The sequence below is a fragment of the Colwellia psychrerythraea genome, from assembly GCF_000764185.1.
Classification (GTDB): domain Bacteria; phylum Pseudomonadota; class Gammaproteobacteria; order Enterobacterales; family Alteromonadaceae; genus Colwellia; species Colwellia psychrerythraea_B.
In genome coordinates this window covers 1-57,671 of record NZ_JQEC01000033.1, presented here as the reverse complement: position 1 = coordinate 57,671, position 57,671 = coordinate 1, and the positions used below count along the sequence as shown (strand labels likewise).

48 protein-coding genes (1 of these 48 running past the window's edge) are annotated in these 57,671 nt (G+C 38.3%); 21 read left to right on the top strand and 27 right to left on the bottom strand.

Annotation, left to right across the window (positions count from 1 at the left end):
• The 4 genes in view from rng to tldD are tightly spaced (at most 50 nt apart) and all read left to right on the top strand, a layout consistent with a single transcriptional unit that may run on beyond the window.
• Positions 1-102: the final stretch of a ribonuclease G gene (gene rng, locus GAB14E_RS10785; RefSeq protein WP_033082524.1), read on the top strand. The gene continues 1,356 nt to the left of window position 1, outside the view; only the last 102 of its 1,458 coding nucleotides appear in the window; the start codon falls outside the window, past its left edge; the stop codon is at positions 100-102.
• A 50-nt stretch (positions 103-152) separates the two neighbouring features.
• Complete coding sequence (locus GAB14E_RS10790) at positions 153-4,130, top strand: YhdP family protein (RefSeq protein WP_033082523.1); 3,978 nt, start codon at positions 153-155, stop codon at positions 4,128-4,130.
• A complete protein-coding gene (locus GAB14E_RS10795; RefSeq protein ID WP_033082522.1) occupies positions 4,123-4,959 on the top strand; it encodes a carbon-nitrogen hydrolase family protein in 837 nt (278 codons plus the stop codon). The genes GAB14E_RS10790 and GAB14E_RS10795 overlap by 8 nt, the downstream gene beginning before the upstream one ends.
• Before the next feature lie 46 nt (positions 4,960-5,005).
• The gene (tldD, locus tag GAB14E_RS10800) at positions 5,006-6,451 is read left to right on the top strand and encodes a metalloprotease TldD (RefSeq protein WP_033082521.1); all 1,446 of its coding nucleotides are present in this window, start codon (positions 5,006-5,008) and stop codon (positions 6,449-6,451) included.
• 111 nt (positions 6,452-6,562) lie between these two features.
• On the opposite strand, the gene yjgA is transcribed toward tldD, so the two are convergent.
• A complete protein-coding gene (gene yjgA / locus GAB14E_RS10805) occupies positions 6,563-7,087 on the bottom strand; it encodes a ribosome biogenesis factor YjgA (protein WP_033082558.1) in 525 nt (174 codons plus the stop codon).
• A 252-nt stretch (positions 7,088-7,339) separates the two neighbouring features.
• On the opposite strand from yjgA, the gene pmbA reads away from it, so the two are divergent.
• Complete coding sequence (gene pmbA, locus GAB14E_RS10810) at positions 7,340-8,701, top strand: metalloprotease PmbA (RefSeq protein WP_231562044.1); 1,362 nt, start codon at positions 7,340-7,342, stop codon at positions 8,699-8,701.
• A 305-nt stretch (positions 8,702-9,006) separates the two neighbouring features.
• Here pmbA and mgtE read toward each other — a convergent pair whose 3' ends face one another.
• The 12 genes from mgtE to GAB14E_RS10870 form a co-directional block, all read right to left on the bottom strand.
• Positions 9,007-10,365: a magnesium transporter gene (gene mgtE / locus GAB14E_RS10815; RefSeq protein ID WP_033082520.1), complete on the bottom strand. Its 1,359-nt coding sequence runs from the start codon at positions 10,363-10,365 to the stop codon at positions 9,007-9,009.
• A 259-nt stretch (positions 10,366-10,624) separates the two neighbouring features.
• Positions 10,625-10,900: an HPr family phosphocarrier protein gene (locus GAB14E_RS10820; protein ID WP_033082519.1), complete on the bottom strand. Its 276-nt coding sequence runs from the start codon at positions 10,898-10,900 to the stop codon at positions 10,625-10,627.
• Positions 10,901-10,915: 15 nt separating this feature from the next.
• Entirely contained in the window at positions 10,916-11,770 is an 855-nt protein-coding gene (gene rapZ / locus GAB14E_RS10825; protein WP_033082518.1) for an RNase adapter RapZ, read from the bottom strand.
• 43 nt (positions 11,771-11,813) lie between these two features.
• The gene (ptsN, locus tag GAB14E_RS10830) at positions 11,814-12,266 is read right to left on the bottom strand and encodes a PTS IIA-like nitrogen regulatory protein PtsN (protein ID WP_033082517.1); all 453 of its coding nucleotides are present in this window, start codon (positions 12,264-12,266) and stop codon (positions 11,814-11,816) included.
• A 107-nt stretch (positions 12,267-12,373) separates the two neighbouring features.
• The gene (hpf, locus tag GAB14E_RS10835; RefSeq protein ID WP_033082516.1) at positions 12,374-12,661 is read right to left on the bottom strand and encodes a ribosome hibernation promoting factor; all 288 of its coding nucleotides are present in this window, start codon (positions 12,659-12,661) and stop codon (positions 12,374-12,376) included.
• 26 nt (positions 12,662-12,687) lie between these two features.
• Complete coding sequence (locus tag GAB14E_RS10840; RefSeq protein WP_033082515.1) at positions 12,688-14,205, bottom strand: RNA polymerase factor sigma-54; 1,518 nt, start codon at positions 14,203-14,205, stop codon at positions 12,688-12,690.
• A gap of 133 nt (positions 14,206-14,338) precedes the next feature.
• The gene (lptB, locus tag GAB14E_RS10845) at positions 14,339-15,082 is read right to left on the bottom strand and encodes an LPS export ABC transporter ATP-binding protein (RefSeq protein WP_033082514.1); all 744 of its coding nucleotides are present in this window, start codon (positions 15,080-15,082) and stop codon (positions 14,339-14,341) included.
• Position 15,083: 1 nt separating this feature from the next.
• On the bottom strand, positions 15,084-15,722 hold the full coding sequence (lptA, locus tag GAB14E_RS10850; protein WP_052093711.1) for a lipopolysaccharide transport periplasmic protein LptA: 639 nt from the start codon (positions 15,720-15,722) through the stop codon (positions 15,084-15,086).
• Positions 15,715-16,278 (bottom strand): LPS export ABC transporter periplasmic protein LptC, encoded by a 564-nt coding sequence (lptC, locus tag GAB14E_RS10855; protein ID WP_033082513.1) that lies wholly within the window; start codon positions 16,276-16,278, stop codon positions 15,715-15,717. Before lptC ends, lptA begins: the two co-directional genes overlap by 8 nt.
• Positions 16,275-16,820, bottom strand: a complete 546-nt coding sequence (kdsC, locus tag GAB14E_RS10860; protein ID WP_033082512.1) for a 3-deoxy-manno-octulosonate-8-phosphatase KdsC — start codon at positions 16,818-16,820, stop codon at positions 16,275-16,277. Before kdsC ends, lptC begins: the two co-directional genes overlap by 4 nt.
• The gene (locus tag GAB14E_RS10865; protein WP_033082511.1) at positions 16,820-17,785 is read right to left on the bottom strand and encodes a KpsF/GutQ family sugar-phosphate isomerase; all 966 of its coding nucleotides are present in this window, start codon (positions 17,783-17,785) and stop codon (positions 16,820-16,822) included. The genes kdsC and GAB14E_RS10865 overlap by 1 nt, the downstream gene beginning before the upstream one ends.
• A gap of 25 nt (positions 17,786-17,810) precedes the next feature.
• Complete coding sequence (locus tag GAB14E_RS10870; protein WP_033082510.1) at positions 17,811-18,791, bottom strand: calcium/sodium antiporter; 981 nt, start codon at positions 18,789-18,791, stop codon at positions 17,811-17,813.
• 314 nt (positions 18,792-19,105) lie between these two features.
• On the opposite strand from GAB14E_RS10870, the gene mlaF reads away from it, so the two are divergent.
• The 7 genes from mlaF (at position 19,106) to murA (ending at position 24,086) form a co-directional block, all read left to right on the top strand.
• Positions 19,106-19,936, top strand: a complete 831-nt coding sequence (mlaF, locus tag GAB14E_RS10875; RefSeq protein WP_033082509.1) for a phospholipid ABC transporter ATP-binding protein MlaF — start codon at positions 19,106-19,108, stop codon at positions 19,934-19,936.
• 59 nt (positions 19,937-19,995) lie between these two features.
• Positions 19,996-20,754: a lipid asymmetry maintenance ABC transporter permease subunit MlaE gene (gene mlaE, locus GAB14E_RS10880; protein WP_414734062.1), complete on the top strand. Its 759-nt coding sequence runs from the start codon at positions 19,996-19,998 to the stop codon at positions 20,752-20,754.
• Between the two features lie 83 nt (positions 20,755-20,837).
• A complete protein-coding gene (mlaD, locus tag GAB14E_RS10885; protein ID WP_033082507.1) occupies positions 20,838-21,311 on the top strand; it encodes an outer membrane lipid asymmetry maintenance protein MlaD in 474 nt (157 codons plus the stop codon).
• Positions 21,304-22,104, top strand: a complete 801-nt coding sequence (locus tag GAB14E_RS10890; protein WP_033082506.1) for an MlaC/ttg2D family ABC transporter substrate-binding protein — start codon at positions 21,304-21,306, stop codon at positions 22,102-22,104. The genes mlaD and GAB14E_RS10890 overlap by 8 nt, the downstream gene beginning before the upstream one ends.
• A gap of 3 nt (positions 22,105-22,107) precedes the next feature.
• A complete protein-coding gene (locus GAB14E_RS10895) occupies positions 22,108-22,410 on the top strand; it encodes an STAS domain-containing protein (protein WP_033082505.1) in 303 nt (100 codons plus the stop codon).
• Between the two features lie 41 nt (positions 22,411-22,451).
• Entirely contained in the window at positions 22,452-22,712 is a 261-nt protein-coding gene (locus GAB14E_RS10900; RefSeq protein ID WP_033082504.1) for a BolA family protein, read from the top strand.
• Positions 22,713-22,823: 111 nt separating this feature from the next.
• Entirely contained in the window at positions 22,824-24,086 is a 1,263-nt protein-coding gene (gene murA / locus GAB14E_RS10905; RefSeq protein ID WP_033082503.1) for a UDP-N-acetylglucosamine 1-carboxyvinyltransferase, read from the top strand.
• 490 nt (positions 24,087-24,576) lie between these two features.
• Here the strand turns inward: murA and GAB14E_RS10910 are convergent, their stop codons facing one another.
• From GAB14E_RS10910 to GAB14E_RS10940, 7 genes are all read right to left on the bottom strand, one after another.
• Positions 24,577-24,783 carry a cold-shock protein gene (locus GAB14E_RS10910; protein WP_011045258.1) on the bottom strand — a complete coding sequence of 69 codons (207 nt, stop codon included), beginning with the start codon at positions 24,781-24,783 and terminating at the stop codon, positions 24,577-24,579.
• Positions 24,784-25,063: 280 nt separating this feature from the next.
• The gene (locus GAB14E_RS10915) at positions 25,064-27,082 is read right to left on the bottom strand and encodes a methyl-accepting chemotaxis protein (protein ID WP_033082502.1); all 2,019 of its coding nucleotides are present in this window, start codon (positions 27,080-27,082) and stop codon (positions 25,064-25,066) included.
• 187 nt (positions 27,083-27,269) lie between these two features.
• Positions 27,270-28,127 (bottom strand): symmetrical bis(5'-nucleosyl)-tetraphosphatase, encoded by an 858-nt coding sequence (locus tag GAB14E_RS10920; protein WP_033082501.1) that lies wholly within the window; start codon positions 28,125-28,127, stop codon positions 27,270-27,272.
• 3 nt (positions 28,128-28,130) lie between these two features.
• Positions 28,131-29,036: a 16S rRNA (adenine(1518)-N(6)/adenine(1519)-N(6))-dimethyltransferase RsmA gene (rsmA, locus tag GAB14E_RS10925; RefSeq protein ID WP_033082500.1), complete on the bottom strand. Its 906-nt coding sequence runs from the start codon at positions 29,034-29,036 to the stop codon at positions 28,131-28,133.
• A gap of 18 nt (positions 29,037-29,054) precedes the next feature.
• Entirely contained in the window at positions 29,055-30,035 is a 981-nt protein-coding gene (gene pdxA, locus GAB14E_RS10930; RefSeq protein ID WP_033082499.1) for a 4-hydroxythreonine-4-phosphate dehydrogenase PdxA, read from the bottom strand.
• Positions 30,035-31,336, bottom strand: coding sequence for a peptidylprolyl isomerase SurA (gene surA / locus GAB14E_RS10935; protein WP_033082498.1), 1,302 nt, complete (start codon positions 31,334-31,336; stop codon positions 30,035-30,037). Before surA ends, pdxA begins: the two co-directional genes overlap by 1 nt.
• Positions 31,337-31,447: 111 nt before the next feature.
• A complete protein-coding gene (locus GAB14E_RS10940; protein WP_033082497.1) occupies positions 31,448-33,760 on the bottom strand; it encodes an LPS-assembly protein LptD in 2,313 nt (770 codons plus the stop codon).
• A gap of 298 nt (positions 33,761-34,058) precedes the next feature.
• Between GAB14E_RS10940 and djlA the strand changes: the two genes are divergently transcribed.
• Complete coding sequence (djlA, locus tag GAB14E_RS10945; protein WP_033082496.1) at positions 34,059-34,877, top strand: co-chaperone DjlA; 819 nt, start codon at positions 34,059-34,061, stop codon at positions 34,875-34,877.
• Between the two features lie 134 nt (positions 34,878-35,011).
• Here djlA and GAB14E_RS10950 read toward each other — a convergent pair whose 3' ends face one another.
• From GAB14E_RS10950 to rapA, 3 genes are all read right to left on the bottom strand, one after another.
• Positions 35,012-35,938, bottom strand: coding sequence for a DUF3530 family protein (locus GAB14E_RS10950; protein ID WP_033082495.1), 927 nt, complete (start codon positions 35,936-35,938; stop codon positions 35,012-35,014).
• 85 nt (positions 35,939-36,023) lie between these two features.
• Positions 36,024-36,707 (bottom strand): pseudouridine synthase, encoded by a 684-nt coding sequence (locus GAB14E_RS10955; RefSeq protein ID WP_033082494.1) that lies wholly within the window; start codon positions 36,705-36,707, stop codon positions 36,024-36,026.
• A 94-nt stretch (positions 36,708-36,801) separates the two neighbouring features.
• Positions 36,802-39,729 (bottom strand): RNA polymerase-associated protein RapA, encoded by a 2,928-nt coding sequence (gene rapA / locus GAB14E_RS10960; protein WP_033082493.1) that lies wholly within the window; start codon positions 39,727-39,729, stop codon positions 36,802-36,804.
• Positions 39,730-40,257: 528 nt separating this feature from the next.
• Here rapA and GAB14E_RS10965 point away from each other — a divergent pair.
• Both GAB14E_RS10965 and GAB14E_RS10970 read left to right on the top strand, forming a co-directional pair.
• Positions 40,258-41,679: a PhoH family protein gene (locus tag GAB14E_RS10965; protein ID WP_052093709.1), complete on the top strand. Its 1,422-nt coding sequence runs from the start codon at positions 40,258-40,260 to the stop codon at positions 41,677-41,679.
• Positions 41,680-41,852: 173 nt separating this feature from the next.
• Positions 41,853-45,254 (top strand): hybrid sensor histidine kinase/response regulator, encoded by a 3,402-nt coding sequence (locus tag GAB14E_RS10970; RefSeq protein ID WP_033082492.1) that lies wholly within the window; start codon positions 41,853-41,855, stop codon positions 45,252-45,254.
• A 29-nt stretch (positions 45,255-45,283) separates the two neighbouring features.
• On the opposite strand, the gene argR is transcribed toward GAB14E_RS10970, so the two are convergent.
• On the bottom strand, positions 45,284-45,757 hold the full coding sequence (argR, locus tag GAB14E_RS10975; protein ID WP_033082554.1) for a transcriptional regulator ArgR: 474 nt from the start codon (positions 45,755-45,757) through the stop codon (positions 45,284-45,286).
• Positions 45,758-45,996: 239 nt separating this feature from the next.
• Between argR and mdh the strand changes: the two genes are divergently transcribed.
• Complete coding sequence (gene mdh / locus GAB14E_RS10980) at positions 45,997-46,932, top strand: malate dehydrogenase (RefSeq protein ID WP_033082491.1); 936 nt, start codon at positions 45,997-45,999, stop codon at positions 46,930-46,932.
• Positions 46,933-47,031: 99 nt separating this feature from the next.
• Here the strand turns inward: mdh and ispB are convergent, their stop codons facing one another.
• Positions 47,032-48,015, bottom strand: coding sequence for an octaprenyl diphosphate synthase (ispB, locus tag GAB14E_RS10985; RefSeq protein ID WP_033082490.1), 984 nt, complete (start codon positions 48,013-48,015; stop codon positions 47,032-47,034).
• A gap of 284 nt (positions 48,016-48,299) precedes the next feature.
• On the opposite strand from ispB, the gene rplU reads away from it, so the two are divergent.
• The 4 genes from rplU (at position 48,300) to folA (ending at position 50,836) form a co-directional block, all read left to right on the top strand.
• Positions 48,300-48,611: a 50S ribosomal protein L21 gene (rplU, locus tag GAB14E_RS10990; protein ID WP_033082489.1), complete on the top strand. Its 312-nt coding sequence runs from the start codon at positions 48,300-48,302 to the stop codon at positions 48,609-48,611.
• A 15-nt stretch (positions 48,612-48,626) separates the two neighbouring features.
• Entirely contained in the window at positions 48,627-48,884 is a 258-nt protein-coding gene (gene rpmA / locus GAB14E_RS10995; protein WP_011045240.1) for a 50S ribosomal protein L27, read from the top strand.
• Between the two features lie 151 nt (positions 48,885-49,035).
• The gene (cgtA, locus tag GAB14E_RS11000) at positions 49,036-50,199 is read left to right on the top strand and encodes an Obg family GTPase CgtA (RefSeq protein ID WP_033082488.1); all 1,164 of its coding nucleotides are present in this window, start codon (positions 49,036-49,038) and stop codon (positions 50,197-50,199) included.
• A gap of 112 nt (positions 50,200-50,311) precedes the next feature.
• Positions 50,312-50,836 (top strand): type 3 dihydrofolate reductase, encoded by a 525-nt coding sequence (folA, locus tag GAB14E_RS11005; protein WP_033082487.1) that lies wholly within the window; start codon positions 50,312-50,314, stop codon positions 50,834-50,836.
• Between the two features lie 204 nt (positions 50,837-51,040).
• On the opposite strand, the gene GAB14E_RS11010 is transcribed toward folA, so the two are convergent.
• Positions 51,041-53,554: a galactose oxidase-like domain-containing protein gene (locus GAB14E_RS11010; RefSeq protein WP_033082486.1), complete on the bottom strand. Its 2,514-nt coding sequence runs from the start codon at positions 53,552-53,554 to the stop codon at positions 51,041-51,043.
• A gap of 777 nt (positions 53,555-54,331) precedes the next feature.
• On the bottom strand, positions 54,332-56,518 hold the full coding sequence (locus tag GAB14E_RS25540) for a PPC domain-containing protein (RefSeq protein WP_033082485.1): 2,187 nt from the start codon (positions 56,516-56,518) through the stop codon (positions 54,332-54,334).
• Between the two features lie 490 nt (positions 56,519-57,008).
• Between GAB14E_RS25540 and GAB14E_RS11020 the strand changes: the two genes are divergently transcribed.
• A partial coding sequence (locus tag GAB14E_RS11020; protein WP_033082484.1) for an AraC family transcriptional regulator ligand-binding domain-containing protein occupies positions 57,009-57,671 on the top strand: 663 nt, incomplete at its 3' end.

Sequence of the window (57,671 nt, the reverse complement as noted above, 5' to 3'; positions counted from 1 at the left end):
TACCATAACTTAGCTGAAGTTGAAGTTTTTATTGGTAAGTTGATTAAAGTACAAGCCGAACCCATGTATAATCAGGAACAATTTGACGTTGTTATGATGTGATCGTATTTGAACGATTTCTTCATAATATATATAGGATATTCTAAGTTTTAATGAGCATTGTAAGCATTTCCAACCGTTGGCTTAATCGCCTTTATAAAACAGTGGCCATTTTGTTGGTGCTGTTTGCGGTATTAATTAGTGCTTTTCGCTTATTTCTACCCTTTGTTCACCATTATAAACTTCCCCTACAAAACTATTTGAACGAAAAGTCTCAAGCGAATATTTCTATTGGTAGCTTAAGCATGACGTGGCAAAGGTCAGGTCCTGTTTTACTTATTGGTGATGTACAAGTACTTGAGACTAAAAGCGCTGCCGTGTTTATTAAGCAACTTGAACTTCAAGTTGATTTTTGGGCAAGTATTTCAACTCAAAACCTTATCTCGAAAAACTTGATACTGTCAGGAGCAACTGTCAATGTTTCAGAAAAACTGTGGCTAGGTAGAGAAGATAAAACGACTGTAGTGGTACCAGTAGAGGATAGTGAAACTAATGATATTGAAATTATTAGTGATCTTTTTTTAAATCGTATCGAACGCTTCTCTATTCGCGATAGTAAAATTATTGTCCGCAATAAAGCGATTACTCGAAGTATTAAGTTGAATCAATTACGCTGGTTAAATACCGGTGAGCGTCATCAAGCACAAGGCAGCGTAGTACTTAATGGTTTAAGTTCTAATAATTTACAGTTGAAATTAGACTTACAAGGGCAGCGAGGTAGCACACTTACCGGGCAAGTGTATTTACAAGCAAACCATATAGATATAACGCCCTGGTTAGATAATGTCTTGGTCCTCGATGATGATAAAACTAAAACAGATATCAACTTTTCTGCCTGGTTGCGTGTTAATGATAGTGAAGTTAACCGCTTACAAATAGATTTGTCACAAAGCAGTATGAGCTGGTCATTTGACAACGAAACTAAAAAACAAAAACTTGCCTTAGGGAAAGGGCAGGTTCTACTGGTAAAGGGTAAGTCAGAGAGCAGTTTTAAACTGTTTAGCACACCGCTATCTTTACAGTTCAACGAGCAACCTTCGCAACAATTTACCGTAATGTTAGCTAACCAAGCGAATGACTTTTCTTTACACTTGTCTGAAATTGATGTGCCAATGTTAGCGCAACTGGCCCCGTTAATTGTAGCAAAAAAAGAAACACGTAATTTACTTGCTGAAATGACCTTAACTGGAAAAATTGAAAACCTGTACATTCGTAACGTTAATAGTGAGCTGCAAATTGTTACCGGTTTTTCCCACTTTAATAACAGCTTTAGTCACGGCATTCCTGGTCTAGAAAATGTCTCAGGAGACTTGAGTTTTGTCGATAACTACTTATCAGTGAACTTTAACGCGGAACAGGGCGAGTTAGATTTTGACAAGTTGTTTGTGCAAGCCTTTCCTTATCAAAGTCTATCAGGTCAGTTTAATGTTGGCTTTAATGACCAAGGTTGGGAATTAACGGTTGAAGAGTTAGATTTCCTTTCTCAAGAAATCAACTTATCAGCACAAGTTAGGGTCGAAGCACCACTTGATGGCGAAGTAAATCTAGCCTTGTTAGCTCATGTCTCTAATGGTAATGCCGGCCTAGTAGGGCGGTATTTACCCTTGCCTATTATGAGTGAAAATTTAGTTGAGTATTTAAATGCTGCAGTGGTAACAGGTCGAGTTGAAAATGCGCAGGTACTTATAAACGGCCCAATTAGTCGTTTCCCTTTTACTGATGGCAGTGGGATTTTTGTTGTTGATGCGGAACTAAGTAAATCTGAGTTTAAATTTGTGGAAAATTGGCCTGCCATCACTGATTTTATTGCTAATCTGAATTTCACTAATAACGCCATGATGATTACTGGTAGAGGTGGTGATTTAACCGGGTTAGATGTCACCGGGGTGCGCGCCGGTATTGCCGACTTAGCTAATGGGCAAATTTTAACAGTTGATGCTGAGATAAAAGCTACAGATCCTCAATATATTGGAGACTTGATGAACCAAAGTCCCTTCCAAGATAGTGTCGGTAGTGTTTTGGAACAACTAGGTATCAGAGGTGAGGTGAGCGGAGAATTTCATTTAAACTTGCCACTGAATAATAATGAGCAAGCATTGGCTAGTGGCATTATCGAGTTTGATAATAACCAAGTTGCCTTGCAAACACCTAAAATGAATTTTAGTGAGGTACAAGGTCAGTTAAGTTTTAGTAATGATAAAATTACAACTAAAGATTTATCGCTAATTTGGCAAGGATTACCTATGTCCCTTGATATCAGCGGCATGGATAAAGACGATTATTACGATACAGATATTAAACTTTCTGGCCTTTGGCAAGAATTTGATTGGTTGCATCACGTGCCGAAACAATTACGACGTTATACTCAAGGTGAATTATCTTGGCAAGGGGAGTTATCTTTGCATCAGCACCACCAAGGTGGCTTTTCATATAATGCTAATTTCTCTTCAGATTTAGTGAGTGCTCAGCTTAACTTACCTGCACCCTATTTTAATAAATTCCAAGAGCAGCAGCAATTATCTGTACAAGTAAATGGTCAGTTGAAGCAGTCAAGAATAACGCTCAACTATGGCGATGAGATGCAATTCACTGGGGTATTAGAGCACGATAGTACTGCATTTAGTCGCGCCAACTTAATGCTTGGTAAGGGAACTATGGCATTGCCAAGTGACGGCTTTCATATCACCACTAAACTTGAATATGCTGATTTTTCTATGTGGCAGCCATTAATCAGTGATATTTTAGATAGCGTTAATCAACCCAACACAAGTATAAAGGCAAGTGATGAGTTAGAAAAACCAACGCCTTTTTTAGCTAAGCCGAAACGAATTAGAGGCTCGATTGGTCAGTTACAAATATTAGGCCAGCAACTTAATAATGTTTCTTTTAACTTGTTAGATAAACCAAATTGGTGGTTATTACAACTTAATGCGGCAGAAACACGCAGTCAAATAAAGATTTTTCCAGATTGGTTAGCTCAAGGCTTAGAGATTAATGCTGAGTTTTTAAGATTGGCTAGTGTTGAAGGTAAAACCGAAGATGGAACTGGATTACTTTCGACAGTTCCGCCACCAAACAAGCAGCCAGATAAAGCCGAAAACGATATCATTTTTGCTAATATACCGCCGTTAAAATTTCATTGTGATAGTTGTACTTTTGACACATTAGCGCTTGGTGTGGTTGATGTAAATATTAAGCGTGCTGATGATCAAACAATAGAATTTAGCAATTTCACTGCCAAGCGCGGGAAAACACAATTAACGCTAGCAGGTGAGTGGCTTCATAATGAGCAAGAATCAATAACCTCACTAACGGGCAACTTGTCTGTGGATGATGTTGAAACTGAATTGAAGGCTGCAGGTTATGACTCAATCATTAGAGACAGTGGCGCTAAAGTTGATGTAAACCTCAACTGGGCTGGAGGACTACATGATTTTGATCTAAGCAATACTAACGGCACTATTACTGGTCGTCTTGATGATGGCTATTTAGCGGATGTAAGTGATACAGCACGTATTTTTTCTATACTGAGTTTGCAATCCTTAGTGCGTAAGTTAACCCTTGATTTTCGTGACATTTTTAGCGATGGTATGTTTTACAGTAGTATCAAAGGCGATTATCAACTAACCCAGGGTCTTTTGACTACTGATAATACCGAAATGAACGGTACCGCAGGTAATTTGTTTATGACGGGGCACACCAACTTAGTCACTGGTGAGCTTGCCTATGACATGTCTTACAAGCCAGATCTAACTTCAAGTTTGCCTGTCTTAGCTTGGATTGCTACCTCTTTGAACCCAGTAACGTTTCTTGCTGGAGTTGCCATAGACCAAGTCGTTAGGTCGCAAGTGGTTTCTGAGTTTAAATTTGAGTTAACTGGCACGGTCGATGAACCTGTCTTCAAAGAAGTTGAGCGTAAAAGTAAGAGTATTAGTATAGAAAGTGCGGTACCGACTGAAGGTGCAAAACAAGATGAGTCAAAGTTAGATAAACTACCAGTAGTTAAAAATAATGAGGTAATTGATGGTTAAATTGACTGCGATCCAATTATCATCAGCGGCAAGTGTCGAGACTAATCTTGCAAAAATAGCTGAATTACTTACTAAAATTACAGAAGATAAAATAGCGGCTACCACAAAGAAACCCCAGCACTTAGTGGTATTGCCAGAGTGTTGCTTATATTTTGGCGGTAAAGATAGCGAACAACTGAGTTTGGCAAAAAAATCAGCTAAGACTAATGCGCTTTGTCAGGCTCTTGCAAATTTAGCCAAAAAATTTAAAGTATATTTAGTTGCTGGTACTATCCCCATTTTAACCCCGTCAGGTGAAAAATTTACTAACAGTAGCTGTATTTTTAATCCAAATGGTGAGTTAATAGGGCAATATGATAAAATTCATTTATTTGATGTTAATGTCAATGATAGTACTAACAGTTATTGTGAGTCACATTATACCCAAGCAGGTGAAAATATAGCGGTTGTTAATACTGCATTTGCTAACATAGGTTTATCGGTGTGTTTTGATTTACGTTTTCCCAATTTATTTCAACAATTGACAACATTGGGTGCAGAGATAATTACCGTACCAAGTGCTTTTACTAAAGTAACAGGCAAAGCACATTGGCAAACGTTATTACAAGCCAGAGCTATTGAAAATCAAGTGTATATTATTGCCGCAGGGCAAGAAGGTGTTCATGAAAATGGCCGTGAAACTTGGGGCCACTCAATGATCATCAATCCGTGGGGTGAAATCGAAAAAAGTATAGAAATTGGTGAAGGCTATATTAGTGTTGATTATCAAAAACAAGCCGTAACACGCATACGTCAAAGCATGCCTTTGCACTCGCCGCTGAGTAATTAATTACAGCAATTATAATTAAAGAACATAGAAGTAGAGCTCATACCCAATGAATAGTGTTGAAAAATCCTTATTAAGTGATAGTCATATTGATGATGAACTATTATCAAAAACCCTAAAAAGTATGATGGGGCGACAAGTTGATTACGCTGATTTATATTTCCAAGCAAGTCAGCATGAGAGCTGGGTTCTAGAAGATGGTATTGTTAAAGAAGGCTCTTATAACATTGAGCGTGGCGTTGGCGTAAGGGCAATATCAGGCGAAAAAACTGGCTTTGCTTATTCTGACGAAATTTCTCCTGAAGCGCTGCAACAAGCTGCAGATGCGGCAAAAGGTATTGCCGCTAGTGGCACAGGTGCAACAGTTAAAGCCTTTAGTCGTCAATCACCTATTCAGGTTTATCAATCGGTTGAACCACTTGGCAGTTTAACGCAAGAGCAAAAAATTGATTTGTTGCATCAGGTTGAAGCACATGCGCGTCAAGTTGATAGTCGGGTTAAACAGGTTATAGCCAGTTTATCAGGTGTATATGAAACTATTTTAGTCAGTGCCAGCGATGGTACTTATGGCACTGATATTCGTCCATTAGTGCGATTAAACTGTTCGGTATTAGTGGAAGAAAATGGTAAGCGTGAACGCGCAAGCGCTGGCGGTGGAGCCCGTACTGATTATAGTTACTTCTTTGAAGTTGAACCTGGGGCTGATAAAGCGCGCTATTTAGCTTATGCAGAAGAGTCGGTGCGACAAGCGTTAGTCAACTTAGTTGCCATTGAAGCGCCAGCAGGCACGTTTCCTGTAGTATTAGGAGCCGGTTGGCCGGGTGTATTATTACATGAAGCTGTAGGACATGGTTTAGAGGGTGACTTTAACCGTAAAGGCTCTTCAGCTTTTTCTGGTAAAGTTGGTCAGCAAGTTACGTCTGAGCTTTGTACTATTGTTGATGATGGTACATTACCTAATCGTCGAGGTTCGATATCAATTGATGATGAAGGTACTCCTGGTCAATATAATGTATTAATCGAAAAAGGTATTTTAAAAGGTTATATGCAAGATAAGCATAATGCCGGTTTAATGGGTGTAAACCCTACAGGTAATGGTAGACGTGAATCTTACGCTCATTTGCCTATGCCACGAATGACTAATACTTATATGTTAGCAGGAGAGTCTAGTCCTGAAGATATTATTAAGTCAGTGAAAAAAGGCATTTATGCACCAAACTTTGCCGGTGGTCAGGTAGATATCACATCTGGTAAGTTTGTTTTCACCAGCTCAGAGGCATATTTAATTGAAAATGGTGAAATAACGTCACCGGTTAAAGGCGCAACCTTAATAGGTAATGGACCTGAAGCAATGAAACGAATCAGTATGGTGGGTAATGACTTGAAACTAGATGCTGGCGTTGGTGTTTGTGGCAAAGATGGTCAAAGTATACCGGTAGGTGTAGGTCAACCAACACTGAAAGTTGATGAGATGACTATTGGTGGTACTCAGTAGCGAATATTAATAATTTAGCTTTGCTAGACTAACAAGCACTAAAATTTTTAGTGCTTGTTAGTCTTATACTTTTTTAACTACTTCGTTTATCCGTACTTTCAAGTGTATTCGTTAAGCATTTTCTTTAAGGTAGTTGAATAGATTTTTATAATGTTTGCCTAATTTCTCGGCCTTTTTCTCTTTCGCAGCATGGCGAATTAACTGTTTAATTTTCTGACGTTCGATTTGTGGAAACTCACTAATTAATGCTTCCACTGCATCTTTACCCTGCTCGATTAATTCATCTCTAATACTTTCTAAGCGAACAAATTTTGCTGTTTCTTGCTGATGTTTATTGGCCATTACTTCAATAGCGTGATTAATTGGCTCAAGGTCAGTCTCTAATAGAATCTTAGCTGTATGACGAATGTGGCGACGTAAAGCTTCGTGTTTGTTAGTGATCTTATCAGCTAAAATCATGGCATCTTTTAAGTCATCACTTAAGGGTAAACGACTACGTTGATGTTTAGACATTTCTATTAAGCTTTGGGCAAAATCTTGTAGATCATGCATTTCACGCTTTATTTCAGTTTTACTTTTTAATTCTTCTTCCAATTCTTCTGATGATTCGTCGATATCTTTGGCTGACTGGGGCATAATAATGTCTAATACCATGTTAAAATAAATAATAATTAGCCTTATTATATCACTAAATTAATTGACGCTGTGGATCTTTCGCGGTCAAGTTTTGTTCGAGGCAAGATGCATTATTCGCGGTAAGCGTTGTGTAGCTTAGTTATGCTATGCAACTACAATAAAATAACCTCAATAGTTCAATAGCACCTTAATACTAAGTTGCTGTTTAAGCTCTGTTACTCCTTAAAAAGAAAAGAGAAAGTAGAAACCAATATGACCCTAGCCTCTAAATCGCATGACCCAATGAATATTCAACTCAGCGAAGTTAAAGCGCGTGTTGCCACTGTACTCGAACTAGCCAAATCTCTTGGTGCAGATGGCGCTGAAGTGGCAATGAGCCGTCAACAAGGTTTAAGTGTCGGTACTCGCATGGGTGAAGTAGAAAATGTTGAGTTTACCAATGATGGTGCTTTAGGTATTACGGTTTACCGTGAAGGCCGAAAAGGCAGTGCTTCAACGGCTGACTTATCAGAGCAAGCACTGACTAAAACAGTAACGGCAGCGGTTAATATTGCTAAATATACCTCAGTAGATGATTGCTCTGGCCTAGCTGATAAGTCACTGTTGGCCATGCAACCACTTGATTTAGACTTATACCACCCTCAAGCAATAAGTACTGAGCAAGCGATTGAACTAGCAAAAGAATGTGAAGAAAGTGCATTAGGGGTTGACCCACGTATTAGCAATTCAGATGGTGCTAATTTCGATACCTTCTCTGGTTTTAAAGTCTATGGAAATAGTCATGGCCAGTTAGTAGGCTATCCAAGCACTCGTCATAGTTTAAGCTGTGTGATGATCGCCAGTGAAGATGAGCAAATGGAGCGTGATTATGCATATACAGTTAGTAGAGAGTTTTCTTTGCTCGATAGCGCTAAAGATATTGGTCTACAAGCCTCTAAAGAGGTGTTATCTCGTTTAAAACCACAAACAATACCTACAGGTAAAGTACCAGTATTATTTAGAGCTGATATTGCTAATACAATTTGGGGACATTTTATTGCTGCGATTAGCGGTGGTAATTTATATCGTAAATCATCTTTTTTACTTGATGCAATTGGTAATGATGTTTTTCCTAAGTTTTTAAATATTAGTGAAAGACCCCATATTGCAAAAGCATTAGCCAGTAGCGCTTTTGATAGCGAAGGCGTTTTAACAAAAGATCGTGAAATTATTACCGAAGGTGTTTTGCAGACTTATCTATTGACCAGTTACTCAGCACGTAAACTAGGTCTTACTACTACAGGCCATGCTGGTGGTATTCATAACTGGTTGGTAGATGCACAAGGTCATGATGGCAGTTTTGATGCTATGTTAAAGACCTTAGGCACGGGTTTGCTTGTCACTGAACTCATGGGTCAAGGAGTTAATGTGCTCAATGGCGATTACTCTCGCGGTGCGGCAGGATTTTGGGTCGAAAATGGTGAAATTGCCTACCCTGTAAGTGAAATAACCATAGCTGGAAATTTAGACAAAATGTTTAAAGGCATTGTTGCCGTTGGCTCTGATGTAGATATGCGCGGTAGTATCCGTACTGGCTCTATTTTGATTGATGAGATGCAAGTTGCCGGGCACTAGAAAGTAAGTCGGTTAGATAAACTACATACAAAAAAGCGCTATAAATGGTTTCATTGGTAGCGCTTTTTTGTAATGCTCTAACTAACCTGAACTCTGGATAAGCAGCACTTGCTCAATATTCCCCTTTATCCGATTCTCAGCGTTAAAACGTAGAGAAAGAACCTGTTATTCATAAACATTTTGCCTTGATAGTCGAATAAATTGAAACATTGATAGAGTATATCGCTACTTAATCTTGTTGCTAACAAGCTAAGTATTTGTTTTTACTTAAATATCAAGTGCTCATTATGCAGGGTTCAGGTTAACTATGTTAAAAGTAGGGTTGCGGTTCCGAGGAAAGCAAATATGCCCACTACATCAGTCACTGTAGTGATAATCACGCTACCCGCCAGCGCAGGGTCAATATTAAGACGTTTTAATAGCAATGGAATACTTACCCCCGCAAGCCCTGCGGCAGTCATATTCATTAACATAGCAAAGGCAATTACACCGCCGAGCATCAAGTCTTGTTTCCAAATAGCGACTACTGTAGCAATCAATGTCGCCCAAATAATACCATTTAAAAAGCCTATTGCTACTTCCTTACTCAACAGTGCACGAGCGTTACTGTCACCGACATGGCCTAACGCCATACCACGAATTACCAGTGTTAAGGTTTGATTACCAGCAACACCACCCATACTTGGTACTAAAGAATTTAGTACAGCTAAAATGGCTAATTGTTGAAAGACCCCTTCAAACATACTGGTGACAGCAACAGCCATTAATGCAGTGATAAGATTAACCCCAAGCCATAATGAGCGTTGTTTGGTACTTTTAATTACCGGAGCAAAGGTATCTGCCTCATCATCTAAGCCCGCCATACTCATCATGGAATGTTCGGCATTCTCACGGATAATATCAATAACATCATCAATAGTAATACGGCCAAGTAAATGACCAGCGTCATCGACAACGGGGGCTGAGAACCAATCATGACGCTCAAAGAGTTGCGCAACATCTTGCTCGTCCATATCTGCTTGCACCGCTTCAACTTCGGCATTAATTAAACTAGAAACGATAACTTCAGTTTTAGCAGTAACTATGGCAGCAAGTGACACTGCACCAATAAATTTATTATTACGGTCAACCACATAAAAGGAGTCAGTAGCATCAGGAAGATCACCCTTGAGACGTAAATAGCGTAAAACCACATCAACACTTACGTCAGGTCGTAAGGTGATGGTATCGGTATTCATTATGCCACCAGCAGTATCTTCCTCATAAGATAATGCTGCTTCAACTCGACTACGGTCTTGTGAGTCCATCGAGTTGAGTACTTGGTTAAAAATACTATCAGGTAGGGCACGTAAAACTTCAGCTAAATCATCAATGTCCATGCCTTCAGCAACAGCCGCGAGCTTTTCAGGCCGCATGCTTTTAATAATGCCTTTGCGGACTTCTTCATTAAGCTCTTCAAGCACCTCACCATGAAAGTCAGGATCAATGAGTTGCCACAATACAGGACGACTCTTTGACGTTGAAGACTCTAAAATTAAGGCTAAATCATAAGCAGGCATATGCTGTAGTAATTTTCGTACATAGACGAACATACCACTGCCAAGCGCTTCGTTGACTTGTTGTAACCTTTGTTGGTTATATTCTTGCTCTGATAATTCTGGCATAGCGACTCTGCTTCTTTAGTGTTTATTACACAGAAAACCCTCTAAAGAATGCATCGCTGGGAGAATGGCGAAACGGAGGGCTAATAAATGATAAAAAGAAAAACAGCTTTCATAAAAAACAGCTGAAAGTCAGTATAAGTTTATCGTAACTTAGTTGTTTTAGCAGCTTTTTTATCTTATGGCAGAGCTTTTATACAGTACTTATGACAAACAGATTAATGCTTGCTAAGCGGTTAATAAATAAGTCAGGTTGGGCTAGTTATTCCGCTTCATCAAACTTATCAGAAATCAGTTGGCATATTTCTGTTAAAGCCAATTGAGCATCTTGGCCTTGTGCGGTGATATTAACTGTTTTTCCCTGACCACCGGCTAATAACATTAGTGCCATAATACTACTTGCATCGGCTTCTTTACCTGCTAATTCAAGCATGATTTTTGCCGAAAATTTCTGGCTGAGTTGCGCTAGTTTAGTCGCTGCACGGGCGTGCAAGCCTAGCTTATTACAAATGGTCACTTGTTGAGTTACGACAGTCATTATTGTGTTCGTTTACTAAGTTGATTTAACATTGATATCTCTATGATGTGTTTGAATATCTTCACGTTCTTTGCGGAAATTTTTTGCCAACATTTCAGCGATATAGACCGATCTATGTTTACCACCGGTACAACCTATAGCTATGGTGACATAACTGCGATTATTTCGCTCTAAATGGGGTAACCATGTCATCATAAAGCTGTTAATTTGCCAAATAAACTTAGTAACAATAGCTTGGCTCGCTAAGAAGTCTCTTACTTCTTGATCGACGCCAGTTTTACCCTTCAGGGATTTTTCCCAAAAAGGGTTAGGCAAAAACCTTGCATCAAAAACATAATCGGCATCAACAGGGATACCATGTTTAAAGCCAAATGATTCAAATACTAATACCATAGCACCAGTTTTCTTACCTAAAATTCGCTCCCTAACTAAATCGGCCAGTTGATGAGGAGTAAGCTGACTGGTATTGATATACAAATCAGCGTTAGTTGATATGGGTTCTAATAACGACTTCTCTAGCGCAATTGCTTGTTCAAGGGCCATATTCTTTTTAATCAGCGGATGTAAGCGACGAGTTTCGCTAAAACGCCTGATTAAATCATTATCATCAGCATCAAGAAATAAAGTATTAACGTCTACCGCTTTAGGCAAATACGCAATAATTTCTGGAATATCCTGAGGATCTTCAGGTAAATTTCGAACATCTAGACTTACTGCAACGTTTTCGTAATCATTAATGACAGTATGCGTTAACGCCGGTAAGAGGTTAATGGGAATATTATCTACACAGTAATAGCCAAGATCTTCTAATACGCGTAGCGCAACTGACTTGCCCGAGCCTGAGCGGCCACTGACTATGATTAGTTTCATTTATTATATTCCGGATGCTTTGCTAACAGGCGACTATGTATTACTAGTTTGCTTGCTGAATTAAGTTATAGAGTGCCTGATTATCAGTGCATTTACGAACCTGCTTGATCATTTTCTTGTCACTGAACAATTTAGCAATACTTTGCAGTGTATTTAAATGTTCTTGGCAACTATTTTCTGGGACAAATAAGGCAATAAAAATATCTACATCTCTATTATCTATGGCATCAAAATCAATTGCATGTTTTGTGGTGATTAATACCGCAACTGCTTTATTTGTATTGGGCAATCGTCCATGAGGAATAGCAATGCCGTTACCTATGCCAGTACTGCCCATTTTCTCTCTATCCAGTAAGCTATCTAAAAGGTCATCTTGCTCTATATCACCGACATGGGTGGCAGCAAGTTGACAAATTTTTTCTAGGATACGCTTTTTACTGCTTACTGCTACATCACAACTGGTACAGTTTGTTGTTAATATTTCTGATAATTGCATAATACTGTTAATGGTTATTAGGCGCCGTATTGCTAAGTCATGTAGCTCAGGGCGCCAGATGTTATCGACTTTAATTACTTTAAAGTGTTTACAGAAAGTAACTCAATTTAATGATGAGAAACTTTAGCTTTGTGTTTAAGGATTTGTCGGTCAAGCTTGTCAACTAAGGTATCAATAGAGGCATACATGTCGGCGTTGATTGCCGAGGCAAATACTTCACCACCCTTCACGTGCACATTCGCTTCTGCTTTTTGGTTGAGTTTTTCAACAGTTAAGACTACATGAACGTTATTAATGTGATCAAAATGTCGCTCTAGCTTTGAAAATTTGCTATCAACATATTCGCGTAATGAACTTGTTACTTCTACATGGTGACCAGAAAGATTAATTTGCATAAGCACGATCCTTTTATTGTAGTGTTTTAAAGTAAACTCTTACGTTGGTTTGACGGTGGTATTGCTAATGACTCTCGGTATTTAGCAATTGTCCGTCTTGCCACTTTAATTCCCTGCTCGGCTAGTAAATCAGCCATTTTACTATCACTTAACGGTTTAGCAGGAGTTTCCGCCAAGATAAGCTTTTTAATTAATGAGCGAATTGCCGTAGACGAACACTCACCACCATTTTCTGTACTGACATGGCTAGAGAAGAAGTACTTCAATTCGAAGATTCCTCTGGGGGTGTGCATATACTTTTGCGTGGTAACCCGCGATATGGTCGACTCATGCATATCAACGGCTTCGGCAATGTCGTTCAATACCATAGGTCGCATTGCTTCAGCGCCATGCTCTAAAAAGCCTTGTTGACGCTGTACAATACAGTTGGATACTTTCAATAGGGTGTCATTGCGAGAATCTAAACTTTTAATAAACCATTTAGCCTCTTGCAAATTGGCTCTAATAAATTGACCATCGTTAGTTGAAGATTTCATTGTTTTAGACATTGCCGCGTATTGCTGGTTTATCGACAATTTTGGTGCCGTATCAGAATTTAGTTCAACCACCCAGCGACCATTTTTCTTTTCTACAGTAACATCGGGAATGACGTACTGATCATCACCTTTGACCACTGCATCACCAGGGCGTGGGTTTAAACTTTGAATTAAGCGCATTACTTCACGAAGCTGATCTTCTTTTAGTTTAGTTTTACGCATTAACTGACGATAATCTCGGTTACCTAGTAAATCAATATGTTCACTGATAATTAATTTACTTTCTTTTAAATAAGGGGTGTCGAGACTAAATTGATTCAACTGAATAAGTAAGCAGTCGGGAATTGAGCGGGCGGCAACACCAATAGGATCAAACATATTAATACGTTTTAAAACAGCTTCTACTTCATCAAGTTCGAGGCCATCAGTGCCAACACTTTCTAAAATATCTTCTGGAGATACTGTTAAATATCCAGCATCATCAACCGCTTCAATAATAGCAATGGCGATGGTTTTATCGGTATCGCTAAAGGGGGTTAATTCCATTTGCCATAATAAATGTCCTTGGATAGAGTCTGTAGTTTCACCTTGATAGGTATAATCATCTGCTGGGCTACTTACTGCGCCAGTATTGGAAACGCCAGCACTGTAACTATCTTCCCAAGTGGTATCTATATTAAGCTCTTCAGGAATATCACTTTTTTCCATGGCCTCAGTAGTACTGATTTCATCAATACTCGCTTTTTGTTCTTCACTGCCATCAGTAACAGGCTGATCAGCTGTTGTGTCAGTGACACTGGCTGAAAAAGCTTCCTCTAGGTTATTTTGTTCGTTGCTAGTTTCATCTTGTGCTTTTTCATCCAACTCAAGTAATGGGTTGCTCTCTAATACTTCTTGAATTTCTTGTTGTAGCTCTAACGTGGATAATTGCAGCAATTTAATCGCTTGCTGCAACTGCGGAGTCATGGTTAAGTGTTGTCCAATACGGAGCTGTAGTGTAGGGCGCATCTAGAGTATATGGTATCCTATTTATTATTCTTTGAAGTCACTGTTAACATATTGAGTAACTACTTCACTATTAAATTGTTCTGACTAAGCTTATTAAGTTATAGCTTAACTTACACCTAAACTTATAGAGTAACTATAGCGTGAATTGTTCACCTAGGTATACGTCTCTGACTTTTTGATTAGCAAGAATTTGATCTGCGTTACCTTGAGCAATAATTTCACCGTGACTAACGATGTAAGCATGCTCACAGACGTCTAACGTTTCTCTTACATTATGATCAGTGATTAATATACCTATGCCGCGTTGCTTTAATTGTAAGATGATTTTTTTAATGTCGCCAACCGAAATAGGATCTACACCGGCAAAAGGTTCATCTAATAAAATAAATTGCGGATCTGCTGCTAATGCTCGGGCAATTTCTACCCGCCGCCTTTCGCCACCAGATAAGCTCATACCAGTATTATCTTTGATATGACAAATATTAAACTCTTCTAGCAGATGTTCAAGCTTTTCAGCACGCTGTGCTTCATTAAGTTCTTTACGGGTTTGCAATATCGCCATGATATTGTCGGTAACTGTAAGCTTTCTGAAAATGGAAGCCTCTTGCGGCAAGTATCCTATACCGCTGCGAGCTCTTTCATGCATAGGGGCTAGTGTTAAATCTTGGCCATTAAGCTTAATCGAACCATTGTCATTAGGTACCAAGCCAACAATCATATAAAAGGACGTTGTTTTACCGGCGCCATTTGGTCCTAATAAACCAACTATTTGTCCTGCATTTACTTGTAAACTAACATTTTTTACTACTTGTCTACTTTTATAAGACTTTGATAAACCCTCAGCAGTTAATGTGTTTACTGGGGGGGGGGTATCCATATTAGTTACCACTGCCATTACCCTTTTGTTCAGTTTCTTTTTCTATTACTTTTTCTTCTTTAGATTTTTCGTGAGTTTCTTTTTGTTTTTTTAGAATCGTTGGTTGTAAAACGGTAGTAACAGACTGGTTGTCGGCGCTTTGAGCTTCTAATCTTTCGCTTAAAGTATTGTAAGTAATTTCATTGCCACTGACCTCACTGCCTGCTTGTTTGACTAAGGCATTGCCTGATATCTTAATGGTATTCGAATTTGGAATATAAGTTATTTCATTGGCTTGTAATTTAATTAAGCTACCGTCTTCTAGCTGCTGTTGAAATATTGCCGGCTTACCCTTGGCTAAGTAGGTATCATTTTTTTCACCACTTTCCTTATCGACAAGACTAAAAACTTTTACTATATCTGCGGTAATTGAGATAGAACCTTGACGAATACTGACATTATCTAAGTAACTAGCGATTTTATTTTTAAGGTCGGCAGATTGTCGTTGCGATTTAATGGTAATTTCTTGCTCTAAATCTTTTTTAGCCGCTTGAGCGGGATTAAAAATTACCAGGCTACAAGCTAGTGCTAATACTTTGAAAGTATTATGTGTGAAGATATTACCCTTGAAGGCAATACGGCTTAAATTAGTTTTAATCATTTTTTTTATAAATAGTGCGTTCATGCTGAGTTAGGGTCATTTGTTTAGTGTTTAAATCGATAATTAAGCCTGAGCCGTACATGGTGAAGTCTTTGCCGATCACGACTACAGCTTGCTCTGAACTAATTATGTTGGTTTTTAAATCTAATGCGATCGTTTTACAATGAATCTCTTTTATTAAACTGTCTACTTCAGTCGCTTTAATCTGTACTTGATTTTTCAGTTCGACTCGGTTGTCTTTATACAGTGTTGCTTCCTGCGCACTGATTTTCCAGGGTTGACCTTGTTTTTGCGGATACAGGGTATAATTTGGTGACTCAAAGAAGCTGACCTCTAAATCAGCATAGTGTTCCATGCGGTCGGCTTCAATAGTATGCGATAATAGCCCCGAGTCACTATAAATTTTACTTTGTAATTGCTCTGCAATAAAGTCAGGTCGTTGTTCGTCAACTATTAAGGTGTCTTGCTCTATTGAAGCAGTTCGCCATTCAATAATGCCATATATTAACGAGCTAAGCAGTAAGACAAATAGCGCTAGGCTATTTAATCTATTCATATACTCGCGCCTGTAGCACTGGTTAAACTACCCTGGCTTTGCATGATTAAATCACAAGTTTCCCGAACAGCGCCAAAACCACCGCGGGTAAAGGTTATATAATCTGCACTACGAAGTACTAAGGGATGTGCATCTGAAACACTAATACCGAGGCCAACAGCTTCAATACAAGCTAAATCAGGTACGTCATCACCTATGTAAGCAGCTTGATTAAGTTCAAGACCTAATTGTTGAGTTAACTCGATTAATGCCGGTAACTTATCTTCTTGACCTTGGATAATATGCGCTACATGTAAAGCTTTCATGCGATTCTCTACAATAGCAGAATTTCTGCCAGTAATAATTGCGACAGCAACGCCACTTGCGCCTAAAGCTTTGATACCAAAGCCATCCTTAGTATGAAAAGCTTTTAGCTCTTCACCATCATTACCTAAATATATCCTACCATCAGAAAATACACCATCTACGTCACAGACTAGCAACTTTATTTGTTCCGCTTTAGCTAAAATATTGCCGTGGACATCGCCATATAAAGTATTCATTAAAGTACTCCTGAACTTAATAGGTCATGCATATTCATTGCGCCAACTGGGGTATTGTTGTCATCAACAATAATAAGGCCATTAATCTTTTTATCTTCCATTATCTTCAGAGCTTGTGCAGCAAGCATATCACTTTGCGCTACACTAGGGTTGTGCGTCATTACGGTGCTGATACTATCACTGTGTATATCTATTCTATTATCTAATACCCGCCTAAGGTCGCCATCAGTGAATAAGCCGACGAGTTGTTGTTGCTTATTAATTATTGCAGTCATGCCTAAACCCTTTAGTGACATTTCAACCAAGGCATCTTTAATAAGTGCATGTTCATAAACTACTGGAACACGTTCACCTTGATGCATAATATCGTTTAGGCGCAGTAATAGCCGTTTACCTAAACTACCTCCAGGGTGAGATAAGGCGAAATCATCAGCAGTAAAATCACGGGCATTTAATAAGGCGACAGCCAAGGCATCGCCCATTACTAAAGTGGCGGTTGTGCTTGACGTAGGTGCTAAACCAAGTGGGCAAGCCTCAGCCGAAACTTTGATACAAATATGAGTGTCGGCTAATTTTGCTAACGTTGACTCAGTATTACCAGTCATTGAAATCAATTTAGCGCCAATGCGTTTAATGACAGGGATGATGGCGAGTACTTCACTGGTTTCACCTGAATTAGATATGGTTAAAACTACATCATTACTGGTAATCATGCCTAAGTCGCCATGACTGGCTTCACCTGGGTGGACAAAAAATGCGGGTGTACCAGTACTGGCAAGCGTAGCAGCAATTTTACCGCCAATATGGCCGGACTTACCCATACCAATAACGATGACGCGACCTTTACAATGAAACATTAGTTGGCAGGCTAACTCAAAGCTATCATCAATATATTGCACTAGTTCAGCAATAGCTTGCTGCTCAATCTCAATTACATTTTTTGCTAATTCTTTGAAATCTTTCATAATTATTTATATGTATCAACTTTTATTAGGACAATTGACTAAAAAGTAATGCTTGATAAGCGATAAAGCTTAACAGTAATAATGCACCTTTGGCACGAGTAATTCTAAATGCTCCTAATCGGCGGCTAAAACATAAAATAAATAACAATAAAGTAACACCTAACATATAAGGTGCATCTCTACTGGCGGCCAAGGCATCAATATTGCCCGGAGCAATCAGGCCAGCTATAGGTAAAACGGCTAAAATATTAAAGATATTTGAGCCAATAATATTACCTAAGGCCAAATCATCTTCTTTTTTGATAATGCTCATAATGCTGGCAGCAAGCTCTGGCAAACTAGTACCTATGGCAATAATAGTTAAACCAATAACTAAGTCACTAATACCATATGCTTTAGCAATAAATACCGAAGAATCCACTAAAAAACTAGCACTTAATGGTAATAAAATGATACCAACACCTAACCACAGTAAAGATAATTTCATACTTACTGCCGCTGCGACATCTTGTTCAGCTTCTATAATAAGTGGGTCGTTACTAGGTTTACCCTGGGTTTTATTTAGCGTAATAACAAGTAAGGTGATGATGTAAATAGCAAAGCCTGAAATTAAAATAAGACCTTCAATAAAACTGAAGTGGTTATCAATAAGTAGCCAATAACCTAGAGCGGTCACCGCTAAAATAAGTGGGATTTCTCGTTTTATAGTTTGTGATGAAACCGTTAAAGGTTGTAATAATGCGGTGATACCAAGTACCAAAGCTATATTGGTAATGTTTGAGCCAATGGCATTACCAATGGCGGTATCAGGGTTGCCTTGTAGTGATGCTGTTGCAGCTACCATCATTTCAGGTGCTGAAGAGCCCATGGCGACAATGGTTAAACCAATTATCATTGGTGAAATACCTAAATTTCTTGCTAACGATGAAGCGCCAAAGACAAATTTATCTGCGCTCCAAACTAAAACAACAAGGGCAATAAGTAATATAAAAATTTGTTCAAGCATTAATGACTCCATGGTGATACCAAGTCGGCTGAGTTGGGAGCTAACTTAATCGAATTGGTATTAAGGGTAAATTGTCGCTGGTTGTTGAGCAAAAAAGAAGTAAATTTTGCTACCAAAAGGAAAATAATATTCTTTTGCCTTACTTTTGAGCATATTTGAACAGTTTCTTACAAATCAACTAAGCATTCTTACATTTATTACGCCGTATTTTGTTTATTTCTAATGAAGAATTGTCTCCGCTCAGGTAAAATCAACGCTATTAATAGAATTTATATTGCTGACTTAAGCGATTAAAAAAACAGTGACGTTGAACAATGGCAAACTCCGCAACAACAGTAAATTTGGTTGAAATTGAAAACTTGACCTTTAAACGAGGTGAGCGTGTCATTTATGATGATATCAGCTTGTCTATTCCTAAAGGAAAAGTTACAGCAATTATGGGGCCAAGTGGTATTGGGAAAACGACATTACTACGTTTAATTGGCGGTCAAATAAAGCCTGAAAGCGGTAATATACTTTTCGATGGAAAAAATATTCCTTTATTATCCCGTGCAAAGTTGTATGAAGCGCGCAAACATATGAGCATGCTTTTTCAAAGTGGTGCATTATTTACTGAAATGAGTGTTTTTGACAATATCGCTTTTCCTATTAGAGAGCATACACAATTATCAGAAGCTATCATTGAAAAAATAGTCTTGATGAAGCTCGAAGCTGTTGGTTTACGTGGGGCAAGACATTTACAACCCAGTGAGCTTTCTGGTGGTATGGCCCGTAGGGTCGCGTTGGCTCGAGCGATAGCCTTAGATCCTGAATTGATTTTGTATGATGAGCCTTTTGCCGGTCAAGACCCTATTTCAATGGGCGTTATTGTTCGTTTGATACGTTCATTAAGTGATGCATTAGGGTTAACTTCTGTGGTGGTATCACATGACGTACCAGAAGTGATGAGTATTGCCGATTATATTTATATTGTTGCCGAAAAGAAAGTTATTGGTCATGGTACGCCTGAACAAATTCGCCAAGATACCTCGCCCTTGGTGCAACAATTTGTTAAAGGGGAGGCCGATGGCGCTGTACCTTTTCATTATGATGCCCCTCCTTATGCAGATGAACTTATCAAAGCAACCTCAAGAAGAGTGAGATAAATGATCCTTATTCGATGTATTAAAACGAGAGGCATTAGTTAGTGCAGCAGTTACACTTTTTGGGCAAAACAACCCTTAGCATGATCAGCGGTTTAGGCAGGGCAGTAATTTTATTAATATCTGCTTTGGTACATGTTCCTAACGTACATAAAGGCACTCCTTTACTGATGCAACAGTTATACAGTGTCGGTGTTTTATCGTTATTAATAATAATAGTATCAGGCACCTTTATTGGTATGGTACTAGCTTTACAAGGCTATACAATTCTTGTCGGTTATGGTGCAGAAGCGAGTTTGGGCCCTATGGTTGCCTTATCGCTTTTAAGAGAGCTTGGTCCTGTAGTTGCTGCGTTATTATTTGCAGGCCGAGCTGGCTCTGCATTAACAGCTGAAATAGGTTTGATGAAAGCAACTGAACAGTTGTCGAGCCTAGAGATGATGGCCATTGACCCGCTAAGACGAATAATAGCGCCACGGTTTTGGGCTGGTTTTATCAGTCTCCCTTTATTAGCCGCTATTTTCTCTATGGTTGGCATACTTGGCGCTCATATTGTTGGTGTTGACTGGTTAGGGGTAGATGGCGGTACATTTTGGTCGGTGATGCAAGATCAAGTCGATTTTGAAAAAGATATCCTTAACGGCATTATAAAAAGCATTGTTTTTGCTTTTGTCGTTATGTGGATAGCTGTATACAAGGGCTATGATTGTGAGCCAACCTCTGAAGGTATTAGTCGGGCGACTACTTCAACCGTGGTACAATCCTCATTATTAGTATTATTTTTAGATTTCATATTAACGGCGTTAATGTTCGTAAAATAACTTCCTCCTTGCTGTTAAGTCAAGTTGTGGTTCCGTTAGAAGTATATTGTTGAATTTTTTATTACAAGGCGTTGGTGAAAGACATGGTGTCGAAGAAAATAGAATTATTAGTCGGTTTGTTTATGGCATTAGGCCTTGGGGCCTTATTGATGTTGTCGCTTAAAGTAGCAGATACAGGCATTGGCGGTGGTGGTGAAAGTTACCAGCTATTTGCTAAATTTGACAATATCGGTGGTTTAAAAGTTCGCTCACCGATTAAAGTCGGTGGTGTTGTAGTTGGCCGTGTTAGTGATATTTCCTTAGATATAGAGGACTATACTCCTGTGGTTACTCTTGAAATATACACTCAATACAATGAATTTTCAGAAGCCACCTCTGTGGCAATTTTAACCGCTGGTCTGTTAGGTGAACAGTATTTAGGTATTCAGCCCGGCTTTGTTGACGAGTCGGTTGATACCCTACAGCCTGGTGATTTTATTGAAGATACAAAACCTGCACTAGTATTAGAAGAATTAATAGGACAATTTTTATTTAGCCAAGGAAGTGGTGATGATTAAGCAAGTGAGTGTAAGTAAATTATTTAACAATAGCCGTCAGGGCAGATTTTCTCTTAGTTTAATGATAAGTATAATCATAGGTATTATATTTAGTCACAATGCTATTGCTAATAGTGAAGTAGAGGCAACTAAGCTTCCTACCCAGTCTACAGCGCTGGCGACAGAGTCAACAAGGCTGACGGTCGACCAAAGTAACCCCTATATTATGGTGCAAGGCGCGGCTGAGCAAACGTTCAAACGTTTTGCAGCAGAGCAACAAGCGATTAAAGTCAACCCTAATTTATTGAAAGACATTGTTCGAGAAGAGTTAATGCCTTATATCAATTATAAATACTCTGCATTTAAAGTTATTGGCAAGCACTTAAAGAAAACTACCGATGCTGAGCGAAGAGCATTTGTGCCGGTTTTTCGTGAGTACTTAGTAACCTCTTATGCACAAGTCTTTACTTTGTATGATAATCAGGCTGTGAAATTCTCTCCTGAAAAGTCATTTACTGGCAAAAGAATTGTAGCAGTGAATACGCGAATTATCATGCCGGGTAGAGATAACATAGATGTCGCTTTTAAAGTGAGACTTGATAAAAAGACTAAAAAGTGGCAAGCATTTGATATGGTAGCCGAAGGGGTGAGTTTACTTGATTCAAAGCAAGCGGAGTTAGGTAGTATCATAAGACAGAAAGGCTTACCGTATGTTACTGAGCTTTTAAAAAGAAAAAGTGCCAGTGATATAGTTTTTAAAAACCGTACCGCAAAAGATAAAAGTACAGCGGCTAAAAAAGAACAACAAGGGTAAATCGTGACCAAAGCAAATATAGCCTTAAACCATGGTACTCTGACTATCTCAGGTGAGTTAAGTCGTCATAGTGTTGCTCAAATCAAAAAGAACGAGTACGTTGGTTGGTTTGCACACGGCGCTGTTAATGTTGACCTAAGCAAAGTGAGTAAAGCCGATACGGCAGGTCTGGCATGGTTGTTTTACCTGTTAGAGCAGGCTTCGCTTCATTCTTGCCAGCTAAATTTTAGTAATATACCTGAAAAATTAACTAAACTAATTGCCCTAAGTGGTGTAGACGGTTTATTGCCTACAACTTGTGATTAGTATAAATAATAAATAATAAATAATAAATTAAGGAGAATCTCTTGGACGTTAGTGAGATTGAAGAATTAGTAAGTACATTAATAAATGATGCAATCGACCTTGATGAAGTGCATGTAACTTTCGATGGCTCTCAGTGTCGTATTAATGCGGTAAGTGATATGTTTGATGACTTAAGTCGAGTAAAGCGTCAACAAGCGGTATTGAAGCCGTTAGCTGAGATCATCAAAAATGGCACTGTGCACGCAATAACAGTCAAAACGTTTAGCAAAGCTCAGTGGAAACGCGATAAATTATTTAATTAATAGTTAAGTTGTTACTAAATTGTTTTTTTAATGCCTAGTTTTTTAATGCTGGGCATTTTTGTGTATACTGGCTCGATATTTTTTAATCATTTTAAGTAAGTAGTAGTTATTTTGGACGCATTTAAAGTTATTGGTGGTAAACCACTTCGCGGCGATGTCGTGATTTCTGGAGCAAAAAACGCTGCTCTTCCTATTTTAATGTCGGCGTTATTATCTAAAACGCCAATTGTTTTTAGTAACGTGCCACAATTAAATGATATTTTAACTACGGTTAAGTTATTAGGTCAATTAGGTGCTAAGACTGACTGGCTTGGTCAAGACAAGTTAATGATTGATGCTAGTAGTATTGATGTTTGTCGCGCACCTTATGACTTAGTTAAAACTATGCGTGCATCAATCTTAGTTTTGGGGCCGTTACTTGCACGGATGGGTCACGCTGAAGTCTCTTTACCGGGAGGCTGTGCTATCGGAGCAAGACCTGTTAACTTGCATATCCAAGGCTTAAAATTGATGGGTGCAGATATTACCGTAGAAGACGGTTATATTGTTGCTAAAAACAAGGGCCGTTTATCGGGTGCAACTATTTTTATGGACACGGTTAGTGTAACCGGCACTGAAAACTTAATGATGGCAGCGGCACTAGCCGAAGGCGTTACGGTTATTGAAAATGCAGCACGTGAACCTGAAATTGTTGATCTTGCTAACTGTTTAATCAGCATGGGCGCTAAAATCAGCGGTGCTGGCACTGACACATTAACTATTGAAGGTGTTAGCGAACTTTTCGGTAATGAATATACAGTTATGCCTGATCGAATTGAAACAGGTACTTTTTTGGTTGCTGCTGCGGTCACTCAAGGCCACATCAAGTGTTTAAATACCGACCCAACCGCTTTAGACGCTGTTTTAAGTAAATTACAAGAAGCTGGTGCAATCATCACCACAGGTGATGATTGGATTGAGCTTAAGATGACAGCCCCAGCTAAAGCAGTTAACGTTAGGACGGCGCCTCACCCTGCTTTCCCTACCGATATGCAAGCACAGTTTATGACTATGAATGTGTTAGCTGAAGGTACTGCAACGGTAATCGAAACTATTTTTGAAAACCGCTTTATGCATGTACCAGAGTTACAACGCATGGGCGCAGATATTACTTTAGAAGGCAATACAGCCATCGTTAAAGGCGTTACTAGCCTTAATGGTGCTCAGGTGATGGCAACTGATTTACGGGCTTCTGCGAGCCTAGTGATTGCTGGTTTAGTAGCTAAGTCACCAACGCAAGTTGATCGTATTTATCATATTGACCGTGGTTACCTGTGTATTGAAGATAAGTTGCAAGGTTTAGGTGCGGATATTACCCGTATTAAAGTGGACTAGTTACCTAGGCAACTAAGGTTAGTGTATACACACTGCTGAATAATTCTTTTAAGAGACTAGCACTTTATCAGTTCTAGTCTTTTTTTATGCGTGTTTGTTGTAAGGTAAATCAGGTCAAGGAAGATCTTTTAAAGATAATAATACGGACTCCGTTAGCCAGGACTCTGGATAATGGGTGCTTGGTCTTTAAGTAAAAATAAAAACTTACGGTTATTAAAATTAAATTTACCGGATTAAATAACGATATGCTCTATCAATGTTTCAATTCATTCGATTATAAAAGCAAAACGTTTATGAATAACTGGTTATTTATCGACATTTTAAGGCTGATAATTGGATAAAGGAGGATGTTGAGTAAGTACTGTTTATTCAAAGTTCAGGTTAATTATCATAATTAGATATTTACAGACAATAAAAAAGGACATCCTTTTCAGGTATGTCCTTTATAACATCTTTAAATTAGCTTTAATAAGCTAATTTAAATTGCAAATTAAAGTGCAACGATGTTTTCAGCTTGAGGGCCTTTTTGACCGTCAGTAACTGTGAATTCAACTTTTTGACCTTCAGCAAGAGTTTTAAAACCGTCACCAACGATAGCGTTGAAATGAGCAAAAACGTCTGGGCCGTTTTCTTGCTCGATAAAACCAAAACCTTTAGCTTCGTTAAACCATTTTACTGTACCAGTAGTAGTAGACATATGTGTATCCTATTAATATTTAAGAGTAATTGTGCCAATAAACTTTACAAAAAGTTAAGCCATTAGCGGGTTTGCTAAAAAGAGTTGCTATTACTTATAAATCAGGACGTGTTACAGATATCTTATCTAAGGTAAGCATGAGATAACATCGAAATGGTGTACAAAAAAATAAACTAACTTCAAGCTGGGTGCATTATATAGTTAGCACAGCACATGTCAACCATAAGTATCATTAAAGCTGCAAGTTCAAATGAATTTGACCTTGCAGCAATGGTTATTACTATAATTTAAACTCTTGCACTGACTGTTGTAACTCTTCAGCTAAACGAGCAACTTCACTACTCGATGCTGCTGTTTGCTGTGAGCCTGCCGTTGTTTGCTCGGCAATTGTCACGATAGACTCTAGGTTTTCACTGATTTCATGAGCGACAACACTTTGTTCTTCTGCCGCCGTTGCTATTTGTGAGCTACGATCAAATGCTTCGTGTACTGCGTGAGTAATGACCTCAAGCGCTTTATCAGCTTCTTCACTTTGATTAACACAGTCGTTTGCCTTAGCTTTACCTGCATCCATTACTGTTACTGCTTTTCCTGCTCCAGTTTGTAGAGCTTCTATCATGGTTTGAATTTCAGAGGTTGATTCTTGAGTTCTACTCGCTAAAGTACGAACTTCATCAGCAACGACTGCAAAGCCTCGTCCTTGCTCACCGGCTCGGGCTGCTTCGATAGCTGCATTTAGTGCGAGTAAATTGGTTTGTTCAGCAATACCACGAATGACGTCCAAAATCCCACCAATAGAGGCGCTATCTTGCTGTAGCTGATTAATAACCTGAGCAGCCGATTCAACTTCATCGGCTAATTGTTCTATAGTTTGTCTACCAACAGCGGAGATTTGTTTAACACGTTCTGCTTCATCATCAGCATGTTTAATTTCACCTAATGCATCATTAGCACTTGCCAGTACACTTTGAGCTGTACTGCTCATTTCAGTTGTCGCAGAGGCAGCTTGTTCAACTTGATTACGTTGTTCTTCAATTGCCTTAGTACTTTGTGCTGTTACAGCTGAGGTTTGCTCTGCTGCTGCTGCAAGCTGAGCTGAACGATTAACAATACTTTCAATAAGGTTACGTAAGCTATCAATTAATAAATTACAATTTCTTGATAACTGGGCAAATTCATCATTACCACTCTCATCAAGTTTCATAGAAAGGTCACCTGAGGCAACAATATTAAGCATTTCATTTACTCGGGCTAATGGGCGAGTTATACCGATAAGTGTCACCCTGGCAATAACAAGAGCAACAACAATAGAAATAAACATGATGATTGTTGTTTGTGTATTACCGCTACTAACGGAGTCTTCAATTAACTGACTTGCATTGATTGTGGTTTGATTGGCAAGTTCTATTTGTTTTTCTAAAACAGTATTAACCTGTTTAGCCGATTGCTCTTCTTGTTTAAGTAAACGAGCAGCTTTTTTATTAGCAGCTAATTGTGCCGATTTATGGGCAAGGATACCATTGTCTTTAGATAAGAGTACTTCAATCTCGCTGAATGCGACGGTAACCTGCTCAGATAAATCACTGAGGTCATGAGTATCTAATTCGACGATGATATCCTCAACAGATTTTTCTGCTTCGCCTAGGCTGCGAGCAAGTTCACTCTCAATTAATTGTGCAGTACCTGCGTCTAAGATATCTCGATATTCGAATGATGAGGAGACTATAGAGTTGAATTGATTCTCTAAATGTTCGCTTAAACTAATTGCACGCTGAAGTTGAGTGTCTGCTAGGTCGTGGTCAGCTAAATCTAAAAGTAACATAACAGTGTCGTCTGCTTTTTCTTCTAAAGTATCAACCTTGGTTATGAGCTTATCTAGTTGTTCTATGCTGGTTTTATGACTGGCAAATAAGCCAATTCCTGCATTATTAAAATTAGCAGAAAGTTGATCTACTTGGCTTAAATTCGATAACAAATTTTGCTCTGCTGCGACAACTTGTTTTAATTCGGATAATTGTTGAGAGAATAAAACCTTGATTTTATTATAATCTCGAAGCTCTTGCGCTAACAGATTAAGGTCTGTTTGGTAATACCCTTTTAATGTTAAGTTACTCATTTGGCTTAACCCAAGAGCAAGCTTGTTACTGGCTTTAAGAGTTGGAATTGCCAAGGTATTTTGTTGTTGAGTAGCCTCACTAACTGTATCTAAGTTAGATAATGATATGATGCTAATTACTACCAGTAAAATTGAAATAATGGTAAAACCACCAATAATTTTTACAGCTACAGTTAAATTCATAGAATCCACCCAGTTGGTCGGCTACTTGCCTAGTTAATACGTTAATTTGTTATGATATATCAAGCTTAGCTTGTATCGGCACTTATAAGGAAATATTTAATTATATTTCTAGCATTGATTAACATTATACCCAGCGAAAATATATCCGCTATGGAATATTCATGTTTTTGTGCAATAAATAGCTTTGTTAAACACTTAATTCTGCATTTTGGCTAAAATATTTTTTATCATGCCAGCGAAGCATGGTCAATTGATTACCCCAGACACAACCTGTATCTAATGGATATATGTTAGCGTGAGAGCTTTTACCCATAAGTGAAGCCCAATGACCAAAAACCCAAAGGGTGTTGTTTATTGTTTGAGATAACTCATACCAAGGTTTGATAGAAGGTATTGTATTGTGCTCAGGAGAGTCTTTTTCATTAAACTCTAAAGAGCCGTCTCTAAAGCAATATCTCATGCGAGTAAAGGCATTGATACTATAACGAAATTTTTCTATATCGGTATTCGCTTGGTACCAGTGGTTCGGATCTTCGCCATACATAAGGGCTAGCCAGGTCTTTCTATCATTGCTTGATAGTTTAGTTTGCACAAACTTAGCTTGTGTTATCGCATCTTCAAGCTGCCATTGCGGAGAAATACCCGCATGGCTCATATAGGCACTGCTATCATTAATGTTTGTTATTGCCGTTGAGCTTGAGTCAATATCAGGTATTTTTTGTAATAAAGGCTGTTTAGCTAACCAGTTCATAAGTTCATCGACATCTGGAGCTGCCAATAGTGCGGATAATTTATCGGATGCTTTTGCTTTTTTTATACCTGCGTGAACAGCTAATAGATGTAAGTCGTGATTGCCTAAAACCACTTTAGCGCTTTCACCAAGAGATTTGACAAAACGTAAAGTAGAGAGGGAGTCTGGACCACGAGCGACTAGGTCGCCCGCAAGAAAGAGGGTATCATTTTTTTTGTCAAAATTGACTTGAGATAGCAGAGCCGTTAATTCGTTAAAACAACCTTGAATATCCCCTACCAAATAAATTGCCATAGATTACTCTGCTTCGGGCGCAGAGTCCTCTTCTGCTTTGTTGTTAGCACGTTGAGCAATTTTATTTTTTGCCATATGCCTTTTTTCTTTAACAGGTGCAACTTCTGGTGGGTTATCAACAATGAAATTGGCCAGTTTTATGTACTCATCAAGCGTTAAGTTCTCAGGACGTAAATTTGCATCAATATTTAATGCGGTTAATTGCGCCTCACTAATGAGTTTCTTAAAAGTATTGCGAATGGTTTTTCTACGTTGATTAAAGGCGGCTAAACAAATGGTATTCAGCGCATTTATATCTTTAACGGGGTTAGCAATATGTGCGTGAGGGATTAAACGAACAATGGCGGAGTCTACTTTAGGTGCAGGTTTAAAAGCTTCAGGACCAATTTCCATGACAGGGAAAACTTGGCATTGATACTGAGTCATGATCGATAAACGGCCATAAGCTTTACAATGAGGTCCTGCAGCCATACGTTCAACCACTTCTTTTTGTAGCATAAAATGCATATCTTGCACTTTATCTTTAAAGGTAAGCAGGTGAAAAATAAGTGGGGTAGAAATGTTATAGGGTAAATTACCAAAAATGCGTAATGGCTTTTCTTCGCTAGCCAGCTCGGCAAAATCAAATTTAAGTGCATCTGTTTCATAGATGGTTAAATCTTTAGCGATAAAAGGGTGGTGGCGAAGTCTATGGGCAAGGTCTCTATCCAGTTCTACTACAGATATCTTACCCGCACGCTCAATGACTGGTTCAGTTAATGCACCTAATCCAGGGCCAATTTCTATCAGGTTTTCACCTGGCTCAGGGTTAATTGCATCAACAATGTCACTGATCACAGCTTCATTATGGAGAAAGTTTTGTCCAAAGCGTTTTTTGGCTTGGTGACCTAAATGTTTTTTATCGTTCATAATTCTTTCTTCGTTAAACTATATATTACTAGCTAAGTTAATAGCATTGTTCATTGCTTCAATAAAGCTACCTGAATCCGCTGTTCCCGTACCGGCAAGTTCTAATGCTGTGCCGTGATCTACAGAGGTACGTATAAAGGGTAATCCTAAGGTAATATTCACAGATGAGCCAAAACCTTTATACTTTAGTACGGGTAAGCCTTGGTCATGATACATGGCTAATATAGCATCGGCATCAGCAAGGTATTTTTCTTGGAAAATAGTATCAGCAGGTAAAGGGCCAATAATATCGATGCCATCAGCACGAAGTTCGGCAAGTGCTGGTTCCATAACTTCTATTTCTTCTCGTCCTAAATGGCCATCTTCACCGGCGTGAGGGTTAATACCGCAGGCGTATATTCTAGGTGATTTGATGCCAAATTTGTCTTGCAAGTCTTGATGTAATATACGGGTAACTTTTTGTAAGCGCTCAGCGGTGATTGCCTTAGCAACATAAGCTAATGGAATATGAGTTGTTACTAAGGCAACTCTTAAACCTTTGGTCGCGAGCATCATTACCACGTCAGGGCAATTCGCTTGATTGGCAAAATATTCGGTATGCCCGCTAAAAGCAATGCCTGATTTATTAATTAACCCTTTGTGCACAGGTCCTGTGACTATGGCATCAAACTCACCAGATATATTCTTTTCACTGGCAATTCTTAAGGTTTCAACTACATAAGGGCCATTAGCTACATCTAATGTTCCTGCTTTGCAAGGTTGAGCCAGTTCAACATCTAGTACAGTTAAACTTCCGGCCCTTTGTGGTTTTGCTAAAGCACTTTCATCATAGTCAGTTAGGGTAAGTGGCATAGAAAGGGCCTGTGCTCTTTCTTGCAATAGTATTTTTGAAGCAATTACCACCATTTCTACTGGCCAATCTTGTTGGGCAATAGTAATTATTAAGTCAGGGCCAATGCCAGCAGGTTCTCCAGGGGTAATGGCTATACGTTGTGTCATTACTTCTTATCCTGTTCGAAAATTTCTATGTAAGCTTCATCGCGTGTTTCTTTCAACCAACGGGCCTGTTCCATACCGTATTTACGGTTGAAAAGGATTTGATTGGCGCGGTTTGCATTTAATTGCGAAGTAGCATCAACCATGCGTCGATCATTTAATTGTATAATATGCCAACCAAAAGAAGAGCGGAATGGTTTATGCATTTCGCCTTTTTTCATGGTAGCTAAGGCATCCCTAAATGCAGGGTCGTAGCTCTTAGGGTCAGCCCAACCTAAATCTCCACCACGGACAGAAGTAGGGCCTTCTGAGTGTTCTTTGGCTAATTCTTCAAAGGTTGCTTCACCGGCATTTATTTGATTTAAAAAGCCCTGTAATAAATTTTGAGCTTTTGCATCACTTAAGATAATTGAAGGCTTTATTAGTATATGGCGTGCTTTTACTTCTTCTACTTCAACAATTTTTCGGCCTCGAACATCAAGTACTTTAACTATGCTATAACCTAAGCCTGTGCGTATCGGGCCGACAATGGTATCTTTCGGTTGTTCGTTAATTAATTCGGAAAATAGTGTTGGCATTTCATTAACGTTCTTCCAACCTAAGTCTCCTCCTTTTAAGGCATTAGCATCGCCTGATGAGGTAATGGCAATTTTAGCAAAATCTGAACCTTCGTTGAGTAACTCAACAACTTTATTCGCACGGGTTTTAGCGGCAGCTAAGTCCTCTTGAGTAGCATCAGCTGGAAATTCAATTAAAATATGACCTAAGTGATATTCAACATTGTTACTACTTTGTTCTTTCATCACGTTCAGTAAGTTTGATATCTCTTGCGGTGATACAAAGATACGGCGGCTAACACTATTACGACTTACTTCCCCAGCAATTAATTCTACGCGGACCTTTTCTCGGTATTTCTCGTAACTGCTGCCTTCATTTATCACCTTCTGGCGAAATTGAGCAAGGGTAAGTTTATCTTCATTGGCCATATTATTGATGGTTTGATCGAGTTGAGCATCACTAATTTGAATGCCCATACGTTGGCCTATTTGGCTAAGTAGACTGTCATTAATTAATTTATCCATTACCTGAATACGTAATGCTTTATCTGAAGGCAGATCTTGGTTATTACCTTTGGCTTGCTGTTTTATGTTGGCAAGCAAATCATCTACTTCAGATTCAAGTACAACACCACTGTTAACAATAGCTGCTACCCTATCTAGTAATTCTTCTTTTGCTTGCGCCGGTGTTATAGCTGTCACGAATAGACTAGATGCTATCAATATTACTTTAATTGTATTTTTCATTATTAATTTCTTGTTTTATATTTTGCGTTAAATGCTAATTTTTGTCGTTAATCTATCAGCTGATTTGGTAAATTAATTCTGTACGTTAATTCTGTACGTTAATTCTGTACGTTAATTCTGTAAGTAATAAGGGCGTTTATAACCAAATATGCTCTTATCAAACATCTCTTGTGTGCCTATAGTTGATTGCTTTCCATCTAGACCTTTGATGATGAATTTGATGCTAATGCCAGTATCAAATTCTTCTCGATCTTCGGTGGCACTACTATTAGGATCTAAGTTTGAGTTTATATGACGATGATAGGCAATACGAACTGCCCAACAGCAACTTTCATACTGAAACCCTGCGTATGACTCTAAACTTCTGTTTTGCTGTAAATCTTGCGTTAAACGGCCGACAAATGCCCAGTTTTCGTTAATAGCAACACTGGTTAATAGCGAAACTTGTTCTAAGCTATCTCCTGAGACATCACGAGTATACCGATGGTTCACTTGTATTAGATTATATTTATCAATTTGATAATCGAGGTTAACTTGACCTTTGTTGGTAAAGTCCTCTAAGGTATTGTATTGAATATCCGCACTAACTTGCCACTGATGATTTATTCGGTAAAATAAATCAGCCGCAACCGATGATTGATTATTGTTAATGTCACCATTATCAGTTAACAAGACATCATTGGCAAGGTCAGTATTTTCATTACCTAAGTATTGAATACGGCCAAGACTTAACCTAATGATCTCCAGATTTTCTTCATCGAGTAATCGACTAGTAATGCCCCAAGTATATTGGTTTGCTGCTGCTATTCGATCTAAACCACTATAACTAGTATCGCGAAATATACCGTGGAAATCGTCTTGAAGCAGGGTAGTATCGTACAGGCCGATATTTGATTGATCGGTTTCTGGCACATAAAGGTATTGTAATTGTGGTTCTAGGGTATGGCGGTAACTTTGCCCAAAAGCGACTAGTTCTCGATCAAAATTAATACCGCCATGGATACGGACTTTAGGCAAGGTTCTATTTACGGTTTCCTCTAATGCGCTATCAGCAGCAATATTATCTTGTTGATAATAAGTGTGCATTAATTTAACTTCAGAGTTTAAAAACCAAGCAGGTCTAACTATCGGCAGGGTAAAACCAGCTTCAACGTGGTAGCGGTTTGCCTCAACTTGACCTTTCTCTGAAGCTTGAAAGCTTGTCATTTCAGAATAAAGCTCAAATTGACCTGATAAAAAATTTACTGGCTGTTGTGCAGAAAATTCAATGTGTGGCAGGGTTTTATAACTCGACTCATGATCCCCTAAGACTTCAAAATCTTGTAACTTCACCGTGGTTTGCCATTGTTCACCAAAATAGGCCAGTTCACCTGTTTGATAGAGATAAGCATCATTTGAATTATATTGTTTACTGCCGATATCAACTAAATAGTTATCATCACTGATGGTGGTGTAATCAACATAAGCACGGAAATCTTCAGAAAAGGTACCTACATGTTGAAAACGTGCCAAATAACGAGGATCGTCATTTGATTTTATTGCTTTATCATTATCTAAGTACTCGAGATCAATTTTCCCCGATTGCATATCATGCAAATACCGAAACTCTGTTTGCACTTGCAAACCTCGTTTTGACATGTAACGTGGCGTAATTGTGGCATCATAGTTTTCGGCTATATTCCAATAAAAAGGTGCTGAAAATTCTATTCCTGAATTAGTAGAAGTAGTTAACTCAGGATACAAAAAACCGCTCAAACGATCTTTTGAAATTGGAAATGAAAAGTAGGGAACGTAGAATATTGGTACATCTAATACTCTAAATTGCGCATGGTAAGCTTCGCCAAAATTACCACTGGCAGATAAATTTATTTCAGAAGCTTTTATTTGCCAATCAGGCACATCTTGTAAGCAGGTAGTAAAAGTAGAGTCCACTAAACTTAATGTGCCATCACCATTAATGGACAGGGTTTGTGCAGTTCCATGACCAGGGTTACCATCTAGTTGATAAGAAGCCGAAGTCATTTGGGTAGACTTATCTATTTTACTTGCATTGAGCGTATCTGCAAAAATATTAATCTGTTTACCTTGGTAATGAATATTACCTACTGCTTCTATTTGCATCTTTAAACGGTTGAAAGCTAGTTGATCAGCTATTATTTTTTGACTCTTATCGACCATAATAACCGAACCACTAAATTGAGCAATTTGATCTTGTTGAATACTGGCGTGGCGTGATGAGATGCGAATGTTATCATTTATGACTTCAGGAATGCCTATGGCAATATCATCAAAGACAGGTAATGAACAAATCATAACTTCAGCTTCGGATGCAGGTTTTTTTATTTCTGCGTTTGCTTGGGCTATCTTTGAGCAGCATGCTAAAAGCGCAACTAAGGTAAAATTAAATGAACGAGAAAAAAACATTTATTGTCCGGAAAAAGGTGAAAAATTTTATAAATTGATTTTATAGCGATGAATCAAGTATTTTAACGACTAATTGCTTTATGATATAGCAATTTTTTCAGTTGGACTAAATTCTTATGGCTAAGTTCACCTGAAGATTCTATATAATACCAATTGAAATAGTGAATTACTCAACTTATAACTGGATTAGCGAGCTTCGAGCAAAAAAAAATGCTTAAAAATAGTATTCTTTATTTAATTCTCGCTAAGTGATGAGTTCATTAATTTAATGGGTAAAATTTAAGGGATACTCATAGATATGCATATTTGGGGTAAGATTTTAGGCTTTCTGTTTGGCTTTATGCTCAGTAAAACCATATTTGGTGCTTTACTCGGCCTTTGGCTTGGCCATATATTTGATCGTGGCCGAGGTTTTAATTTTAATGGCTTGTCTGGTGGTAAAGAAGATGAGGTCTCTAGACAAGCGGCTTTTTTCTACGCCACTTTTTCGGTAATGGGCAATGTGGCTAAAGCTAAAGGGCAAGTAACTAGTCATGAAATTGCTTTTGCCAGTGCTTATATGAATAAGTTAGGGCTGAATGAAGAATTGCGTCAACAAGCGCAAGATGCTTTTCGGGAAGGTAAGTCATCAGCATTTCCGCTTAAAGATCGCCTAGTTAAATTCAAACGTTTGATGGGCAATAGACACGATTTATTATTGATGTTTTTAGAAATTCAAATTCAAGTAGCCTTTAGTGATGGTGATCTGGATAGTGCTGAACGTTCTGTTCTACATACCATAGCTAAATTTTTAGGTTACTCAGCAGGTGAGCTTGATAATTTACTGGAAATGATTATTGCTGGTGCTAACTTTCAGCAACAAGGAAGCAGCGGTTACCGTCAGCAAGGCCGAGTGCCTGTCAGTGGGCAACAACTTAACAATGCTTATAAAGTACTCGGTATTGAGAAAAGTAGCGCGATGCCTGCAATCAAAAAAGCTTATAAAAAATTAATGTCTCAGCATCATCCCGATAAGTTAATCGCTAAGGGTTTACCGCCAGAAATGATGGAAATTGCCAAGCAAAAAACCCAAGATATTCAAGCCGCATATGACATGATTGTTAAAGATAAAAAGTGATTGTAATTAAAGCCGGAATTTAAAAGGTATTGCTCTATTACCTAGTTTTTTACTTAATTTTCTTGATGAAGAAACCTGGTTAGTTGAAGTTCCCTAATCTAGGTTTTTTGGCTTAAAATTGCTGATTATTAACTTTACCAGCCGATTGCTTTTAGCCAGCTATTGACCTGGCTCAATAACTCTTTTTCTGGGTAATAGCCGGTAATGGTATTGTTTAGCTGGCGTTGTCGGTAATACACTTTCATTTCTTGTTTAGCAAAGGACTTGCGTTGTGCTGCTTTTGCTAATACTAGGGGGTTATCGTATTTTAGGTACAGATCCAGTATAGGTAATTCAGTGAAAGCCAATTGACGAGCAAAGTCTTCATTGACGCTATTAGTAAGCTCTTGACTAGTTTGCCGATAACTACTTAATAATATCAGCGCGTTTGGCAGTTGGTTATCCTCTTGGTTATATAAATCTACCAAGAAGGCGGCATTATTTCCTTGAGCGATCACTAGTACAATACCTGGGTATTCTTTCGCAGTATTCATAATAGCATTAAGCATACTAGCCAGCTTATTTTTATATTCGTTGAGTATTAATTGATTTTCCTTTTTTTGCTCACTTACTGTTATTGCTGTAGAAGGATAGTTTTCTGGCTTGCTACTGGGCTGTATCGCAATAGTGCTCCAGCCCTCTGCCGGCAGGGCATTACGTAAATAATTAATCGCTTTAGGATTGGTAGCCCCCTGTTGCCACTCAGGTATTAAAATTACAACCCCTTTGCTATTAGTACTCGTGTATTTTTTCACTAAAGTTAAATATTCATCAGGACCAGCTAATAAGGGTTTTACTTGATCACCGGCTAAATAATGTTCAAGATCTTCTTTGTGTTGCTTGGTTAATGTTATAGGCTTTTTTATAATCGTTGTATTTTTAGTTTTTTCTTGGGTCGTAGTTGTTTTTTCTTCTTCAGCGACGGAAATAGCAGGAGTGCAAATATAAATAAGCGAGCAGATATAGAGAGCCGAAAATATTGAGCTACTTCGACTTATGTTAGATGGGTTTATTTTCAGCAATTTTTTTCCTTAACTCGCTTTAGAACCAATGCTTAGTATCGACAATAGAATAAAAGGCGTGAAAAAAACAGTGTTAATTAACGCGTTAAATAAATGGACATGGCGCATTAAAGCTAATCGCTAGTTCAGTACTAGGATGAAATAAGCTTAACTTTAAAGCATGTAACTGTAATCTATTTCTCATGGCTATTGCTTCTTTAGGTGCATAAAGTCTATCACCTAAAATAGGGTGCCCTAAGGCTAACATATGCACTCTAAGCTGGTGAGAACGCCCCGTTACAGGTGTTAACTCAAGTAAAGTGCTTGCTTGTTCTTCACCTGAATCATTACGGCTAAGCACATGATAATGTGTTAAGGACTTTTTACCATTTTCATGATCAACTTTTTGCTTAGGCCTATTTGGCCAGTCACATATCAAAGGCAAATCAACACTGCCTTGCTCTAGCTTTACTAAACCTAATACTCGGGCAAGATAACTTTTTTGGGTTTTTCTTTGTTCAAATTGTCGACTGATGGCTACATGTGCTGGTTTGTTCAATGCCATAATCATTAAACCAGACGTGGCCATATCTAGTCGATGCACAATCGTTGCTGTTGGCAATACTCTTTGTACTCTATTTTGCAAACAATCTTGATGTTCTGCCAAGCGCCCAGGCACACTTAAAATGCCACTCGCTTTGTTCAGTACCACGATATCCTTATCTTGATAAATAATATCAAGATAAGGTGACATCGGCGGTAGATAGATGAAGTCAGGGTTTGCGCTCATTACTTTCTCAGTTTTAATGATTGAGGGCCATGTTCAGTTGAACATAGCCCTCTTAACTATTAGCGTTTCGCCACGTTATTCGAAATGTAACCAGTTAGTGGGTAACCACTATCATGCGAATGGCTTCAAAGGTCAATTGAGCTTTATCAATATAATGGCTCAATTCATCTTGTTGTTGACTAATAAAATCAATCTCTTCTTGGCGAACACTTGGGTTAATTGCTTTTAATGCTGTTAACCTTTGTTGTTCTGATGAGAGCTTGATTTGCATGGCAGCTAAAGATTTTTGCTGAATAGCAACAATACTCTTTGCTCCGTGGGCTTCGGCTTTAGTCACTAACGGGCCAATTTGCGATTTAAGTGCCTTGATAAGTTGTAAGGCCATTTGTTTTTTAACAGGCGATAGTTGTTTATCCAGTACTTTTTCACTGACTTTGTCGGCTAAATTATTGCCATTTTTGTCTACTAAAATTCGAATAGGCGTCGTAGGTAAGTAACGTCCGAGTTGTAAATGCGCCGGTGCGGTAGCTTCAACGGTAAATAGACATTCAAGGAAGAAGGTACCAACCGGTAGCGCCTCATTTTTTAACAGACCAATACTAGCATTGCCAATTTCATCACTTAATACTAAGTCCATGACACCACGAACCATAGGGTGATCCCAAGTTAATAATTGGTAGTTCTCATTAACTAAAGCTGTCTCTCTATCAAAAGTGACTGTGGTACCATCTTCAGGTAAACAAGGGAAGTTGCTATTAAGCATGTGCTCACTTTGGTTTAAAGCGATGGCATTATCAGCTTTATCGTCTTGTTGTACGCCAAACACATCAAGTGCTTGAAACATAAACTGCGGCAAACCTATATCATTATCAGCTTGTTGAATTTTTTCAACGAGCTCATGAGCTCGCCCTTGACCAGAAGAGTTCAGTTCTAATAACTTATCTCGACCAGACTCAAGTTCTGCTTTAATGGTCAAATGCTTTTGCCAACTATCACTAATAAGTGATTCAGCCTCTGCTGATTGTTGTTGGCTAGTTAATGCCAGTGACAGTAACTGTTCACCGAAGCTCTCAAAGATAATTCGGCCAGTAATACAGGTATGCTCAAAGGCTTGCATACCTTGCTGGTACCAATCAAATAATAATTGCTGTGCGGAATCGGCAAAGTAAGGCACATGAATACGAATTATCTCTGTTTGACCAATCCGGTCTAAACGGCCAATACGTTGCTCTAATAAATCAGGATTACCTGGTAAATCAAAAAGCACTAGGTGATGAGCGAATTGGAAGTTACGTCCTTCACTACCTATTTCCGAGCAAAGTAATAGTTGCGCACTATCTTCGTCTTGAGCAAAATATGCAGCGGCCTTATCACGTTCAAATATTGATAAACCTTCATGGAAAACTGCGGCACGAATACCTTCTTTAATACGAAGTGCCGCTTCTAAATCAATCGCAGTTTGCGCATGAGCACAAATAACTAATACTTTCTCTTTTTTAAGTGATTGTAACAGTTCAATTAAATAATCAACTCTAGGATCAAAATCAGTCCAAGTATCATTACTTTGATCTAAACCATGCAGCATTTCTGGGGTAAAAATATATTTTGCTTGTTTTGATTTAGCTAAATTTTCAGGGCAGTCACTTAGCATGAATTCATTGATGTTTTCTTGATATTGCTCAGGCATATCTAGTGCTGTTGGTACCACTTGGCGGGCAGGAAAACCTTTAATAGTATTTCGTGAATTTCTGAATAAAATACGACCAGTACCATGCCTGTCTAATAATTGCTTTAATAATTCTTGTCGTACTTTTGCTGATATTGCTAAATCTGCTTGGTTTAAATCAATTAGCTGTGAGCTGATATCAGACTCTTTCAATAAATCAGTTAGCGTTGTTTCTTGCTCATCAGAAAGTTTATTACCTTCAACTAGGGCATTGGCGGCATCCGCAACTTCGCTGTAGTGCGACTCTTCTTCGGTAAATTTTTGATAATCATAAAATCGGTCAGCATCAAGCAAACGCAAACGGGCAAAGTGACTTTCATGTCCCAATTGATCTGGCGTTGCCGTTAACAATAAAACCCCAGGAATAACTTGTGCGAGTTGCTCAATACACTGGTACTCAATACTTGGTTTGTCTTGTTGCCAATTTAAGTGATGCGCCTCATCGACGACCATTAAGTCCCAGTCCTCACTGATAAGAGCGTCATACCATTCTGGATTGTTAGTAATAAAACCTAGGTTAACCAATACTAGTTGCTCAGAGCTAAAAGGATTAGCCTTTTTACCGTCAACATAATTATCTTGGCTAGTTTCAACACAACGCTCATTATCAAAAATACTGAAGTTAAGGTTAAAGCGGCGTAGCATTTCAACCAACCATTGATGCATTAAAGACTCTGGTACTATGATCAGGATTCTTTTAGCACGGCCAGTAACCAGTTGTTGATGAATGATTAAACCAGCTTCAATAGTTTTACCTAAACCCACTTCATCGGCGAGTAAAACCCTAGGAGCAAAGCGATTTCCGACTTCATCAGCGATGTATAGTTGGTGGGGGATTAAGCTAACTCGACCACCGGTCAAACCTGTTAAGTCTGATTGTTGTTGCTGATATTGATGTTGTAAGCAGTCTTTACGCAAGCGGAACCAGTCTAAGCGGTCAACTTGGCTATTGAGTAGACGGTCATGAGGTTTATTGAATTTAATAAAATGATCAATCATCACTTCTTTTAGAATGACCTGTTCTTTAGTATCTTGGCGTATGCCTTCATAGCTGATGATGCCATGAGCCACACTCTGTGATTCTACTTTTAACAACCAGCCTTCGTGGCTAGGAATAAGGTCACCTTGATTAAATATGACACGTGTTAAAGGGGCATTCTCTTTAGCATATTTTCGCGATTCGCCTGTCGCGGTGAAAACAATATTAACAAAGCGGTGTTCAACCCCTGTTACTGTACCCAATCCTTGATCTGATTCACTGTCACTGATCCAACGCTGACCTACCTGAAATGGCATAAACTTACTTCTCCAACGATTGCTTAGTTATTACTATATATTTTATTAATATGAGACTAAGCATTAAAACTAGGGGGGAAAAAAGGGCGCTATAGTACCCCTAATCATAGACGGAATCATTAAAAAATTATGCTTGCTTCAGGATAATTAAGATATTACTGTGGATATTACCAATTCTATTAAATTTATTACCAGCTCAGAGCTACATTAACGTGCTTATAACAAGCAAAATTGGTTAAATATAGTCAATCTATATTTCATTACTCTTGATATGTTATCAGTTTGCTAATGAGCTCCGGAAGGGCGAGTTTAAAAGGCTAATTTGCAGCGTTATTGATTTTTACAAGGATAAAGCATTGCCTTCAATCAATGCCTTGCCTCTAAGCCTTTTAACTCTCGCTGAGTGGGAAATAACTTAACAGATTTGGTATAAGCTATACTTTAAGTGCTGTATTGCTCTTTTATATTTGTTTTGTCAGTGACTCACGGAGATTGCCCATGACTAAAGAGAATATGAATAATGAGAATATGTTAAGTGAGAAATTAGCCCATCCGCCTAAAAATCAAGAAACTGAAAGTCAACAAATTGTCTACATTTTAGATACCAATATCCTTTTGCATGAACCATTCGCTTTTTTATCGTTTAAAGAACACGATGTGGTTGTGCCAATGACAGTGCTGGAAGAACTCGACTCTATTAAAGATCGGCGAAAAGATGTCAGCCGTGATGCAAGGGTTGCTATTCGAGCTCTCGAAGATACCTTGAGAGATGCTAGTCCAGAGCAAGTTCTTGCAGGCGTTAAGTTACCTCAAAATGATGATCTGCATCCCAGCGGTTGTCTGGCCATTATTAATGATTATGCTTTAGAACAAACAGCGCATACATTATCTTTTAATGAAAATGATAATCGTATTATAAATGCAGCCTTGCATATCCAAAAGAAAATGCCTCATAAAAAAATTGTTTTAGTGACCAAAGATATCAATATGCGTTTGAAAGCTAAAGGAGCAGGGCTGGCACATGTTGAAGATTATAGGACAGATCAACTTATTGATGATATTCAATTTCTTACTAAAGGTTATCATCAATTTGAAGGGGATTTTTGGCAACAGATTCAATCGGTAGATAGTGAAGTAGAGGGGAGGAATACCACCCATTATGTTGATAAAGAAACCGTACCGTTAAGCTATATTAATGAATACTTACTCGATGAAGGTGACTCTTTTGCCGGCAAAGTGACAGGTTTTGACGATGAAAAGGTGGCAATACTTGATTTAGGCCGCGAGCGTTTATTAGCAAAAACCGCTTGGGGTATTCATCCTAAAAATGTTTACCAAGGCATGGCGATGGATGCTTTACTTGATCCTAATATTGATTTGGTCATTCTTACAGGGCCAGCGGGTTGTGGTAAAACTCTGCTTGCCTTAGCAACTGCTTTGGAGCAAGTGATAGAACGAGGTCTGTATGATAAAATTATTGTTACCCGCAGTACCCCTGAAATTGCCGAATCTATCGGTTTTTTACCTGGCACAGAAGAAGAAAAAATGGCGCCATGGTTAGCTGCCATAACTGATTCGTTGGAAGTATTACACCAACAAGATGAAAGTATGCATGGCAGTTTGAATTACATTATGGATAAAGCCAATATTCAATTTAAGTCGGTTAATTTCATGCGTGGACGTAGTATTCAAAATGCACTAGTACTACTTGACGAGTGTCAGAACTTGACTGCAGCGCAGCTAAAAACAATCATTACGCGCTGCGGTGAAGGTACTAAGTTAGTTTGTTCAGGTAACTTGGCGCAAATTGATAGTAATTATCTAACTGCAGTTACTTCAGGATTAACTTATATAGTTGAACGTTTTAAAGACTTCCCAGGCTCGGCGACGATTAATTTAAATGGCGTGGTGCGTAGTCGACTTGCTTCTTTTGCTGAGGAGAATTTATAGCAGTGTTAAACGTTTGACGTTACGTGAGAAAGCTTGGAGAAGTAGCGGAGTAAATACACTACTTTTCCTTGTTTAACTCTTGTTTAACTCTTGTTTAACTCTTGTTTAAATTGGATGACTGCTTTAACTTATCAAGTTATCGGATTATCTAAACAAAAAGTTAAGGCATTTTAGTGTATTACCAAACGGGCATAAATACAGTTTTTAGGCGTTATAACATCACAGTTGTTGTTGCCTTTATTGTTATTATCCTTGTAGCATTTTCTGTCGCTTCTATTCGATATTTCAATCAAATAGCGCAACATAAAAATCAGAGCTTACTTGAACTAAAGCAAGAAACCCAACAGTTAAATATTTTGTTAGAGCAAAATGTACAAGCGGTTGTTGGCATACAACAATATGCCGAGTACATCCTAAAACATCCCGATGAAATACACCTGCCTATGCCTTCTTTATCTCAGCAAGGTGATGTTTTTTATTTAAACAAACCCCTTCATGATGTCATCAAACAAGGTAAGCGCCTAAGTAGTAATATTACCGGCGTGGGGCAGGTGAGCCAATTTGATGAGCTGAAAAAGCAAGAAGTGGGTATGGCTAATGCTTTAACTCCTGCTTTTATTGCCGCACAAAACATCATTGAAGAGTCAACTTGGTTTTATTATATTTCTTTTAGCGATTTTGTGAATATCTATCCTTGGGTTGACCGTGAAATTTGGCAGTTTAGTAAAAAAACATTAACAACTCCCCATAACCAAGCAATGTCAGTATTAACTTCGAGCAATAATAGTGTGCTTTGGTCGTCGCCATATCTTGATGCGGCAGGTGGCGGTATGAACGCCTCCTTAGGGACCGGTGTTTTCCATCATGACAAGTTGTTAGGTGCAGTCGTTATTGATGTTAATTTATCTCGTTTACATGCGAGTTTGACTGAATTAGAGTCAGGTGATCAGGGCCTTATTTTATACAATCAAAAGAATGATATCTTACTCGCTAAGCGGTTGGGTAAAGAGTCGTTAAGTTATCGTGCATCTTGGCAGGACTTATTGCCGAAAACATTGCACGGCTTAAACGCGGAGAAGTTAGCTAGTATTGGTGATGCGGAGCGTTTTGGTGATTGGCTTATAGAAAAGCAAACGCTGGCAATAAATGGCTGGACCCTACTAAAATATCAGCGTTATGAGGATTTTGCTGCCCCTCAGTATAGTGACTTTGTCTTTGTTTTTGCCATGCTTTTTATCGGTTTATTAGCATTCCTTATGTTAGTTAATACCATGACAAAACGTACCTTTATTAGGCCAACTACTGAGTTTATTAGTCATATTCAATATTGTGCTGAAGGAGATCCTGGTAAGGTGACTCCCTCGGCAGATTGGTTACACTGGTTTCAAGTGGTGGAAGATATTTTTGTACAAAACCGGAGCCTTTTATTACAGCTTACTGAACAAAATGATGTATTGGATAGTCGAGTTATAGAAAAAACTAAAGCCTTACAGGAAACAAGTGCCAAGCATCAGCGTGATTATGCGTTATTACGTTCTGTAATGAATGCTATTCCAGAATTAATTGTTTTTAATGATCCTGAAGGTTTATTGATGGGTTGCAATAAAGCGTTTGAGCGTTTGACCAACCACTCAGTTGAGCAAATGTTAGGGATAAAATCATCAACCTTCATGCCATTTGCTTTAGCACAAGAGGTTAATCATTTAAACGCTACTTGTAATGACACCTTCCCGCAACAAGCTTTGATCAAGGCTGGAGACTATATTTACCAAGGTTTTTGTAATCAATTTACCGATGAACAAGGTAATATCCTTGGCTCGATAAGTATTTTTCATGATGTTACTTTACAGCAAGCAACACAGTCTGCTTTGGAAAAAGCAAAAGACCAAGCTGAGTATGCTAACCGAGTGAAGATTCAGTTTCTTGCTAATATGAGTCATGAAGTTAGGACTCCGATAAATGCGATGCATGGCATGATGGACTTGTTAGCGCACACTTCACTGGATACCCGTCAGCAACATTATTTGATTAACGCACAAGGCGCTTCATCAACCTTGCTTCACCTTGTTGATGAGCTACTCGATTTATCCAAAATTGAAGCAGGAAAAATGATTGTTAGCCAAGATGTAGTCAACTTACCTACTATTATAGATAAAGCCTTAAAACTTAACCTTGGCAATATCGATCATACCCGTGTTGAAGTTATTGTCGAGATGGCAGCTAAAGTACCTAGCAATGTTATTAGCGATGAAATGCGTCTAGTGCAAGTGCTGGCTAACTTATTTAATAATGCCATCAAATTTACTGAGCAAGGGCAAATTAAGTTAATTATTGATACGTTATCGTCAACTGAACAAACGGTGCAAATCCGCTTTCGAGTTATTGATACTGGTATAGGTATTGCCAGCGATAATCAAAGTCACTTATTTAACGCCTTTAGTCAGGCCGATGAGTCCATGACACGTAAATATGGCGGCTCAGGTTTAGGTTTATCAATTTGTCAGCAAATTATTAAATTACTCGGCGGGGAGATCAAACTTACTAGTGAATTGGGTCAAGGCTCTGAGCTAAGTTTTGTTTTACCCCTGCAACGAGTTCAGTTTGAAGTGATGGCTGAAATGAAAGCCGAGGCATTATCCACTGAAAGTAAAAGTGTTACTGAAGTGGTTGTAGCTAGCCTACCCGCAGAGTTAACGCAGCCGTTAATAACGGGTATTACCATTTATGCAGTAAATCAAAATCTTTCAGCGAGTTTTCATGAAAATGTTGCTCAGATGAATTGGTTTTTACATGAAGTGAGCAATGTTGATGATCTAGAGCTGCTGAACATTATCGATAATAGTATCTTACTTATTGGTGAGGCCGAATTTGTTCTCCTGCATAGTCGACAAGTATTTATCGAGCCTCTAGCCGGCCTTAGGTTACTCTGTTTATGTCAACCTGCATTAACGAAGTTGAACAACGAAACTTGTGTTTACTTAGATCAATTAACGTTATCTTATTTATTAGTTGATATGCCTTTATTTCGTTATTCTCTTGACCAAATTTCACAAGCGTTAAGCTCAGGAGTCAACTCTTCAACAATTTGGGATAATAGCATTGCTAAAATAGGTGAAGGCAGCCAAGAAAATTCAATTGATAAACCCAAAAAAACAAATAACCAAAAGTCATCAATGATAACGGCTGAGCAAAGCTTACAAGGCGTATCCGTTTTATTAGTGGAAGATAACTTGGTTAATCAATTAGTCGCTAAAGAGTTGTTGTTGAAGATGCATGCTACAGTAACTATTGCAGATAACGGTCAGCGGGCTTTAGATATCTTAGCAGAGCATCATTTTGATGTGGTATTGATGGATATTCAAATGCCAATTATGGATGGACTTACTGCAGCTAAACAGATTAGAGCGCAAAGCCGTTATAAATCTTTACCTATTGTAGCCATGACAGCTCATGCTAGAGAAGAAGATAAGCAACAGAGTCTATCCGCGGGTATGAACTTACATATGCCTAAACCTGTTACTGGGCAAGCTTTGCTTTCTTGCATAAAGCAAGTTCTAAGTGAAGTTGAGACTTAACTTGCTCGACTGAATTTATGTTTAAGATTTTAGCTTAAATTCTTAGAGAATAGTTGCTCTAATTTTTTGATGGTATCGTTTATTTTACTCACATCTGTCGGAGCAATAAAAATAGTATCATCGCCGGCAATAGTACCAAGTACACCATCACTTTTACTTAAACTATCTAACAGGCGAGCGATTAACTGGGCTGCGCCAGGACTAGTTTGCACAATGATCATTACTTCATTGTGTTCTATTTCTAATACCAATTGTTTGAGCGGGCTTTGTGCTGTGGGTACGCCTAATTCTGCGGGTAAACAATAAACCATTTCTTGGCGAGCATTACGAGTTCTAACTGCGCCATATTTACTTAGCATGCGAGAGATTTTTGATTGACTGATATTTTCAAAACCATTGGCTTTTAATGCATCAACGATTTCCCCTTGAGAGCCAAACTGTTCTTGTTTTAATAAACCTTTAAATGCTTGTACTAGTGCTTCTTGTTTTTGTAAAGCGCTCATCATGCGTAAGTAACCCTGTAGTAGACTAAAGTGGCGTTTGTAATCAATATGTTTAACGCTATTATACGTTATCGTATCATCATACTGGAAGTTAATATCGAGTATAAGGTTATATCAATTGTTTTTTAGTTGCTTATACTATATCTTTTGCCCAGCAAAAAATTAACGTATTTACTCGAATAATATTTTAATAAATCATTGTACAAGAAATAAACCTCACTTAATTTCGGAGAAATCACATGAAAGTAGCTGTTTTAGGCGCCGCAGGCGGTATTGGTCAAGCATTATCATTATTATTAAAAACTCAATTACCAGCAGGTTCTGAGTTATCTTTATATGATGTTGCCCCTGTTGTTCCGGGTGTTGCCGTAGATTTATCACACATCCCAACAGATGTTAAAGTTGCAGGTTTTGGTCGTGATGACCTAAGCAGTGCGTTAACAGGTGCTGATATTGTTTTGATTCCAGCAGGTATGCCACGTAAGCCAGGCATGGACCGTGCAGATTTATTCAACGTAAATGCTGGAATTATTAAAGTATTGGCAGAAGGCATTGCTGAAAATTGTCCTAAAGCGCTAGTAGGTGTAATCACTAACCCAGTTAACGGCACTGTGCCAATTGTTGCTGAAGTATTCAAAAAAGCGGGTACTTATGATGCAGCTCGTCTTTTCGGTGTGACTACATTAGATGTTATCCGTTCTGAAGCATTTGTGGCTGAACTTAAAGGCTTAGATGTTGCTACCGTTAAAGTACCAGTAATTGGTGGTCACTCAGGCACAACTATTTTACCATTACTTTCACAAGTTGAAGGCACTACTTTCTCAGATGAAGAAGTTGCTACGCTTACGCCTCGTATCCAAAATGCCGGTACTGAAGTTGTTGAAGCCAAAGCTGGTGGCGGCTCTGCAACATTATCTATGGGCGCTGCAGCGGCACGTTTTTGTATGTCTTTAGTAAAAGGCCTACAAGGTGAAGATGTTGTAGATTACGCTTACGTTGAAGGTAACGGTGAAGATGCACAATTCTTCGCACAACCAGTACGTTTAGGTGTAAATGGCGTTAAAGAAATTTTAGCATACGGTGAGTTAAGTGCTTTTGAACAAAAAGCCAAAGAAGATATGCTTGCTACGTTGAAGAAAGATATTAAAGAAGGTGTTGATTTTATGGCTAGCTAAGTCACCATAAATCAACATTAAAAAAGCCCTGTTATCATTGATAACAGGGCTTTTTAGTTTCTGACTTTTGAGGCTGATGCATTAAATTAATGCTTTAGGTTAATGACTACGGTTAGCGGCGATATGTGCCAAAGCGATTAGTGCCTGCTTTTGTTCACTGTCAGCAATAACTTCGAGTGCTTTGATTGCTTTGTCTGCTTCAATCTCCGCTTGCTGCTGGGTATAGCGCAAAGAGCCTGTGTCTTCCATAGCTTTAAGGATCAGCTCAAGGTTATCCATACCATTGCCCAGTTCAATAGCCTCTTTAATTAGCTTCTTCTGAGCTTCATCACCGTGTTTCATGGCATAAAGTAGTGGCAGAGTAGGTTTTCCTTCAGCAAGGTCATCACCGACATTTTTTCCCATCTCTTTGGCGTCAGCAGTATAATCCATAATATCATCTACTAACTGAAAAGCAGTACCAAGGTACATGCCATAATCAGCCATGGCTTGTTCTATTTTTTCGTCTTGTTTAGATATTACTGCAGCAAGGCGTGTTGCGGCTTCAAATAATTTGGCTGTTTTACAGTAAATGACCTGCATATAACTTTCTTCAGTCGTGGAAGCATCGTTGCAGTTCATTAATTGTAATACTTCACCTTCAGCGACAATATTCGTGGCATCAGATAAAATATCCATTATGCGCATATCACCCAGTTTGGTCATCATTTGAAATGAACGGGTGTAAAGGAAGTCACCTACTAACACGCTGGCACTGTTACCAAATAAAGCATTGGCGGTTTCTCTGCCGCGGCGCATATTTGATTCATCTACAACATCATCATGTAATAAAGTTGCCGTATGAATAAACTCAATAATAGCGGCAATTTCTAAATGTTGTTTACCATGATAAGCTAATGCCCTAGCCGCGAGAACGGTTAACATAGGGCGCATACGTTTACCGCCACCGTTAACAATATATATACCGAGTTGATTAATTAATGCGACATCAGATTGTAATTGATCGTAGATAAGATCATTAACTGCTGTCATATCATTTTGTGCTAATGTCTGTATTGTTTTAATATTTACTGTATTGCCCATGCTGCTTTCTTTAGCTATTTCGATTAGTTATTTTTGATTGAATAGTAATCAAAAACATTTAATTAGTTGATGAGTCAAAGTTTACACTAAATTTTAAGCAAAACTAGCTTTCTAGTCGCTTTGTTCTAATTCATAGAATAAAAGCAAATAAAAAGCATAAAAGCTCAATAAAGTTAATAAATGATCGTATTTATACTTGCCCTAGTTATATTCTTCGCGTAGAATTCGCGCCCTATATTTTTAAAATTAGCGTCACACATTTGATGACGCAGTACGGAGTAGCTATGTACGCGGTATTCCAAAGCGGTGGTAAACAGCATCGTGTAACCGAAGGACAAACAGTTCGTCTAGAAAAGCTAGAGCTTGAAGTAGGCGCAACAGTAGAATTTGATAACGTTTTAATGATCGCAAATGGCGATAACATCAATGTAGGCGCGCCTTACGTTGCTGGTGGTAAAGTTGTTGCAGAGGTTGTTACTCAAGCTCGCGCTGATAAAGTTACTATTGTTAAATTTAAACGTCGTAAGCATTCACGTAAACAAGCGGGCCATCGTCAATGGTTCACTGAAGTGAAAATTACTGGTATTAACGGCTAATTAGGAGCATTTAACATGGCACATAAGAAAGCTGCAGGTAGTACACGAAATGGTCGCGATTCAGAAGCAAAACGCCTAGGTGTGAAACGCTTTGGTGGTGAATCTGTTTTAGCTGGTAACATTATTGTTCGTCAACGTGGTACTCGTTTCCACGCTGGTAGCAACATGGGTATCGGTAAAGATCATACTTTATTTGCTTTATCTGACGGTAAAGTACAATTTGAAGTGAAAGGTCCAAAGAGTCGTAAGTTCGTTAGCATTATTGCTGACTAATAAGAACTTAGATTTATAAAAACCTCGCTTCTAGCGAGGTTTTTTTTTAGTTTTTTTTTGACTGAGTAGGTATTAATTTTTAGTCAGTCAAAAATAGTTTATACTAGCACTATAAAGTAAAAGCACTATCACATTAGGGTTATGAGATTCCATGAAATTTGTTGATGAAGTTGAGATCAGAGTTGAAGCGGGTGATGGCGGCAACGGCTGTGTCAGTTTCCGTAAAGAAAAATTTATTGAGTTTGGCGGCCCTAATGGTGGTGATGGCGGCGATGGCGGCGATGTTTACCTTCTTGCTGATGAAGGCTTGAACACATTAATCGATTACCGTTTTGAACGTTTTCATCGTGCTAAGCGTGGCCAAAATGGTCAACCGCAAAATTGTACGGGTAAAGGCTCAGATGATTTAGTGCTTAAAGTACCCGTTGGTACACGCGCCGTCGATCAAGATACCGGTGAGCAAATAGGTGATTTAACCTATAAAGGCCAAAAAATGCTTGTTGCTAAGGGTGGTTGGCATGGTTTAGGTAACTTACGCTTTAAAAGTAGTACCAACCGTACACCTCGCCAAAGAACTGATGGTACGCCGGGTGAAATTCGTAACCTTAAACTCGAGTTATTATTACTTGCCGATGTCGGACTGCTAGGTCTACCAAATGCGGGTAAATCCACTTTAATTCGTAGTGTTTCAGCAGCGACACCAAAAGTGGCTGATTATCCATTTACCACCCTAGTACCTAATTTAGGTGTGGTGCGTTTAGATACTCAACGTAGTTTTGTGATTGCCGATATCCCGGGAATTATAGAAGGAGCGGCTGACGGTGCGGGTTTAGGAACACAATTCTTAAAACATCTTGAGCGTTGTCGTATATTATTACACGTCATTGATATTATGCCTGTTGATGGCTCAGACCCTTTAGAAAATGCTAAAGTAATTATCAGCGAGTTAGAGCAGCATAATGAAAAGCTTGCTGGCAAACCTCGTTGGGTTGTCTTTAATAAACTTGATTTAGTATTAGAAGAAGAAGCTAAAGAAATTACTGATGCTATTTTAGCTGGTCTTGATTGGAAAGGAGAGGTGCATAGTATCTCCGCATTTAATCGCACCGGTACTAAAGAGCTCTCATACAAAGTGATGAGCTTTATCGAAGCGTTACCTCCTGAAGAGGAAGAAGTCATTGATGGTAAAACGATCGAGTTTAAATGGGATAATTATCATGAAGAAACTATCGCTGCTCATAGCTCAGATGACGACTTAGACGATGATGATTGGGATGAAGATGACTACGATGTTGAAGTAGAATATCGCCAATAGGTTTTAATCACAGTCATTTATATTATAAGCACTGGTTTATTTAGTTAAAGCAGTGCTTTTTTTTAAGATTTTTACTAGCGATAATACCGAAAAATATTTTTGAGAATTTCATATGACCATTTTATCTATGATCGTTGCCACTGCTGATAACAATATTATTGGTAAAGATAATACTATGCCATGGCACTTGCCAGCCGATTTAGCCTATTTTAAGAAAGTGACCTTGGGTAAGCCTATTATTATGGGGCGGAAAACCTTTGAATCCATTGGTAGAGCCTTACCAGGGCGACGCAATATTATTATATCTCGTGATGAAAACTACAAACCACAAGGTAAGGGTGCTGATAGTGTCGATACTGTTACTTCAGTTGAGCAAGCATTGGCCTTAGTTGATGGCTCTGATGGTAGTGACGCGGTTGACGAGATTATGGTTATTGGCGGCGGGGCAATTTATGTGCATTGTTTACCTAAAGCGGACCGATTATATGTCACTCATATTAAAGCTGATATTGACGGCGATACCCAGTTCCCCAATTATGATGATGCTAGCTGGCAAAAAATAAGTAGTGAATTACGCGCAGCTGATGACAAAAATGTTTATCAGTTGAATTTCTCGATTTATGAGAGAAAGGGCTAAACTTTAATTTTAGCTGTGTGTCGGACTTAGTTGCTCTCTTAAGTTATTTATTTAACTGCAAGTGTTTTCGCTCGTGCAATTAACTAAAATAATAATATCCTTATGAAAAGATTTAGTTTCCAATAATTATATTTTACCTCATATTTCATATTATTGAATTGCATGAAGTCACTTTCTTAGTGACCCCATGCAATACCCTGATGTTTATTGAGCCATCAATGTGATTTTATCTATTTCAGTGCCATTTTCTCTTCGAGCAATGAACAAAGTATGCTCACCGGCAGGGAGGTCTATAAACGTCGTTATTAAGCGAGATTTCCATTCTCCAAGTGTTTGCCAATTATTTTGTGTCGCCCATGCACCGTCATCTATGCGGTAATAAAAAGAGTCATCTTGATTCCCCTGCGGTGTTCTCATTGTAATAGATAATGCAACTGGAGCAGTTTGAGTCAAATTAAAAGTATAACTTGCTAGTCCTTGTGCTTGTTCATCAGGAATAGCAACTTGTTGATGGTTATCAGTATGTGGCCAAACAATATAATTGCCATTGGATGCATCATTATCATTGATTACTTCAAATGGTGTAAACAAAGGTTGTGAATTAGCTGATTCAGCTTCAATTGATAGCGTTTCACCAGGTGAGATTATTGGGAAAATACTAGCTTTTGGCATACTAACCTTTATGGTTTTAGATACTGAAGGTACACCTTCGTCATCAATAGCAAAGAGCATATAAAGACCTGGAGTCAGTACATTTTTGTTTTGGTGTGCTGATAAATGATATTTACCATTAGCTAACTCATTAAAGTCAACGTTAACTAAGCGAAGACTAGTATTTTGTTGATGTGTTTGCATTGAGAACCTGATCATTGTAAATTTTACAATATTATCAGAGGCATCAACTTCAAATGTCATATTATTAGTTATTTGCTCCGGTGCCATTTCAATAATAGGCCTAGTAGCAAGTGAGCCATCTGTATTAAATAAATAAGGAGGGGAATAAATTTCAGCATCAAGGTGATTGTTGGCGCAATTCTTATCGTCGTCACATAAACCGCCTCCACCAGAAAACACTGTGCCATCTGGAAGTAACAGAGCCATGGAATGATAGGTTCTTGGCACAGCCATATCAGCCATATTAGCCCATGTTTCCGTAACGGGATCAAAAACTTCAGGTGTGAGCACCGCAGATTCATCACTGAACCTTTGACCTGATACATTACCACCAATAACTAAAACTTTTCCTGTAGGGAGTACAACACTGTTATGGAACTTCCTAGCAAAAGCCATAGGGGCAACATTTTTTATTACAGGCTCTTCCTCAGTAATATCAATAATCTTCGCTTTATTTGTACTGCTACTATCTGTTTCTGCTTTATATCCTCCAGCCGTTAGTAATTTACCCTCACCATACATAATAGTTACCCCATTTTTAGGATACCAGTCGGTTTGTAATGAACCTACTTGCTGAACTGTTCCATCTCCTGTTACATCTAGGTAATGCATTGTAGGTGTTGGGCCTGAGTGAAATATTTTGCCGTTAGGGGCTAAATTGAATAAAGGCCACCAACGAGATTCCTTATATTTATTTCCTGGGTCTGTATCATTTCCACACTCATTGTTTGGATCATTGTCACACCTATTTTTATATTGATGACTTAAAATAGCCTCAAACAAGTCAAGATCAGGCATTACTTTCCATCCATTACTCTGTTCCCATAGCTCAGGTAGAGGCTCTCTAAACCTGCCTAAAGCTGTTAACACTGAATCATTAGGCATGCTAATTGTTGTTGGATAGAACCGGCCATAAGTCATATCCCCAGCATCGCTCCATGTATTAGTTTTATGATCAAACAAACTCGACTGGTTGTTATAACCACCGCCACCGTTGATCAGCAAATCACCGTTATTTAGACTAACCATACCACCACAAAACATATCGTGTTCACGGTTTGGAACATCGATAAAAGCACCAGTTTTATAATCCCATGTTTGTGCCATAGTAGTGTGTTGAGGAAGCTCTTGATTAAAGGAGTCAATACGATTAGAAGAGAAAGTAAGTATTCTTCCATCGGGTAAATTACCACCGGCAACAGGTACATGAGGCCACGGAAGTATAGGCCCCCATCTACCAAGGGTTGAACTTTGCTCTATGTTTTGTAATTGAGTAACCTGTATATCCTTGGCAGGCTCTAACAACGCTATTGGCATTGCGCTTTTCAGCCCTTCATAATAACCTGAAACCTCAGCCCAAACTTTATCATTTTCAGCATGGTCAGTAATATCCATCATGCTAATAGTCGCTTCGTCTGTTGATTCAATACGTGTGCTTATGAAGGTCTTGGCTCCATTAGTGTCGTTTGTCGTTTCCCATTTACCTTCAAGGGTGACAGGACGATATTTAAAACCCCAAAAATTCATGGTAATTTCTTCTTGAAATTTTAATGTTATTTCTTTTTGATTTTCATCAATTAAATAAAACTTTGTGATTTTAGATTTTGCGTCCCAATGAACCATAAAGGTGCCATTTATTTTTATAACATCTTCAACTTGTTGTGCAGCACTCCATAATTGAGGTAAAAGATTACCATCTGTCACTTGTTGTTCGTTAGTGTGGGTATCGTGTGCGAGTACAACATTAATATTAACAGCTGAAAAAAGTAAACAACTAAAAGAAGTGTAAGTAGCTAGCATTTTAAATTTATTTTTTTTAAACATCTTATTCCCTATACATAAAATTATTATAATGATGTCAATATCAGGTAAGGTTTAATTTGTTAATATGCATAATTGAGTTTTATAAAATTAAGCACTTCCAGTGAGGACTGAAAAAGATGGTGTTAATAACATTTTTCAAAAATAGGCACTTTCTTACAACAACAATTACGGTTCCTTAGACTGATTCGACAGTGCTAATTTTAGCATCTAAAGATTATTATCCTTTTATCTATGTAGCTCAAATAATTAACTATTAGGTTCATTTTTACACTATGCGGGGAAATATTATTTACAAATAAACCAGTAATAAATGCCGATAAAATTCAAGTCAGACAAAGCTAACTAGGCAGGTAAATGTATCGATGTTGAAATGCTACATTAATGAAAAACAAGCATATTCAACAATGATTAAAAAGAAGAAGTCATTTGCCGTTAACACGCTACTTATATAAAGGAATAATCTTCCAATAAGTTAGCTTTACTCAAGAGTCTAGGAAGCTAAGAGGGAAGTTGTTTTTTAGAAGTTTATTGATTGCTAGGCTAGAGGGTGACTGTAGATATTATTTGATATTTCACGGTACGTTATGTGGGCGTACCTGATTGCTTTTTCAACTATTTATCTTTTTGAAGTTACACATTTTTTTGAAACTACACATCATTTTGAAGTGTTAGTAAAAGCGGCTTAATTAAATAGGCTCTACAGATATTTATTGTAAAAATCTGTAGAGCCTTAACAAAAACCATTGCGTTTTGTGCAATATCTATAGCTGTACTTGGTTATGGAATCGTGAAGCTTCCTGTTAAATTTACAGCTGAAAAATCAGCAAAACCTCGTACCATTACATGATAAGTTCCATTTTGGGCGGAGGGCATAGTACAAGTTTCGACATTTCCGCCTCTAAACGGAACACATTCAAGGCTAGTAGCTGGTACAGCAGCTTGTACTTGTGTAGGAGGGGTCTCAAATTTCACATATAAATCAGCATCCCCAGAGCCACCATTAATACTGAACTCTAACCCTGTAGCACCTTCAGGTACTTCCAAGGTGAACCTTAATTCTTCAGTTGTCGTACCGGTTAATTCAGACTTCGCAACACCATTTTCTAAAATGTTGCTTGTTATTGGTGCTTCAACGAATAGCCCGGTTAAACTTACATCTGAAAAGTTAGAAAAGCCTCGTACCATTACGTGATAAGTTCCAGCTTGAGCTGAGGTCATAGTACATGTTTCAGAATTTCCACCGATAAATGGAACACATTCGAGAGCAGTAGCTGGTACTGAAGATTGCACTTCGGTAGGCGGTGTTTCAAATTTCACATATAAATCAGCATCCCCAGAGCCACCAGTTATAATAAACTGTAACCCAGATGCTTGCTCAGGTACTTCCAAGGTAAATCTTACTTCCTCTGCTGCTGTACCCGTTATTCCAGATATTGTAACACCATTTTCAAGAGCCGAAGTTGGCGGTTTTGGCTGAGAAACATGCTCACAGACAAAGTTAGTCAACACCTCTTCTCGTTGAGGTAAAAAAACATCGGTTAACGCCGGTGATAGATTTCCTTGTTCGGTGATGTGAACGAAACCTGCGCTGTTTGGCCAGTTGATTGATTGTCCTGTACTGTCAGTACCAATAGAAGTACCATTTGAAAATTGGTGACAACCACCACAACTAGTGGCTTCTGCCCTGGCTAAAAGTTGCTGTTGAGTTATATTTGAACCCAAGTTCGTTAAAGTATTAGTAATATTATTTCTTAGACTAATTCCGGTATTTCGATTGATATTATCACTAGAGTCCTGTGCATCACTTTGAAATTCATTAAAACGGTTTGGAACCGACATGCCGATCTGATTGATTAAAGCTCGGCTTGTTGCGGCAGTTGCATCATTTGATATTAACTGTGGTAGTAAATCAGTAATAAAGGTTGTCTGGAAATCAGATCTTAGTGTGTTGAATAGATTAATATTACTTACCGGACCACTCGTTTCTAAGTTAAAAGGGGCCTGCTGGTCATAGAATTCTGTTAATGCATTATCTTTCACCGTCTCAACTTCAAAATTAACCTGATCTGTTGAACTAACCGCAGTTCTAAACTCCCTTAACTGCCAACGAAAATCAAGAAACTGGTTTGTTCTTACTTGGCCCAAGGGGGCATTGTAGTGTGCAAAGTCAACTACAGGCGCTAATGTTACAGGCGAACCATCAGCCCCCTGAGTGCTCAGTCCCTGATAAAAGAATTCCTCTAGCATAGTGACACGTTCAACATCGGTTAAGTCTGAGGAAGCCAAAGATACCCAAAAATTTGCCACTGAGGTACAGCCTTCAATGCCTTGTTCTGGACGTGGATTGGGAAGTGCTGATTCAAAAATGGTAAAGAAACGGCCAGCTCCGGTTTGTAAACTTGGGTCGCTTGCGTTGCGACCAGGATTTGCATAAACAATTCTATACTCTCCGCAATGGCTTCCGTCGGCTGGCGCAGTGTCAAATCGATTAAAGACTCCAACGGGGAACCACTCATCAACTATCGCTTGAGGAGACATTTGAGATTCAAGGGCTCTTGGGTTCACTGGAACCTCAAAGTTAGTGCCAGAAATAGACTCCGGATTTGTAGCTGATGTTAATGATAAAGTATCAACAAGAGAGGCGACTAATTCTACATTTGACGTATTAGTATTTGAGTTAGCACTATCAATAATTCTTGCCAGTGTCTTGCTAAACTTAAATGGTTCAGCTAATAGATTAACATCGTTAAAGACTAGCCAATGCTTAGAGGCTCCTGATGGTGCGGTTACAATATCTTCAACAGCATCACATGACGCATTTATTTCAGAAGGTGCATCATGTGATGCTTTTTTGTTTGAAAGTAAATTCATTAAATCGTTTGTAGTGGATCCTGAGCCAGACCACGCCTGCGTTGCAAGTAATACACTACATGCTGCAATACTTTGAATAAATGATATTTTCATTTGTACTCTCTTATTAGTTTATGAATTTATGTTTAATTGTTGGATTTATAGAGCCAACCTAAGTGTTTTTTATTTCTATTGTCTTTAAGTTATTGAAATAATTGTTACTTTATCACTTGTGTTGGGCGGTTCTATTATCAATTGAGCTCAAGTGGTTGTTCATTGAGCTCATTATTTTTAAATATGTAAGCTAGAAAATTGTAATAATTTTCTAGCTTACAAACTAAGAAAATGCCCTGCTTTTTGACATATGAATGAAAACCACAAAATGGAACGGGAGTTGGACACGCTGACTAAAGGAAAAGTGGTTATGATGTTGAATTAAAAAAGCCGTAAAAGGCTATTAAATCATTTAAGAGAGAATTATCTTAATAGGATTGTTATTTTTTTGTTACGTAAATGTTGTTTTTTTGTTGTAGGTCTGTGATAAATATTAATTGTATTTAAGGTATGCTCAAGATCACAACTTATAATTCGATAGCTTTATAAAATGGAAAATACAAAGAAAAAGAACACTTTTATAAACCGAAGAATCCCTCTAGCCTCAATGTTGTATGTAAAAATAGCTGAGCGCTTTGTTACTGGAAAAGGTATGGATTGTTCTGTAATTAATAAAATGAGTAATAAAGGTGACGAAACCCCAAAACTTCCTTTAAAGGATGTTTTAGATTTTTGGGAAAAAGCAGCAGTATTAATTAAAGATGAGGCCCTTGGTTTGAGTATAGGGATTAATAGTCATTTAACCGACTATGGGATGATAAGTCATATTCTTATGAATAGCCAAAACCTCTATAAAGCACTTAAGTTAATTGATTTTTATAGATATTTAATGAATGAATGTTTCGAAAGTAAATTATTTTGCAAAGGAAATATTGTTCACTATAAGCTTGATTTCACTTATGAACATCCAGCTAGTTATCATTTAATTGAATTTCATTTTTCGTCCATTATCCATCTTGGAAAACAAATTGCTAGAGTAAATAAAAAGCATGACATTAGTCCTTATAAAGTAGAATTTTCTCATGCACCAAAAGCTCCAATAAAAGAATATCAGAGAATATTTGGAGAAAACATAAAGTTTAATCAAAATAAAAATTCTTTACTTTTTTTAAATGAGACACTTTTAATTTCAACCCATTCACCTAATGAAGAA

Coding starts and splice junctions, on each gene's coding strand:
- GAB14E_RS10790 (WP_033082523.1), top strand. CDS start 153: ATGAGCATTGTAAGCATTTCCAACCGTTGGCTTAATCGCCTTTATAAA.
- GAB14E_RS10795 (WP_033082522.1), top strand. CDS start 4,123: ATGGTTAAATTGACTGCGATCCAATTATCATCAGCGGCAAGTGTCGAG.
- tldD (WP_033082521.1), top strand. CDS start 5,006: ATGAATAGTGTTGAAAAATCCTTATTAAGTGATAGTCATATTGATGAT.
- yjgA (WP_033082558.1), bottom strand. CDS start 7,087: ATGCCCCAGTCAGCCAAAGATATCGACGAATCATCAGAAGAATTGGAA.
- pmbA (WP_231562044.1), top strand. CDS start 7,340: ATGACCCTAGCCTCTAAATCGCATGACCCAATGAATATTCAACTCAGC.
- mgtE (WP_033082520.1), bottom strand. CDS start 10,365: ATGCCAGAATTATCAGAGCAAGAATATAACCAACAAAGGTTACAACAA.
- GAB14E_RS10820 (WP_033082519.1), bottom strand. CDS start 10,900: ATGACTGTCGTAACTCAACAAGTGACCATTTGTAATAAGCTAGGCTTG.
- rapZ (WP_033082518.1), bottom strand. CDS start 11,770: ATGAAACTAATCATAGTCAGTGGCCGCTCAGGCTCGGGCAAGTCAGTT.
- ptsN (WP_033082517.1), bottom strand. CDS start 12,266: ATGCAATTATCAGAAATATTAACAACAAACTGTACCAGTTGTGATGTA.
- hpf (WP_033082516.1), bottom strand. CDS start 12,661: ATGCAAATTAATCTTTCTGGTCACCATGTAGAAGTAACAAGTTCATTA.
- GAB14E_RS10840 (WP_033082515.1), bottom strand. CDS start 14,205: ATGCGCCCTACACTACAGCTCCGTATTGGACAACACTTAACCATGACT.
- lptB (WP_033082514.1), bottom strand. CDS start 15,082: ATGGATACCCCCCCCCCAGTAAACACATTAACTGCTGAGGGTTTATCA.
- lptA (WP_052093711.1), bottom strand. CDS start 15,722: ATGATTAAAACTAATTTAAGCCGTATTGCCTTCAAGGGTAATATCTTC.
- lptC (WP_033082513.1), bottom strand. CDS start 16,278: ATGAATAGATTAAATAGCCTAGCGCTATTTGTCTTACTGCTTAGCTCG.
- kdsC (WP_033082512.1), bottom strand. CDS start 16,820: ATGAATACTTTATATGGCGATGTCCACGGCAATATTTTAGCTAAAGCG.
- GAB14E_RS10865 (WP_033082511.1), bottom strand. CDS start 17,785: ATGAAAGATTTCAAAGAATTAGCAAAAAATGTAATTGAGATTGAGCAG.
- GAB14E_RS10870 (WP_033082510.1), bottom strand. CDS start 18,791: ATGCTTGAACAAATTTTTATATTACTTATTGCCCTTGTTGTTTTAGTT.
- mlaF (WP_033082509.1), top strand. CDS start 19,106: ATGGCAAACTCCGCAACAACAGTAAATTTGGTTGAAATTGAAAACTTG.
- mlaD (WP_033082507.1), top strand. CDS start 20,838: ATGGTGTCGAAGAAAATAGAATTATTAGTCGGTTTGTTTATGGCATTA.
- GAB14E_RS10890 (WP_033082506.1), top strand. CDS start 21,304: ATGATTAAGCAAGTGAGTGTAAGTAAATTATTTAACAATAGCCGTCAG.
- GAB14E_RS10910 (WP_011045258.1), bottom strand. CDS start 24,783: ATGTCTACTACTACTGGTACAGTAAAATGGTTTAACGAAGCTAAAGGT.
- GAB14E_RS10915 (WP_033082502.1), bottom strand. CDS start 27,082: ATGAATTTAACTGTAGCTGTAAAAATTATTGGTGGTTTTACCATTATT.
- GAB14E_RS10920 (WP_033082501.1), bottom strand. CDS start 28,127: ATGGCAATTTATTTGGTAGGGGATATTCAAGGTTGTTTTAACGAATTA.
- rsmA (WP_033082500.1), bottom strand. CDS start 29,036: ATGAACGATAAAAAACATTTAGGTCACCAAGCCAAAAAACGCTTTGGA.
- pdxA (WP_033082499.1), bottom strand. CDS start 30,035: ATGACACAACGTATAGCCATTACCCCTGGAGAACCTGCTGGCATTGGC.
- surA (WP_033082498.1), bottom strand. CDS start 31,336: ATGAAAAATACAATTAAAGTAATATTGATAGCATCTAGTCTATTCGTG.
- GAB14E_RS10940 (WP_033082497.1), bottom strand. CDS start 33,760: ATGTTTTTTTCTCGTTCATTTAATTTTACCTTAGTTGCGCTTTTAGCA.
- djlA (WP_033082496.1), top strand. CDS start 34,059: ATGCATATTTGGGGTAAGATTTTAGGCTTTCTGTTTGGCTTTATGCTC.
- GAB14E_RS10955 (WP_033082494.1), bottom strand. CDS start 36,707: ATGAGCGCAAACCCTGACTTCATCTATCTACCGCCGATGTCACCTTAT.
- rapA (WP_033082493.1), bottom strand. CDS start 39,729: ATGCCATTTCAGGTAGGTCAGCGTTGGATCAGTGACAGTGAATCAGAT.
- GAB14E_RS10965 (WP_052093709.1), top strand. CDS start 40,258: ATGTTAAGTGAGAAATTAGCCCATCCGCCTAAAAATCAAGAAACTGAA.
- argR (WP_033082554.1), bottom strand. CDS start 45,757: ATGAGCGCTTTACAAAAACAAGAAGCACTAGTACAAGCATTTAAAGGT.
- mdh (WP_033082491.1), top strand. CDS start 45,997: ATGAAAGTAGCTGTTTTAGGCGCCGCAGGCGGTATTGGTCAAGCATTA.
- ispB (WP_033082490.1), bottom strand. CDS start 48,015: ATGGGCAATACAGTAAATATTAAAACAATACAGACATTAGCACAAAAT.
- rplU (WP_033082489.1), top strand. CDS start 48,300: ATGTACGCGGTATTCCAAAGCGGTGGTAAACAGCATCGTGTAACCGAA.
- rpmA (WP_011045240.1), top strand. CDS start 48,627: ATGGCACATAAGAAAGCTGCAGGTAGTACACGAAATGGTCGCGATTCA.
- cgtA (WP_033082488.1), top strand. CDS start 49,036: ATGAAATTTGTTGATGAAGTTGAGATCAGAGTTGAAGCGGGTGATGGC.
- folA (WP_033082487.1), top strand. CDS start 50,312: ATGACCATTTTATCTATGATCGTTGCCACTGCTGATAACAATATTATT.
- GAB14E_RS11010 (WP_033082486.1), bottom strand. CDS start 53,554: ATGTTTAAAAAAAATAAATTTAAAATGCTAGCTACTTACACTTCTTTT.
- GAB14E_RS25540 (WP_033082485.1), bottom strand. CDS start 56,518: ATGAAAATATCATTTATTCAAAGTATTGCAGCATGTAGTGTATTACTT.